General features: G+C 55.8%; 51 protein-coding genes and 1 pseudogene (1 of these 52 running past the window's edge). 25 read left to right on the forward strand and 27 right to left on the reverse strand.

Annotated elements, in window-relative coordinates; translation table 11 throughout:
- From dnaA to M8T91_RS00030, 6 genes are all read left to right on the forward strand, one after another.
- The gene (gene dnaA / locus M8T91_RS00005; protein WP_301415692.1) at positions 1–1,617 is read left to right on the forward strand and encodes a chromosomal replication initiator protein DnaA; all 1,617 of its coding nucleotides are present in this window, start codon (positions 1–3) and stop codon (positions 1,615–1,617) included.
- Positions 1,618–1,650: 33 nt separating this feature from the next.
- Positions 1,651–2,757, forward strand: coding sequence for a DNA polymerase III subunit beta (gene dnaN / locus M8T91_RS00010; RefSeq protein WP_301415693.1), 1,107 nt, complete (start codon positions 1,651–1,653; stop codon positions 2,755–2,757).
- Positions 2,758–2,889: 132 nt separating this feature from the next.
- The gene (recF, locus tag M8T91_RS00015; RefSeq protein WP_301415694.1) at positions 2,890–3,996 is read left to right on the forward strand and encodes a DNA replication/repair protein RecF; all 1,107 of its coding nucleotides are present in this window, start codon (positions 2,890–2,892) and stop codon (positions 3,994–3,996) included.
- 18 nt (positions 3,997–4,014) lie between these two features.
- Positions 4,015–6,435, forward strand: coding sequence for a DNA topoisomerase (ATP-hydrolyzing) subunit B (gene gyrB, locus M8T91_RS00020; RefSeq protein ID WP_301415695.1), 2,421 nt, complete (start codon positions 4,015–4,017; stop codon positions 6,433–6,435).
- 888 nt (positions 6,436–7,323) lie between these two features.
- Entirely contained in the window at positions 7,324–7,563 is a 240-nt protein-coding gene (locus tag M8T91_RS00025; RefSeq protein ID WP_301415696.1) for a hypothetical protein, read from the forward strand.
- Positions 7,550–8,152 (forward strand): ATPase, encoded by a 603-nt coding sequence (locus M8T91_RS00030; RefSeq protein WP_301415697.1) that lies wholly within the window; start codon positions 7,550–7,552, stop codon positions 8,150–8,152. Before M8T91_RS00025 ends, M8T91_RS00030 begins: the two co-directional genes overlap by 14 nt.
- Positions 8,153–8,309: 157 nt before the next feature.
- On the opposite strand, the pseudogene M8T91_RS00035 reads toward M8T91_RS00030, so the two are convergent.
- Positions 8,310–8,426, reverse strand: a pseudogene (locus M8T91_RS00035) (IS481 family transposase); the annotation flags it as partial.
- A 55-nt stretch (positions 8,427–8,481) separates the two neighbouring features.
- Here M8T91_RS00035 and M8T91_RS00040 point away from each other — a divergent pair.
- The 4 genes from M8T91_RS00040 to M8T91_RS00055 all read left to right on the forward strand — a co-directional run bounded on the left by M8T91_RS00040 (position 8,482) and on the right by M8T91_RS00055 (position 12,397).
- Entirely contained in the window at positions 8,482–9,105 is a 624-nt protein-coding gene (locus M8T91_RS00040) for a hypothetical protein (RefSeq protein WP_301415698.1), read from the forward strand.
- 296 nt (positions 9,106–9,401) lie between these two features.
- A complete protein-coding gene (locus M8T91_RS00045; protein WP_301415699.1) occupies positions 9,402–9,893 on the forward strand; it encodes an arsinothricin resistance N-acetyltransferase ArsN1 family B in 492 nt (163 codons plus the stop codon).
- 666 nt (positions 9,894–10,559) lie between these two features.
- Positions 10,560–11,069 carry a P-loop nucleotide/nucleoside kinase family protein gene (locus M8T91_RS00050; RefSeq protein ID WP_301415700.1) on the forward strand — a complete coding sequence of 170 codons (510 nt, stop codon included), beginning with the start codon at positions 10,560–10,562 and terminating at the stop codon, positions 11,067–11,069.
- Between the two features lie 560 nt (positions 11,070–11,629).
- The gene (locus M8T91_RS00055) at positions 11,630–12,397 is read left to right on the forward strand and encodes a hypothetical protein (protein WP_301415701.1); all 768 of its coding nucleotides are present in this window, start codon (positions 11,630–11,632) and stop codon (positions 12,395–12,397) included.
- A 159-nt stretch (positions 12,398–12,556) separates the two neighbouring features.
- On the opposite strand, the gene M8T91_RS00060 is transcribed toward M8T91_RS00055, so the two are convergent.
- Complete coding sequence (locus M8T91_RS00060) at positions 12,557–14,734, reverse strand: heavy metal translocating P-type ATPase (protein WP_301415702.1); 2,178 nt, start codon at positions 14,732–14,734, stop codon at positions 12,557–12,559.
- 78 nt (positions 14,735–14,812) lie between these two features.
- Between M8T91_RS00060 and cadR the strand changes: the two genes are divergently transcribed.
- Positions 14,813–15,241, forward strand: a complete 429-nt coding sequence (cadR, locus tag M8T91_RS00065; protein WP_301415703.1) for a Cd(II)/Pb(II)-responsive transcriptional regulator — start codon at positions 14,813–14,815, stop codon at positions 15,239–15,241.
- A gap of 83 nt (positions 15,242–15,324) precedes the next feature.
- Here the strand turns inward: cadR and M8T91_RS00070 are convergent, their stop codons facing one another.
- The 6 genes from M8T91_RS00070 to M8T91_RS00095 all read right to left on the reverse strand — a co-directional run bounded on the left by M8T91_RS00070 (position 15,325) and on the right by M8T91_RS00095 (position 20,031).
- The gene (locus M8T91_RS00070; protein WP_301415704.1) at positions 15,325–15,549 is read right to left on the reverse strand and encodes a hypothetical protein; all 225 of its coding nucleotides are present in this window, start codon (positions 15,547–15,549) and stop codon (positions 15,325–15,327) included.
- A gap of 437 nt (positions 15,550–15,986) precedes the next feature.
- Positions 15,987–16,658 carry an SCO family protein gene (locus tag M8T91_RS00075; protein WP_301415705.1) on the reverse strand — a complete coding sequence of 224 codons (672 nt, stop codon included), beginning with the start codon at positions 16,656–16,658 and terminating at the stop codon, positions 15,987–15,989.
- A 4-nt stretch (positions 16,659–16,662) separates the two neighbouring features.
- Positions 16,663–17,556, reverse strand: coding sequence for a heme o synthase (gene cyoE, locus M8T91_RS00080; RefSeq protein WP_301415706.1), 894 nt, complete (start codon positions 17,554–17,556; stop codon positions 16,663–16,665).
- 11 nt (positions 17,557–17,567) lie between these two features.
- Complete coding sequence (locus M8T91_RS00085) at positions 17,568–18,650, reverse strand: COX15/CtaA family protein (protein ID WP_301415707.1); 1,083 nt, start codon at positions 18,648–18,650, stop codon at positions 17,568–17,570.
- Positions 18,640–19,308 carry a redox-active disulfide-containing membrane protein gene (locus tag M8T91_RS00090; protein WP_301415708.1) on the reverse strand — a complete coding sequence of 223 codons (669 nt, stop codon included), beginning with the start codon at positions 19,306–19,308 and terminating at the stop codon, positions 18,640–18,642. The genes M8T91_RS00085 and M8T91_RS00090 overlap by 11 nt, the downstream gene beginning before the upstream one ends.
- Positions 19,309–20,031 carry an SURF1 family protein gene (locus M8T91_RS00095; protein ID WP_301415709.1) on the reverse strand — a complete coding sequence of 241 codons (723 nt, stop codon included), beginning with the start codon at positions 20,029–20,031 and terminating at the stop codon, positions 19,309–19,311.
- 54 nt (positions 20,032–20,085) lie between these two features.
- On the opposite strand from M8T91_RS00095, the gene M8T91_RS00100 reads away from it, so the two are divergent.
- Positions 20,086–20,310 (forward strand): DUF2909 domain-containing protein, encoded by a 225-nt coding sequence (locus tag M8T91_RS00100; RefSeq protein WP_301415710.1) that lies wholly within the window; start codon positions 20,086–20,088, stop codon positions 20,308–20,310.
- A gap of 65 nt (positions 20,311–20,375) precedes the next feature.
- Here the strand turns inward: M8T91_RS00100 and M8T91_RS00105 are convergent, their stop codons facing one another.
- The 4 genes from M8T91_RS00105 to coxB are packed head-to-tail and all read right to left on the reverse strand — an operon-like array spanning position 20,376 to position 24,575.
- A complete protein-coding gene (locus M8T91_RS00105) occupies positions 20,376–21,266 on the reverse strand; it encodes a cytochrome c oxidase subunit 3 (protein WP_301415711.1) in 891 nt (296 codons plus the stop codon).
- Positions 21,267–21,271: 5 nt separating this feature from the next.
- Complete coding sequence (locus M8T91_RS00110; protein ID WP_301415712.1) at positions 21,272–21,844, reverse strand: cytochrome c oxidase assembly protein; 573 nt, start codon at positions 21,842–21,844, stop codon at positions 21,272–21,274.
- Between the two features lie 14 nt (positions 21,845–21,858).
- On the reverse strand, positions 21,859–23,409 hold the full coding sequence (gene ctaD, locus M8T91_RS00115) for a cytochrome c oxidase subunit I (protein WP_301415713.1): 1,551 nt from the start codon (positions 23,407–23,409) through the stop codon (positions 21,859–21,861).
- A 20-nt stretch (positions 23,410–23,429) separates the two neighbouring features.
- Positions 23,430–24,575 carry a cytochrome c oxidase subunit II gene (coxB, locus tag M8T91_RS00120; RefSeq protein WP_301415714.1) on the reverse strand — a complete coding sequence of 382 codons (1,146 nt, stop codon included), beginning with the start codon at positions 24,573–24,575 and terminating at the stop codon, positions 23,430–23,432.
- Positions 24,576–25,388: 813 nt separating this feature from the next.
- Between coxB and M8T91_RS00125 the strand changes: the two genes are divergently transcribed.
- Entirely contained in the window at positions 25,389–26,726 is a 1,338-nt protein-coding gene (locus M8T91_RS00125) for an MATE family efflux transporter (protein ID WP_301415715.1), read from the forward strand.
- 55 nt (positions 26,727–26,781) lie between these two features.
- Here M8T91_RS00125 and M8T91_RS00130 read toward each other — a convergent pair whose 3' ends face one another.
- From M8T91_RS00130 to M8T91_RS00140, 3 genes are read right to left on the reverse strand one after another with little or no spacing between them, the layout of a single operon-like run.
- A complete protein-coding gene (locus tag M8T91_RS00130) occupies positions 26,782–27,609 on the reverse strand; it encodes a hypothetical protein (RefSeq protein WP_301415717.1) in 828 nt (275 codons plus the stop codon).
- A complete protein-coding gene (locus tag M8T91_RS00135; protein WP_301415718.1) occupies positions 27,606–27,884 on the reverse strand; it encodes a YheV family putative zinc ribbon protein in 279 nt (92 codons plus the stop codon). Before M8T91_RS00135 ends, M8T91_RS00130 begins: the two co-directional genes overlap by 4 nt.
- A gap of 35 nt (positions 27,885–27,919) precedes the next feature.
- A complete protein-coding gene (locus M8T91_RS00140) occupies positions 27,920–29,968 on the reverse strand; it encodes a M3 family metallopeptidase (protein WP_301415719.1) in 2,049 nt (682 codons plus the stop codon).
- 65 nt (positions 29,969–30,033) lie between these two features.
- Here M8T91_RS00140 and M8T91_RS00145 point away from each other — a divergent pair, with 65 nt between their 5' ends.
- From M8T91_RS00145 to M8T91_RS00165, 5 genes are all read left to right on the forward strand, one after another.
- Positions 30,034–30,588, forward strand: coding sequence for a gamma carbonic anhydrase family protein (locus tag M8T91_RS00145; RefSeq protein ID WP_301415720.1), 555 nt, complete (start codon positions 30,034–30,036; stop codon positions 30,586–30,588).
- 172 nt (positions 30,589–30,760) lie between these two features.
- Positions 30,761–31,792 (forward strand): LacI family DNA-binding transcriptional regulator, encoded by a 1,032-nt coding sequence (locus M8T91_RS00150; RefSeq protein WP_301415721.1) that lies wholly within the window; start codon positions 30,761–30,763, stop codon positions 31,790–31,792.
- Positions 31,792–32,946 (forward strand): N-acetylglucosamine-6-phosphate deacetylase, encoded by a 1,155-nt coding sequence (gene nagA, locus M8T91_RS00155; RefSeq protein WP_301415722.1) that lies wholly within the window; start codon positions 31,792–31,794, stop codon positions 32,944–32,946. The genes M8T91_RS00150 and nagA overlap by 1 nt, the downstream gene beginning before the upstream one ends.
- Positions 32,947–32,958: 12 nt before the next feature.
- On the forward strand, positions 32,959–33,762 hold the full coding sequence (nagB, locus tag M8T91_RS00160) for a glucosamine-6-phosphate deaminase (RefSeq protein WP_301415723.1): 804 nt from the start codon (positions 32,959–32,961) through the stop codon (positions 33,760–33,762).
- The gene (locus tag M8T91_RS00165) at positions 33,755–35,698 is read left to right on the forward strand and encodes a beta-N-acetylhexosaminidase (protein WP_301415724.1); all 1,944 of its coding nucleotides are present in this window, start codon (positions 33,755–33,757) and stop codon (positions 35,696–35,698) included. Before nagB ends, M8T91_RS00165 begins: the two co-directional genes overlap by 8 nt.
- On the opposite strand, the gene M8T91_RS00170 is transcribed toward M8T91_RS00165, so the two are convergent.
- The 12 genes from M8T91_RS00170 to M8T91_RS00225 form a co-directional block, all read right to left on the reverse strand.
- The gene (locus M8T91_RS00170) at positions 35,588–37,699 is read right to left on the reverse strand and encodes a sodium:solute symporter family protein (RefSeq protein ID WP_301415725.1); all 2,112 of its coding nucleotides are present in this window, start codon (positions 37,697–37,699) and stop codon (positions 35,588–35,590) included. The genes M8T91_RS00165 and M8T91_RS00170 overlap by 111 nt on opposite strands.
- 3 nt (positions 37,700–37,702) lie before the next feature.
- Positions 37,703–38,614 (reverse strand): glucosamine kinase nucleotide-binding domain-containing protein, encoded by a 912-nt coding sequence (locus tag M8T91_RS00175; RefSeq protein WP_301415726.1) that lies wholly within the window; start codon positions 38,612–38,614, stop codon positions 37,703–37,705.
- Between the two features lie 128 nt (positions 38,615–38,742).
- Positions 38,743–41,451 carry a TonB-dependent receptor gene (locus M8T91_RS00180; RefSeq protein WP_301415727.1) on the reverse strand — a complete coding sequence of 903 codons (2,709 nt, stop codon included), beginning with the start codon at positions 41,449–41,451 and terminating at the stop codon, positions 38,743–38,745.
- Between the two features lie 515 nt (positions 41,452–41,966).
- On the reverse strand, positions 41,967–42,368 hold the full coding sequence (locus M8T91_RS00185; RefSeq protein WP_301415728.1) for a hypothetical protein: 402 nt from the start codon (positions 42,366–42,368) through the stop codon (positions 41,967–41,969).
- 12 nt (positions 42,369–42,380) lie between these two features.
- Positions 42,381–43,211, reverse strand: coding sequence for a shikimate dehydrogenase (gene aroE / locus M8T91_RS00190; protein WP_301415729.1), 831 nt, complete (start codon positions 43,209–43,211; stop codon positions 42,381–42,383).
- Positions 43,208–43,657 (reverse strand): DUF6841 family protein, encoded by a 450-nt coding sequence (locus M8T91_RS00195; RefSeq protein ID WP_301415730.1) that lies wholly within the window; start codon positions 43,655–43,657, stop codon positions 43,208–43,210. The genes aroE and M8T91_RS00195 overlap by 4 nt, the downstream gene beginning before the upstream one ends.
- Before the next feature lie 30 nt (positions 43,658–43,687).
- Entirely contained in the window at positions 43,688–44,593 is a 906-nt protein-coding gene (hemF, locus tag M8T91_RS00200) for an oxygen-dependent coproporphyrinogen oxidase (protein WP_301415731.1), read from the reverse strand.
- A gap of 28 nt (positions 44,594–44,621) precedes the next feature.
- The gene (gene tsaC / locus M8T91_RS00205) at positions 44,622–45,188 is read right to left on the reverse strand and encodes an L-threonylcarbamoyladenylate synthase type 1 TsaC (protein ID WP_301415732.1); all 567 of its coding nucleotides are present in this window, start codon (positions 45,186–45,188) and stop codon (positions 44,622–44,624) included.
- Positions 45,189–45,201: 13 nt separating this feature from the next.
- Positions 45,202–45,717, reverse strand: a complete 516-nt coding sequence (gene purE, locus M8T91_RS00210; protein WP_301415733.1) for a 5-(carboxyamino)imidazole ribonucleotide mutase — start codon at positions 45,715–45,717, stop codon at positions 45,202–45,204.
- Positions 45,718–45,888: 171 nt separating this feature from the next.
- The gene (locus tag M8T91_RS00215; RefSeq protein ID WP_301415734.1) at positions 45,889–47,112 is read right to left on the reverse strand and encodes a tetratricopeptide repeat protein; all 1,224 of its coding nucleotides are present in this window, start codon (positions 47,110–47,112) and stop codon (positions 45,889–45,891) included.
- Between the two features lie 935 nt (positions 47,113–48,047).
- Positions 48,048–49,196, reverse strand: a complete 1,149-nt coding sequence (gene dprA, locus M8T91_RS00220; protein ID WP_301415735.1) for a DNA-processing protein DprA — start codon at positions 49,194–49,196, stop codon at positions 48,048–48,050.
- Positions 49,197–49,274: 78 nt separating this feature from the next.
- Complete coding sequence (locus M8T91_RS00225; RefSeq protein WP_301415736.1) at positions 49,275–50,345, reverse strand: LysM peptidoglycan-binding domain-containing protein; 1,071 nt, start codon at positions 50,343–50,345, stop codon at positions 49,275–49,277.
- 181 nt (positions 50,346–50,526) lie between these two features.
- Here M8T91_RS00225 and def point away from each other — a divergent pair, with 181 nt between their 5' ends.
- The 7 genes from def to M8T91_RS00260 all read left to right on the forward strand — a co-directional run.
- Entirely contained in the window at positions 50,527–51,033 is a 507-nt protein-coding gene (gene def / locus M8T91_RS00230; protein WP_301415737.1) for a peptide deformylase, read from the forward strand.
- A 57-nt stretch (positions 51,034–51,090) separates the two neighbouring features.
- Positions 51,091–52,044: a methionyl-tRNA formyltransferase gene (fmt, locus tag M8T91_RS00235; RefSeq protein WP_301415738.1), complete on the forward strand. Its 954-nt coding sequence runs from the start codon at positions 51,091–51,093 to the stop codon at positions 52,042–52,044.
- Positions 52,041–53,348, forward strand: coding sequence for a 16S rRNA (cytosine(967)-C(5))-methyltransferase RsmB (gene rsmB, locus M8T91_RS00240; RefSeq protein WP_301415739.1), 1,308 nt, complete (start codon positions 52,041–52,043; stop codon positions 53,346–53,348). Before fmt ends, rsmB begins: the two co-directional genes overlap by 4 nt.
- Positions 53,349–53,378: 30 nt before the next feature.
- The gene (gene trkA, locus M8T91_RS00245) at positions 53,379–54,764 is read left to right on the forward strand and encodes a Trk system potassium transporter TrkA (RefSeq protein WP_301415740.1); all 1,386 of its coding nucleotides are present in this window, start codon (positions 53,379–53,381) and stop codon (positions 54,762–54,764) included.
- Between the two features lie 85 nt (positions 54,765–54,849).
- Positions 54,850–56,301: a TrkH family potassium uptake protein gene (locus M8T91_RS00250; RefSeq protein ID WP_301415741.1), complete on the forward strand. Its 1,452-nt coding sequence runs from the start codon at positions 54,850–54,852 to the stop codon at positions 56,299–56,301.
- A gap of 99 nt (positions 56,302–56,400) precedes the next feature.
- Positions 56,401–57,435, forward strand: a complete 1,035-nt coding sequence (locus M8T91_RS00255) for an efflux RND transporter periplasmic adaptor subunit (RefSeq protein WP_301415742.1) — start codon at positions 56,401–56,403, stop codon at positions 57,433–57,435.
- Between the two features lie 52 nt (positions 57,436–57,487).
- Positions 57,488–57,671: the 5' portion of an ABC transporter ATP-binding protein gene (locus tag M8T91_RS00260; protein WP_301415743.1), read on the forward strand. The gene runs 512 nt beyond the window's last position; the window shows 184 of its 696 coding nt (coding positions 1–184); the start codon lies at positions 57,488–57,490; its stop codon lies beyond the right edge, outside the window.

The following is a 57,671-nucleotide window of genomic DNA, read 5'->3' on the forward strand; positions in this document are numbered from 1 at the left end:
TTGACGGAATCCGTTTGGAAGCAGTGCGCGGGCTGCTTACAGGACGAGCTGCCAGCGCAACAGTTCAACACCTGGATCAGGCCGTTGCGCGTCAACCCCGGGTGTGCGGAGGGTGAGTTGCGCCTGATTGCTCCGAACCGATTTGTGCTGGACTGGGTTGGCGATAAATTCCTGAGTCGTATCCGGGAACTGGTGTATCAGTTTTCCCCCGCTCAGCCGCTACAGGTGGCTCTGGAAATCACAGCGCGTCGCCCGGCCCGTTTCCAGCGCACCCGTGTTGCGCCACAGCCCGCCCCGGTACAGGCCCCTGCCGAAGTCATAGAGGCTGTGCAGACAGACCGGGTTGCTGAGGCTTCCACGGGAATGGCCGCGGTAGCGACCGGGCGGTTGACAGCTATGGCGTCTTTTCAGCCCTCCCAGGAGGGCTTTGGGGGCCGTGGCAGAAGTACCCCACGCCCACAGCAGGCCGGGGCGGTGGTTGAAGAAAATGTATTGAGTGACTCTGCTCCCCCCTCCCCGGCCAGGAGCCCCCTGGCGGCTACGGCACCATCAGAGCCGCCGGCGCGAAAGGCGGAAGGGGAAGTGGGCATCAAAAGTGGCAGTTCCCTCAATCGTAACTTTACTTTCAAGTCTTTTGTGGAGGGCAAATCCAATCAGCTTGGGTTGGCTGCGGCCCAGCAAATATCTGAGAATCCCGGTGGCGCCTACAACCCTCTCTTTATTTATGGCGGTGTGGGTCTGGGCAAGACGCACCTGATGCATTCGGTGGGCAATGCGCTGTTGGAGCGCAACCCCAATGCCAAGGTGGTCTATCTGCACTCCGAGCGCTTCGTGGCAGATATGGTGAAAGCGCTGCAACTCAATGCAATCAGCGATTTCAAGCGCTACTATCGCTCGGTAGATGCCCTGCTGATTGACGATATCCAGTTTTTTGCCAAAAAAGAACGCTCCCAGGAGGAGTTTTTTCACACGTTTAACGCACTGCTGGAAGGTGGTCAGCAGATTATCCTCACCTGTGATCGCTACCCCAAGGAGATCGATGGCCTTGAGGAACGGTTGAAATCCCGCTTCGGTTGGGGGCTTACGGTGGCGGTGGAGCCGCCGGAGCTGGAAACCCGGGTTGCCATATTAATGAAGAAGGCGGAGCAATTCGGTGTGGACCTGCCCCACGACTCGGCCTTCTTTATTGCCCAGCGCATCCGCTCCAATGTGCGTGAACTTGAGGGCGCGCTGCGACGTGTCATCGCCAATGCCCAGTTTACCGGGCGACCTATTGATGATGTACTGGTGCGCGAGGCACTCAAAGACTTGCTGGCTTTGCAAGACCGACTGGTCAGTGTGGATAATATCCAGCGGGTGGTGGCGGAGTATTACAAGATCAAGGTGGCGGATCTGCTCTCCAAACGGCGCAGCCGGTCCGTGGCGCGACCGCGCCAGGTCGCCATGTCCCTTGCCAAGGAGTTGACCAACCACAGCCTTCCGGAGATCGGCGATGCGTTTGGCGGGCGGGATCATACAACCGTGTTACACGCCTGCCGCAAGATTCGCGAACTGCAAAGCTCCGACGCGGATATTCGCGAGGATGTTAAGTTGCTGACAAGGTCCTTGACCACTTAATTGAATAACTGACAAAACAAGGCGGAATTACCGATGAAATTCTCTGTGAGCCGGGACGCCCTACTCAAGCCGTTGCAACTGGTAGCCGGAGTTGTTGAAAAGCGCCAGACCCTGCCGGTCCTGGCCAATGTATTACTGCAATTGAGCGGTCGGGAACTCTCCCTGACGGGGACCGATCTGGAGGTGGAAATTGTCGCTCGTCTGGCAGTGGGAGAGGTGGAACTGGAAGGCGAGCTGACAGTGCCAGCGCGCAAGCTGCTGGATATCTGTCGCTCGCTTCCGGATGGCGCCGAGCTGCATCTTGAGCGTGACGGTGAGCGCCTGGTGTTGCGCAGTGGGCGCAGCCGCTTTCAGCTGTCCACACTGCCTGCAGCGGACTTTCCCAACCAGGAGGAAGCCAGTGCTCAGACCCAGTTTGAGATTGCCCAGGGGGAGATCCACCGGCTGATTGAAGCCACCGGCTTTGCCATGGCTCAGCAGGATGTGCGCTATTACCTGAACGGATTGCTGCTGGAGTGCCGCCCACAGCAGCTGCGCGCGGTTGCAACTGATGGCCACCGCCTGGCGCTGTGTGACCGGGATGCGCCTGGGCTCAATGTCTCTGCGCCGGTTCAGGCGATTGTACCGCGCAAGGGAGTGCTGGAGCTGGGCCGTTTGCTGGAAGACAGCGAGGTGCTGGCGCAGGTGGTCCTGGGGAACAACCATATCCGCGTGGCCTGCGGCCAGTTCACCTTTACCTCGAAGCTGGTGGATGGCAAGTTTCCGGATTACGAACGGGTGTTGCCCCGGGATACCGGCAATGTGGTTTACGCGGATCGCCAGGAACTGCGGCAGGCTTTTTCCCGCGCTGCCATTCTGTCCAACGAGAAATACCGCGGTGTCCGCCTGCAGCTCGCAGAGGGCCTGTTGCAGATTGTGGCGAATAATCCGGAACAGGAGGAGGCAGAAGAGCAGCTAGAAGTGGACTACGTGGGGGAGCCGCTGGAGATAGGCTTTAATGTGTCCTACCTGCTGGATGTCACCAGTGCCATACACAGTGATCAGATCCGTATCAGCCTGGCGGATGCCAACAGCAGTGCACTGCTACAGCAGCCTGAGGAGGGTGACGCCCTCTATGTGATTATGCCGATGCGTTTGTAGTGGGAGCACCGGTGTCGTTATTTGTCCTGACAATACTGAAACTGCTGCGATGATTGATGCGGCGGTTCCTGCTGTACTACCTGGTAGCCCCCGGTCCAGGGTATACCCGGTACCCCTTATGGGAAGGTGCCAATGGCGCTGACCCGCCTGCTGGTAGCCGGTTTCCGCAATATCCAGCATGCCGAACTGCTGCTGGATTCGAAGGTAAACCTGTTTTGCGGCCCCAATGGCGCAGGCAAGACCTCTTTACTGGAAGCGGTGCACATGCTCGCCACCGGCCGCTCTTTTCGCTCCCGTCAGCACCGCTCTGTTATTCAGCACAGCAGCCGGGGGCTCACGGTTTTCGCTGAACTGGAGACAGGCTACAGCCTGGGGATCGAACGCCTCACTGACGGCAGTGGACGGGCGAGAATCAATCAGAGGCCTGCCGAGTCCAGTTCCCAACTGGCCAGCTGCCTTCCCCTACAGCTGATTAACAGTAACAGTTTTGACGTTCTGGATGGCGGACCTGGCGTGCGTCGTCGCCTGCTGGATTGGACAGTGTTCCACGTGGAACCAATGTTTGCCCGGGAGTGGAAAAACTATCAAATCGCACTGCGGCAGCGAAACGCGCTCTTGCGTCGTGGTAAAATCGCTGTGGATGCCATTACTGTCTGGGAAGAGCAGCTGGCGCACAGTGGCGAGCGGGTGAATATCCTACGAGAGGGGCGCTTCCAGGAATTTCAATCTGCGGTGTCGGCGCTCTTGTGTGAGCTGCCCGGAGGGCTGCCGGGTCCTGTGGAAATAGGTTATCGACGCGGGTGGCGAAAGGAGACCGATCTGTGTACAGCCCTGCAGGAGTCCCGCGAGGGGGATGTTTCCCTGGGGCATACACGCATTGGCCCACACAGGGCAGATGTTCGGTTCACTCTAGCCGGTGAGCCCGCGCAGCATATTTTATCCCGCGGTCAGCAGAAGATGCTGGTCTGTGCTGTGCGCACAGCCATGGCGGAGCTTGTGAGTCGTCACCGAACACAGCCGGTATTTCTGGTGGATGACCTGCCGGCAGAGCTGGATGAAACCAACCAGCAGGTATTTGCCCACTGGATCAGCCGTAGCGCCAGCCAGGTTCTTGTAACCGGGATTGAAGAGGGCATGACAATCCGGCCATGGCAGCGACTTGAGGCCCCCTGGAATCATCCAAGAGTGTTCCACGTGGAACATGGGAATATCAATGCCGAACCATCGGCCGCACTATAAGTTGAATGGAGCGAATCAATGTCAGAGCAGCAAAGCTATGACTCAAGCAGTATCAAGGTACTCAAAGGCCTGGATGCGGTGCGCAAGCGTCCCGGTATGTATATCGGCGATACCGATGACGGCACAGGCCTGCATCATATGGTCTTCGAGGTGGTCGATAACTCCATCGACGAAGCGCTGGCCGGGCACTGTGATGAGATCCGCATAACCATTCATCCCGATGAGTCCATCTCGGTTGCCGATAACGGGCGCGGTATCCCCACGGAAATTCACCCGGAAGAGGGTGTTTCCGCTGCAGAGGTTATTATGACCGTGCTGCACGCCGGCGGAAAGTTCGATGACAACACTTACAAGGTCTCCGGTGGCCTGCACGGCGTTGGTGTCTCGGTGGTGAATGCCCTGTCGGAAGAACTGAAGCTCACCATCCGCCGTGCCGGCAGGATCTACGAGCAGACTTACCACCAGGGTGTGCCCCAGGCGCCGCTGGAGGTTGTCGGCGAGAGTGACAGCACCGGCACCACTGTGCATTTCAAGCCCTCTGCGAACACTTTCAGCAATATCGAGTTTCACTTCGATGTGCTGGCCAAGCGCTTGCGGGAGTTGTCATTTTTGAACTCCGGTGTACGTATCGTGCTGAAGGATGAGCGCAGTGGCAAAGAGGAGGTCTACGAGTATGAGGGGGGGCTGAGTGCCTTTGTGGCATTTCTTAACCAGAACAAAACGCCGATCAACAAGGTCCTGCATTTCCATAGCCAGCGGGAAGACGGCATCGCCGTGGAAGTGGCCCTGCAATGGAATGACAGCTTCCAGGAAAGCATTTTCTGCTACACCAACAATATTCCCCAGCGCGACGGCGGAACCCACCTGGCGGGATTTCGGGCCGCCCTCACCCGCGGCCTGAACAGCTATATCGAGCGTGAGGGCTTGGGTAAGAAAGACAAGGTGAACACCACTGGTGACGACGCCCGCGAGGGTCTTACCGCCATTATTTCTGTGAAGGTGCCGGACCCCAAATTCTCCTCCCAGACCAAAGACAAGCTGGTCTCCTCCGAAGTGAAGCCCGCGGTCGAGCAGGAGATGGGCCAGCATTTTAACGACTATTTGCTGGAGAACCCGCAGGAGGCCAAGTCTGTTGTCACCAAGATGATCGATGCGGCCAAAGCCCGCGAAGCGGCGCGCAAGGCCCGCGAGATGACCCGCCGCAAGGGCGCCCTGGATATTGCCGGCCTGCCCGGCAAACTGGCCGATTGCCAGCAAAAGGACCCGGCATTATCTGAAATTTACCTGGTGGAGGGGGACTCTGCCGGCGGTTCCGCCAAGCAGGGCCGCGATCGCCGTACCCAGGCGATCCTGCCACTCAAGGGCAAGATCCTCAACGTGGAAAAAGCGCGTTTCGACAAGATGCTCTCCAGCGCTGAGGTGGGTACCCTGATCACCGCGTTGGGTTGTGGTATCGGCAAAAGTGAGTTCAATCCGGACAAACTGCGCTACCACAGCATCATCATTATGACCGATGCGGATGTGGATGGAGCGCATATTCGCACACTGCTGCTCACCTTTTTCTTCCGCCAGATGCCGGAGCTGATCGAGCGCGGGCATATCTATATTGCCCAGCCGCCTTTATACAAGGTTTCCAAGGGCAAGCAGGAGCAGTACCTGAAGGATGAGGCCGCTTTAATCCAGTTCCTCACCAACGCCGCCCTGGAAGGGGCCACGCTGTACGTGAACCCGCAAGCCCCCGGGTTGTCTGGCCAGTCCCTGGAGAGCCTGGTGGGGGAATACCGCAGTGTACAGGCCACGGTGGAACGCCTGTCGCGCCTCTATCCGGAAGAAGTGCTGCGCAACATGATTTACCTGCCCAGTATTACCCATGAAGATCTGCAGTCCCGGGAAACCATGGCGTCCTGGTGCGGGCAGCTACAGGAAAGGCTTGCGGATGAAGACAGTGGCGGCAGCCGCCGCCACGGAGTGCATGTCTACGAGAATACCGAACGCGGCCTGTTCCTGCCCCATATCCATGTGGTGGCCCACGGCGTTGGAGATGACTATAAGGTCAGTCATGAGTTCTTCGATTCCGCGGAGTACGCCTCTATCTGTGCCCTGGGTGAGAAAATGGTGGGCCTGTTGGAAGAGGGCGCCTTTATCCAGCGCGGTGAAAAACAGCATGCGGTGGATAGCTTCCCGGAAGTGATGGACTGGCTGATGAATGAGAGCCGCCGCGGTTACGGTATCCAGCGCTACAAGGGGCTGGGGGAGATGAACCCGGAACAGCTGTGGGAGACCACTATGGACCCGGAGAGCCGCCGTATGCTGCAGGTTACCGTGGAAGACGCCATTGCCGCCGACCAGATTTTTACCACACTGATGGGCGACCAGGTGGAGCCGCGCCGGGACTTTATCGAGACTAATGCTCTGGCGGTAGAGAATTTGGATGTTTAGTGCTGTTTGAATGTGGGACCCCTAAATTCGGGAAATGGGATCCCACGATCGTGAACGCACGTCTCATAATTCGTCGACTGGGACTGGATCTGCTAAGAAAAAAATCTGAACAAGTCCTTTCAAAGCAATATGATCGATATATCGAGCCTTTCTTGAGAGGAGGCTCTGCCTTCCTGGTTAGGTTCAATGCTAAGTCTGGACAGCAATCGGTTGTTACGATGCCGATGCCAGTGCCAGCGACTTACATCCAAGGCTTTTATACCGCATTAGCCAATCGTCACAGCTAGAAATGGATGCGATAGGGCTTTACGATGAAGGTCCGTGGGCGGGCCGCTCATGTACTGTCTAATCGAGATAAGCGGCGAAAACTTTCATGTCATCAAGAAGGGTTGCCAGGAGGCGCTTCTCGCAGAGCAATCTAGCAAACCACTACGCATTGTGATTAATCAGGATCAGTTTGGTCGAGGACGAGCATCCTGCGGGCGAAGAGCGAGAGTTTTTCCGCACCCTTCAGTCAAAAGCTGCCAATAGCTGAGCCCAGGGAAATTGGAGGCTCAGGGATCATGGAATGTCCAACGTGTAATGGGATCATTAGCCGAGATTGGCTGCAAAGCAATTATATTGAAGCCAACGACGAATTTGCGTGTCCTGCCAGCAAGGAAGAGCTACGACTTATTGTGGGTGAGGGTGCTTAAAATAGAGCCATAGACACATATTTTGTGGTTTCGTAACTTTCGATAGTCACTGGTGAGCAGCCTATATTGAGGATGGAGGACCCACGGGTCAGAAGTGCCTTCTAATTTGAGGGAATACACCGCGTAACAATCCCTGGCGACGGGTTTTCCATGCGGGTAAGATTAGAGGTAGGGAAAATGATGGAGGTCAATTATGGCTAAGACACCCTCAAAAAAGGACGAGTTCAAACTCAGAGATTTCAGCGAAGTATCGACGGCTGAGATTGCCGATATAGCCCGAAAGGCTGGACAAGAGGCCCGCCAGGAATCGCTGGATGCAGGCTGTGAGGTCGTGAGCGAAGACGAGCAAGGTCGGACAGTTATTACCAAGAAATTGCCAGATGGAACTGAAGAACGGATAGTCCAGGGAGAGACTAAAGATGGCGGAGAGTAAGCCAAGGATGATTTTGATTGCCGGACCAAACGGATCAGGCAAAAGTACGCTCACAAATAAACTGATGTCCGAAGGGCTGGACTTTGGAGTTTATATAAATCCTGATGAGATCGCAGCGCGACTCAACGGGAGTGACCTCGAAAGAGTAAAGAAGGCCCAGAAGATAGCTGAATCCCAGCGTAATAATCTCCGCCAGACAAAAACAAGTCACTCCTTCGAGTCGGTGATGAGTCACCCGAGCAAGATTGAATACATGGTGCAGGCGAAAGCGGACGGCTTTGATGTCATGCTTTTGTTTGTTGGAATTAACGACCCAAAGAAGAACGTGGCCCGTGTAGCTGACCGAGTGAAAAAAGGCGGTCACCCTGTGCCGGTAGACAAGATCATATCCCGTTATAAGAGAACCATGGATATGTTGTTCGATGCTGCAATGACGGCCAACCATGCCCTCATCTTTGACAATACCTCTGAAGATGGGATAAAACTGGTGGCTGAGGTGAAAAATAGAGACCTGGTTAGCTATGTTGATGGTACTCCATGGGTGAAAACCTACTTCATGGATAAGTACAATAACCAGGACTCCTGGTAGTGTCGCCATGTAACAGAGCTGCTTGTCAGTAAGCCTAAACGTGGCATAACTTTTTATAGGCGGAGCCTCGCATTTTTTAGAATGGGGGGGCATTTTGGAAGTTCAGACTTGGTCTGACAGTTACCGGTTTTTCTGACGGTGCTCTGTCATGTCAGGTTTAGTACACGAACTTTTCCATCCAGATCTTTTTACCATCTTCAAACGTTTGTAGAGGCGTACGGCCACAGCACACCCTGCCTCGGAGAATTCGTTTCTTATTGTAATAATTGAACCATAGGGGTAATCCGTAATGTTTGCTCCAGCCTGTATTAGCAACGTGAGAACAATAATTGATCGAGAAGTTTATGAATGTCGATTATTCAAAATACAGTATTGAAGAACTCTTGCAGGCTGCCCAGTCCATAGATCCAGAAAAAAACCCAGTTAACTATCAAAAACTGAAAGCGGAGTATGAACGCAGAAAAGATGAAATAGATGAAAAGGTTTCCGAAGAAGCTGAAGCAGAAAAAGACAATACCTTTGAGAAAGTGAAGCTTGCTGGATACCTGCAATTGACAGGTGGATTTATTTTTATACTATTCGCCATTATTTCCTATCAGAATCTGATCACTCTTTCGGCTTCCATAGTTTTGGGGATGTTGTCAATTTTTGCTGGAAAACTGCTTTTACAGAGTCATGAGCTGGGTTACGACCTGACTTATATTAATCAGGGCCTACAACTCATCAGCTTAAAGATAGGTGGGGTTGTTTTCAATTATGCGGCATTGGGCGGCGTATATTTTGAACTCACTACGGATGGCAGCCTAGGTTTTAATGCAGTGTTTAACCCAAGCATTACATTAGCATATGGTTCAAGCGCGAATGACGGCTTTATCGCAATTGATCTTCTGGCAATAGCAATCATTTACTTGGTTGGCATGAAGAGGAGCTTTGTAGAGACTGAACAGGGTTAACAGCATAAACCGGATGTAAATGTCTCTGTGATGAGAGTGATTTTCATAACAACCACATTGTGGTCACCTATATAGTTGCATTTTTTCTTTAACCCGCATTTTTTGTAACTATAGATATTGATATCAACAAGTACTTATAAAACCTATGGATCAGTACACTGGAAGGAAATAACCCGGAAGAGGGGCACGTGCAATAAAAACGCTGAATACTGGTGCAATAAACTTGATGAGTGCATGTATCAATAAGCCAACATTCATCAAGTCGCAGAAATCACCAGGTGCAAATAAGGGCAAAGATGATACGGAAAGCCAAAACCTCGGACGCAGCAAAGATTGCCAGTATTTACAATCACTACGTAAAAAACACCTACATTACTTTTGAGGTTGATCCAGTATCAGAAGAGGGTATGTTGGGTCGCATTGAAGAGTGCTTGAGTAACAAATTCCCATGGCTTGTGGCAGAATATGAGAATGTAGTGGTTGGTTATTGCTATGCCAGTAAATGGAAAGGTCGCTGTGCGTATCAGCACTCTGTTGAAGCGACAGTTTATTTGGATGCCTCTACCACTTCACAAGGCTGGGGATCAAAACTGTATGCAGAGCTATTACGTAAATTAGCCGAAATGAATGTCCATGCGGTAATCTGTGGTATTGCACTACCTAATGCGGCAAGCGTAGCGTTACACGAGAAATTTGGTATGGAAAAGGTGGCGCACTTTAAGGAAGTTGGTCGTAAGTTTGGGTGTTGGGTGGATGTTGGCTACTGGCAGTGTCTGCTCCGAGATTAACAATTGGCTGTAACTTGCCTCTTACTTTAAACACGTTATGTGTGGTCGCCGCCGCGCCCTCATTTTTGCACATAAAGTGCCCGCTATAAGATGCGGATGAGAGCAAAGTTAGGCATATCTTTTAAATGAATTAACTTGCTAAGAGATCCCTAGAAAAAGCTCTCGCAGGATTGTAATACCTGCCAAAACGCACACCTGATATGGCATTTTAAAGCGAAGCTGAGAGAGCGTTTACCAAGCTTTCGAAATATCGCGATGGCGCCATCTATGTTGGTCACTACTCCGGCAACAGCGAATGGGAAAGACCTTCGAGTGACAACGAAGTTATGATGGTATTGGAGGGAGCAACCACACTGCTATTATTGATTGAGGGAAAAGAGGAGAGAATCCAGCTTAGCTCGTGTGAGCTGATCGTCGTTCCCAGGAATTACTGGCACAGATTTGAGTAATCAAGTGATCTTAAGTTATGACGGTAACCCCTCAGCCAAACGATCACAATCCTGAGAAAACCCTGCCTAACTGTGCCAAGCGCAGTTGCCCGCGCAAACATGCGGGCAGAAGTTCGCTGGTGCTTGGCCTGTGTTGGCAACTTTTTCCCATACAAAGAGATGACTACAGCAGGCTGCCTCAAAGCGAAAACTTATCAAATATGTCTAGGTACCCTCTATGAAAATGGGAAAGTTAACATTTTTCGCCGGTAAAATGGGAGCGGGTAAATCTACCAAATCCTTCGATATTTCCAGGCGAAGCAATGCCGTGTGGATTTCGGAAGATGAGTGGTTAGCATCTGTGTATCCAAATCGGATTTCTACACTGGATGACTATATACACTATTCAAGCACACTCAAGCCACAGATCAAGAAGCTGGTTCAGACCATCTTGCAAACAGGCACGGACGTTGTCATGGACTACCCAGCGAATACTGTTGCCCAGAGAGACTGGTTCAAAAGTATTTTTTCAGAGATAGAGGCTCCCCATGAGCTGGTCTACATCGATTTACCAGATGCCGTTTGTCTAAAGCAAATAGCGAAACGACGAACGGAAAACCCGGAGAGAGCGAAAACAGATACAATTGAAATGTTTGAGGCAGTCACAAAACACTTTGTTGAACCTTCCTCCTTGGAAGGGTTTAATATGGTCACGATCAAGTACAATCAGGCAGGCTCCTCAAGGTAGCGCACATAGTGGCCAAAGCCAGATGTTAAATTTCATATGGCTATTGAGCTAAAAATCATAGTAGGTATCGCGATAATATTGGGGATATCTGCTGTTACTTTGAATTATTATTTCCTTCTTGTATGAGAGTGGGAATCTTGGATGTTCATTCTTTACATTCTGGCTCCGATGCTAATGTATCGTATAAAGAACGGACGGCGTATTATGCATTTACCAATGCACAATCACCCAGTTAAGAGATATATGAGAGCTGACTTTTACCATGCCAACTGTAATCAAGACGATACACTTATATGGAGGAAATATTACGATTTCAGACTCTGCGGTAATCGTTGAACTCAAATGAAAGTATGATATTCGTTGAATCAACGTTTAACAAAGTCAGGTAACACCGTTCGCATAAAACATAGGCAGGACACCCAACACATTGTTTAGCTTGCTGATAGAATATCGGTTATTAAGGAAAGGAAAGACGCTCTATAAACAAATATAGATTTGAAGAAGAGCAATATATCATTCCTCATTACGTAAACGGATTTGGCTTGAATATTTAGGTAACTATGACTATCACACTGAAATCTATCGGGTTATTTGGAGTTCTACTTTTTGGGACTCTATTTACTATTACATTCGTGTCACCCGAGGTTATAGAAGAATCGACAAAAGGTTTCGTGAAATACCAGATTGAGAAGGAAGTTCGACAAAAGCAACAACATTTAAGCGGGTCTACCGTTGCAAGCAAAGCGTTGGATATTGCTGAAAAGCTGGGAGTAGAGTCAGAGCAAATCCAACTGAATCTTGATAATAATCTGCCAGAAAAGATTGCAAGTGTCATCGCTTCTATGTGTGGTTATGATTGTGAGCGAAAAAAAGTCTTGGCCCAGTCAATAACACTTGGATATCTTGATCGGCTAAAAAGCATTAAAATCGCCCAGGATACTCTCGGTGATCTCATAAAGGGAAAATATATAGAAATAGTCAGCAATTTAAAATTTGATCTCCGTGTATTTCTCGGAACAAATTTCTTGATGTTTTTCATTCTGCTGGTCGTATCTCTTGCCAAGCCGAAAGCCGTAACTCACTTGTTCTTGCCAGGGATGCTCTTGGTTTTGGCTACAATCTTTTCGTCGGCCATCTATATATACGGTCAAGATTGGTTCTATACGATTCTATACAATGACTATATGGGCTTTGGTTACTTGGCGTATATTGCGGTCATATTTGGCATTCTGGTTGATATCGTGCTTAATAAAGCACGAGTGACCACTGAGATCATAAACAGCATAGCCAATATGGTTGGTTCGGCATTTTCGACGCTTCCGTGCTAGGGGCTGTTGTCGTTTCACAGGAGTAGCCACAGGAGGGCACAAGCCTGAGTAGTGACTTAATGGCCGAAGGGTAAACTGCATCCATCCTTGAGCCTACAGGATGAATGCAGTTTAAAGCAATTTACAGAGCTGAAGTTGTATACGAAGTCCCGCAGCAGGTCACTTGCGCATCAATCGTAATCCATTGAATACCACCAGCAGACTGGTACCCATATCCGCAAACACCGCCATCCACATAGAGGCCTCTCCGGCAAAGGCGAGTACAAGGAATATCGCTTTGATGCCGAGGGCAAGAATGATATTTTGCCAAAGTATATGGGCTGTGGTGCGTGATAGGCGGATAAACCCGGCAATTTTGCCGAGGTTGTCATCCATCAGGGCAACATCGGCAGTTTCTATGGCGGTGTCTGTACCTGTAGCTCCCATGGCAAAGCCGATATCGGCGCGGGCCAGTGCCGGAGCATCATTAATGCCATCCCCGACCATGCCAACTCTTCCATGACCGGCAAGAGACTCCACTTGTTGTAGCTTATCTTCAGGCAGGAGGTTGCCTTCGGCACGATCAATACCCACCTCGCGGGCGATAGCATCGGCGGTATGTTGGTTGTCACCGGTTAGCATCAAGGTTTTTACACCCAGCCCGTGGAGTTCCTCGATAGCTTGGCGGCTGGATTCTTTGACGGTGTCGGCTACCGCGAATAAGGCGATCACGCCGGATTCTCCCACCAGCATCACGACCGTTTTTCCCTGGGATTCCAGTTTACCCAATAGAAGCTCCAGCTCTGGACTGCAGACCTTCAGCTCCTCTACCAAACGATGATTGCCCAGAAAGTACCCTTTACCGGCGATTTCACCGCGGACCCCACGGCCGGCCAGGGCTTCGAAAGTCTCGACTTCCTCCAGATTCGATTTTTTCACGTTGAGATATTCTGCAATGGCTTTAGAAACCGGGTGATCGGAACGGGAGGCCAGGCTGGCAGTCATTACCTTGACTTTATCGACCTGTGTTCCGCACCAGGGCTCGAAGTCGGTCACTTCGGGTTTGCCGTGGGTAATGGTGCCGGTCTTGTCCAGTGCAATCCAGCGCAGGCGACGTCCTTGCTCGAGATAAGCGCCGCCCTTGATCAGGGTACCGTGACGGGTTGCGGCTGCAAGGCCGCTGACAATCGTAACGGGGGTTGCGATTACCAGGGCGCAGGGGCAGGCGATAACCAGTAATACCAGTGCCCTGTATATCCACTCCATCCAGGCGCCGCCAAAAAAGAGCGGGGGAAGTAGTGCAGTAGCCAATGCTACGGCAAATACCAGGGGTGTATACCAGTGGGCAAACTGGTCGACAAGCCGCTGTGTCGGTGCGCGACTTCCCTGGGCCTCCTCTACCGCATGAATTATCCGGGCCAGTACGGCATCATTGGCAGCTGCGGTTACTTTGTATTCAAGCGCGCCAGATTCATTAATAGTGCCGGCAAAAAGTTCATCGCCAGCTGTCTTGTCTACGGGCAGGCTCTCTCCAGTAATAGGGGCCTGATTAACGGCAGAGTTGCCTTTTATCACCTCCCCATCAAGGGCGATACGTTCGCCAGGCCTGACTCTGACAATGGCTCCCAAAGGGACTTGCTTCGCGTCGGTTTCATGCCAATGCCCATCTTCCTGGCGCATAGTGGCTGTTTCCGGGGTTAAATTCAGTAGTTCCCGGATGGCATTTCTGGCGCGGTCCAATGACTTGGCTTCAATCAGCTCCGCCAGGGTAAATAGCACCATTACCATGGCGGCTTCCGGCCAGTGGCCAATCAATATGGCACCAGTAACCGCAATCGACATCAGGGCATTCATGTTCAGATTGAGGTTCTTAAGCGCTATCCATCCCTTTTTGTAGGTGGAGAGGCCGCCGCCTGCGATGGCAACCAAAGCCAGAACAAATACCGGCCAGGTATTGCCCCCTTGCAGCCAATACACCAGTTCTGATGCCAGAGCGGCTATGGCTGCAGCGCCAAGTAACCACCAATTGGCTTTGGCTGCTGGAGGGGCGCCCTCGGTATCCTCCCAGGTGGCCAGCCTGGCATCCAGGTCGAGTGGCGCAAGTACATCCAGGATCGACTGCTCCATGCCGGGTTTGTGGCCGACAGTCAGGATTCGCTGTACCAGGTTGAAGTCGAGCCTGTAGATCCCCTGAATGTTGGATAGCTTGGCGCGTATCAGGCTTTCTTCGGTGGGGCAGTCCATCTTGCCAATGGAGAACAGGGAGGTCTCTCCGTCTGGATTGACGGTATTATTACTCGGCTGTTGAAGTGGTTCTTTGGGCTTTTCACAACCACAACCTGTATCGCGCTTTTCCATGGTCCACTCTTGGATAGCTCATAGGGTGAGCCAGTATTACAATCCCTCTAGTAACTATAGAGTCAAGGGGATACCTGCATGTCCTACAGGATTGGCGAAGCCGCCAGGCGGGTCGGCTGTAAAGTGGAAACTGTGCGTTATTACGAACAGGTGGGTTTGCTGCCTGAACCCGCGCGAACCGAGGGGAATTTCCGGCTTTATTCCGAGGCTCATCTGGAGCAATTACGCTTTATTCGCCACTGCCGTTCATTGAATATACCGCTGGAAGATATCCGAAACCTGCTCGAACTCAAGATGCGACCAAGCGAGAACTGCGCGGAAATCAATGAGCTGGTTGATGAACATATCCGTCGGGTTGAGGAGCAGATGGATCTGCTGGTACAACTTCGACAAAGTCTGCAGGAACTGCGAGATCAATGTATCGGCCCGGAAGCAACCGGTACCTGTGAGATCATTAGGAGGCTTAGCAACTGCAAATGCCATGGTGAGGCAGATTCCAAAGTTTGAAGGACTGCATATACGGTAATCTCTGCTATTGAGGTTCACAACAGAGACCTCTTCTATCAAAATTGCCTCAAGCGTGGGATACCTTACTGTAGCCAGAAGTGTTCCAGATCTGGGCAGTTGAGCGAGTATTTTTCTTGGGCACGCTTCGTATCACCTCCACAATATTCTTTGTTATCGGCCTGACCCTCGCTATCTGGGCTTTCTTTGCGGAGCCAAATAGTTTCAGGATAAGAGAGCAGGCGATATCGATCGATTCCTGGCCAAGCGCCTGTAACAACAAGAAGGTGGCCATCCTTGCTGATTTGCATGTGGGTTCTCCGTATAAGGGGATTGATAGCCTTCGGTGGATAGTTGATAAGGTAAATGCGCGTCTGCCGGATTTGATTTTGTTACCAGGGGATTTTGTTATACAGGGGGTTGCAGGTGCGAAGGCTCAGCAAAGAGTGAGGCGGTGGGGCATTCCCCAATAACGAATAACCGGAGCACCCTGGCGTTGTAGGCTGGCCATAGTTTTCTGCTCAGCCTCTCCCAGACGTTACATCACTCTCCAGGGAACAATTTCCCGGTACACTATTGTCACCAAGAAAGGCGGTGAGAGATATGCTCGTTTAAATAACTGGGTATTGATCAGCGAAAGCGCCTCTGCCAACTGAACTGTGATCTTTCCATAGAGGCCAATACCTGCCCGGATAAAGCATGGATGTCTGTCTCCCAATTACAGGTGGCCCATCAGGCCGGACAACGGTTATCCATTAAACGTTGTCCGGATCGAGCCATAGGTCAGCTTCATTTTGGATGGATCAAGCGGGGCCTTAAAAAAGGCATGGTAGTGCCCCAGGGGGTTGATAAGCACCACCTGGGAGCCATGATCCACGGTGTAGTTGTCGTCTTCCAGTACTACTTTATTAAAGGGGACATTGAGTTGGCTGGCAAAACGTTTGATCTCGATAAAATCCCCGGTAACACCACGAAAATCCTTGTTAAAGTAGTTGACATATTGGTGTAACACCTCTGGCTTGTCCCGGCTGGGATCAACAGTGACAAGCAGAATATCCGTGTCCGCACGGGCAGTTTCGTCGAGCATTTGATAAAAGCGGTTCAGGGTAGACAGGGTCGTGGGGCAGATATCAGGACAATGGGTAAAACCAAAGAACACCAGTGTCCAACGCCCGGTGAGGTTTTCGGTATGCCATGTATCACCGGTATCAGAAATCAGGCGGAAGTTATCAATAATGCGTGCCCGCTGTAGCTTTACCGTACCATTCAAACGCAGCTCTGAATCGCTGATCACCCGCGGTTGATTCAGTTTGTGCAAAAAGCCCGCCAGAACCGCTACTATAAACAGCACCAGAATAGCAACCGTGATCCAGATACCGCGTTTTTGCCGAGCAGTAGCTTCCCCTATGGTGTTTTTCATTGGCTTATACCGCTATCAGGTAGTGATCCAGTAACATAATGCAAAAGAGCGCCATTAAATAAATAATGGAATATTTGAAGGTTTCCATACCGGCGTTGGGATCACGGCCCCGCAGCATGGCAATACTCCAGTAGAAAAAGCCCAGGCCCAGAACAACCGCCCCGAGCAGGTAGAGCCAGCCAAGCATGGCCGTGGCAAACGGCAGTAAACTCACAGCGAACAGAATAAAGGTATACAGCAGGATATGCAGGTTGGTGTAAGCGACGCCGTGGGTGACCGGCAGCATGGGTACATCGGCACGGGCGTAATCCTCCTTGCGGTGCACAGCCAGCGCCCAGAAATGTGGTGGGGTCCAGGCAAAGATAATCAGAACGAGCAACAGGGCATGCCCGTGGATTTCCCCTGTCACGGCTGTCCAGCCGAGTAGTGGTGGTGCTGCACCGGCCAGGCCCCCAATCACAATATTTTGCGGTGTGGCGCGCTTGAGAAACATTGTGTAAATCACCGCATACCCCAGAAGGGATACCAGGGTCAGCCAGGCAGTGAGTGCGTTGATAAAAAAGAGCAGTATTGACTGTCCGAGCAGCCCCAGCAACAGGGCAAAAAGGAGCGCCCTGCGTGGTTCCACTCTGCCTTTTGCTATTGGCCGGTTGCTGGTGCGTGCCATTTTACTGTCAATATGCCGGTCAACCAGGTGATTCACTGCGGCAGCACTGCCGGCACAGAGCGCAATACCCAGGTTTCCCAGTAGCAGTACCTGCAGGGGAACCGGGCCCGGAACAGCCAGTAACATGCCGATCAGTGCGGTGAGAATCATCAACATCACCACCCGGGGCTTGGTGAGTTCATAGTAATCCCGCCAGCCGGAGCGCTGTATTGTCGCAGAGTGAATGGCCATAATTCCGCCTGTTATTGTGTTTGTGTCAAGGCACTATTTACCTGGGTTGAATTCACCGGTCGGGTAACCTGTATGTGGTAGCAGAAGGTTATGATAACCAGCAGCAACAACGCTGCTCCGGCATTGTGTGCCACGGCAACCGGCAGGGGCAGGAACATCACCACATTGGCAATACCCAGGCCCACCTGTAAGAGCACCGCCCCGATCAGGACCAGGGCCCATGCCCGCGCTGCCGCACGCCAGGTCAGTACCGCCAGGCACAGCACCAGCAGTGTGACCAGCAAAGCGCCCAGGCGGTGGGTGAAATGGATTGCTGTGCGCGCATCGCTTTCGAGGGCGCCACCCAGGTAATTTGGTCCAATCTGCTGGGCGATATTGAAGCCCTCGCGGAAATCCGCCTGGGGCCACCACTGTCCCTGGCAGGTGGGAAAATCCACACAGGCCAGTGCCGCGTAGTTGGCACTGGTCCAGCCGCCCAGGGCGATCTGCAAGACGACCACCACGGCGGCCAACAGTGCCAGGGGCCGTAATTTCTGCAGGGCGAGGAATGCATGCAGGGGAACATACCGGCGCCGCTCGCGCATACGCTCGACAATCAGCCACAACATCGACAGTGTGGCCATACCCCCGAGCAGGTGGGCAGTCACCACTTGCGGCCACAGCTTTAACGTGACTGTCCACATTCCGAAGGCCGCCTGCAGCAGGATCAGGGCCATCAGAAACTGTGTCTGCTTAAACGTTCGCTGGCCGCGGCGGCGCCAGGCGAGACAGGTCAGGACTGCCACCAGCAATAACAGGGCGCCGGCAAAATAGCGATGCACCATCTCCGGCCAGGTTTTACTGACATCCACTGGCGCATCGGGAAAAGCGCTGTTAGCTTCCTGAATCTCATGGCGCTCATCCGGCCAGGTTAAATGGCCATAGCAGCCGGGCCAGTCCGGGCACCCCAATCCCGCGCCGACCAGCCGGGTAAAGGCGCCCAGAACAACCACCACAACGGCGAGGGCACAAGCGGCCAGAGCCAGTCTCAGTCGCCATCCTGTTTGCGGCTTTTGCCCGGCAATCGGTTGTATTTCTACTGCGCTACTGCTCATAGGAGTACTTCAACAAGCGTTTAATATCTTTCAACCATTGGTTTCCGCTATGGTGATTGTCATATGCCATCATGGCGAAACCCTGCTGATCAATGAGTACCGCCCGGGTATCGGCAATATTTTGGTGGGCGGTCTGCTCCTGTAAGGTCCGCAGGCTCTCCCGATTCAACTGCAGTACCTTCAAGCGGGGATGCTCCTGGCGGAGTTTCTCTGTTTCATCGGCAGTCAGGGGTTCACCGGTGACCAGCAGTCGCTCTACACGGTTGGCTTTCTCGCCCAGGCGGATATGCACCTGTCGGCTGGTGTACAACAGTCTTTCGCATTCCTTGTCGCACGTCATATCACTCAGTATTAAATAGCGCCATTTAGGGGTGTCTTTTTCGATCAGTGAAACTTCCTCTTCGCCCTGAATAAACGGCATCCGGGAGAGGTTGACAGGCGGTTGCAGCAGTTCGCCCTGATTCAGGGTGCTATTCGGCAGGCCCGTGCCCGTATAAAAAACGATATAGGCGGCAACGATGGGCAGTGCGACGGAAGCGACAATGGAGATACCCTGCAGTTTCATCCGTCTTGCGAAGCTTCTACCCTGGGAGCTGTGCCCGGAAAGAGGTACCCGGTCATTATTTTCCATGGTGAAAATCTCTCGATGTACTGCCATTTATTCTTGATTCTTATCGTTGAAGCCTGCGGTAAAACGCGTAGCGGTAAATAGCCACAGAACAGCAAGTACCGCTGCCATGGTAAACCACTGAAGGGCGTAGGCTCTGTGACGCTCGGGACCGCTGTTTATCCAGTGCCAGTCTGTTATCAGAGCGGTATCTGAATCGCCACTGAGCCGCACGGACCACTTTTCATCAGTGGTCTTCAACGCGCGTGTAAACTGTGTATCCAGAGTCTGAATTCTGCGCTTCGGAAATGCTTCTGGCAAATGCTTTGTTGGCGTTGATTCGATTACAGGGTATAGAAAGCCATTGATGGTTCTCATGCCCTGCGGCGTTGCGATTCGAGGAAGGCGTTCCCGTCGGTTTGGTGCGGGAACCCAGCCGCGATTGATCAACCAGTGTGCCTGGGGGGTAATAAAAACCTGCAGGACCTCATAACCGCTGCGACCTGCGCGGGTGCGATTGTCGAGAAGATAATGGTCTTGAGCAAAAAATCCCGTTAACCTGACCGGGGTATAGCGTTCAAATCCACGCAGTGTTGTCGGTGCTACCGGTTGTGCGGAGAGTCTGGCGTTGAGTTCAGCACTTAACGCCGCCTTCTCCCCGGCTCTTTGCAGCTGCCAAAAACCCAGTGCCATCAGGACAGGAAACAGCCCTGCGCAGAGTAGGGTTACAGGCCAGTTTCGAATCAGTGGTACACTGATATTTTTCGCTGGCATTGATGGCATATCCACTGTCATGCACAACTACAACCGGTGGTGGAAAAAAGTAACATGTGGCTGAAAATCCTAATTGTGGCCCTGTTTTTGGCGGTGCTGGCCAGCCTGTCCAGCGCCTTGTTTTTTCTTTTGAAAGACATGGGAGCCCCCCAGTCAAAGCGTACCCTCTATGCCCTGGGTATCAGAATCACTCTGGCCGCCCTCTTGTTACTGGCGATCTGGTATGGGTTTGCCACTGGCATTTTGTCAAATACAGCGCCCTGGGCACAAAAATACTAATCAGCTGCGTCTGCTCCGCAGGTAGTGCAATTTACCCCGGGAGCCTATTTTGCTGAAATCCACTGTCAGGCACCGAGCACATAGACAAAAATAAACAGGCCGACCCAGACAACATCCACAAAGTGCCAGTACCAGCTGGCCGCCTCAAAACCAAAATGATCATCCGGTTTAAAGTGATGGGCAATAACCGAGCGCAACAGCATAATCAGCAGCAGGAGGGTGCCCAGGGTGACATGTGCACCGTGAAAGCCCGTGAGCATAAAGAACGTGGTCCCATAGACGCCTGATTCCAGTGTCAGCCCCAAGTGCTGATAGGCTTCATAGTATTCCTTTGCCTGTAAATAGAGAAAGCCCACTCCCAGTATCACGGTGAGCCCCAGCCAGATATTGAATTTGCTGCGCTGGCCTTTTTTCAAAAATACATGGGCAATATGCACAGTAACGCTGGAGGAGAGCAGAATCAGGGTGTTCCACAACGGCAAATGCCAGGGATCAATGACCGCCTTTGGCCCCAGAAATTTTGCGCTATCCCCATGGGCGGCGGCGTCCGGGGTCACATACAAAGGCCAGGTGCTCTCAAAGTTTTCCCACAGCATGTTGGAGGAGCCCAGCGCCCCCTCCCCCCCAAGCCAGGGCACAGAGAAATTCCTGATGTAATACAGGGCCCCGAAAAAGGCGGCAAAGAACATCACCTCGGAGAAAATAAACCAGCCCATGCCCCACACGTAAGACCGCTTCAATTGCTCGCTGTTCAAACCGGCCATGTTTTCCCTGATGACCGCAGCAAACCAAAACCACAAAACCGCAGCCATCGTCAGGGCGCCGGTAAAGAAAATATAGGAGCTTCCATCGTTGATCCAATTCGCAGCGCCAAAGGCAACCAAAAACAAGCCGATAGTGGCAAATATTGGCAGTTTGGACTGCTCTGGCACATAGTAAGTGCTTTCACTAGCCATAGTTTTTATCCCTCGCGCACGGAGCTGGTTCTACTCTTGTTGGGGTTATTTGAGACCCTCTCCGTAACGTCAAACAGCGTATAGGAGAGCGTGATGGTATTGACACTGGGGGGGAGATCCGGATCGACAACAAAGCGCAGGGGCAATTCCTCCCGCGCACCCGCCTTGAGTGCCTGTTGGTTGAAGCAAAAACACTCAGTTTTGTGGAAATATTCCGCAGCTTTAAACGGCACCAGGCTTGGGATTGCCTGGCCGATCATATCCCTGTCTGTTGGGTTAAAGGCCAGGAATACGGTATCCATGATTTCTCCCGGATGAACCTTTACCGACAGTACGCTCGGGGTAAATTTCCAGGGCATATTTTTATTATTGCTCGCCAAAAACTGCACCGTAATGAGTCTGCTGGTATCAACGGCTGCAGGAACGGCCTCATAGCGCCCGCCGGTCTTTCCATTCAGGCCGGTGATCTCACAGAAGGCATCGTAGAGGGGCGGCATAATAAAAATGGCAAATACCAGCATACTGGCGGCAAGCGCCAGCAGCTTCGCTGATATTTTTGTGTTTTCGCTAAGCTTCATTGGTTACCGGGTGGTTATCGTACAGCCGGAGGCGTGCTGAAAGTATGGTACGGCGCGGGAGAGGGCACCGTCCATTCCAGCCCCTGGGCATTGTCCCAAACTGTTTCTGAAGCTTTTTTCCCGCCCATGACCGTGCGCACCACATTAAACAGGAATACCACCTGTGCAGCGCCGAACAGAAAAGCGCCCACACTGGCAATCTGGTTAAAATCGGCAAACTGAAGGGCATAGTCGGGTATGCGCCGGGGCATCCCGGCGAGGCCGACAAAGTGCATGGGGAAAAAGGTCAGGTTGAGGCCGATAAATGCCAGCCAGAAATGCACTTTGCCCATGGTTTCGTTGTACATATGTCCGGTCCATTTCGGTAGCCAGTAATAGACCCCTGCGGTAATGGAGAAAATCGCTCCCGGAACAAGTACGTAGTGGAAGTGCGCTACTACAAAGTAAGTATCATGGTATTGAAAATCCGCCGGGGCTATCGCCAGCATCAGGCCGGAGAAGCCGCCAATGGCAAACAGTATGATAAAGGCCACGGCAAAGAGCATCGGGGTCTCAAAGGTCATGGAGCCGCGGAACATGGTGGAGACCCAGTTAAAGATCTTTACACCGGTGGGGACGGCGATCAGCATGGTGGCGTACATGAAAAAGAGTTCACCGGCAATGGGCATCCCCACAGTGAACATATGGTGCGCCCATACAATAAAGCTCAAAAAAGCGATGGCGGAGGTTGCGTACACCATGGAGCTGTAGCCAAACAGGGGCTTGCGGGCAAACGTGGGAATAATGGCCGAGATAATGCCGAAAGCCGGCAAAATCATAATATAAACCTCGGGGTGTCCAAAGAACCAGAACACGTGCTGGAAAAGCACCGGATCGCCGCCACCGGCTGCGTTAAAGAAACTGGTGCCGAAGTGGATATCCATCAGCATCATGGTCACCACGCCGGCCAGTACAGGCATAACGGCAATCAACAGGTAAGCGGTGATTAGCCATGTCCACACAAACAGCGGCATCTTCATCAGGGTCATGCCGGGGGCGCGCATATTCAGGATGGTGGCGATAATATTGATCGCGCCCATAATTGAGGAAGCGCCGAGAATATGGATGGCGAAAATAAAGAAAGTCACGCTGGGGGGGGCATACTCTGTGGACAGGGGCGCATAAAAAGTCCAACCGAAATTGGGCGCGCCCCCTTCCATAAAGAGAGTGGAAACGAGCATGGCAAAGGCAAAGGGCAGTATCCAGAAACTCCAGTTATTCATGCGCGGCAACGCCATATCCGGAGCGCCGATCATCATTGGAATCATCCAGTTGGCTAGCCCCACAAAAGCGGGCATGACAGCGCCGAAAACCATGATCAAACCGTGCATGGTTGTCATTTGATTAAAGAACTCCGGTTGCACAATCTGCAAACCAGGCTCGAATAACTCTGCGCGAATAACCAGCGCCATACAGCCGCCCAGGAAAAACATCGCAAAACTGAACCACAGGTACATGGTGCCGATGTCCTTGTGGTTGGTGGTATAAATCCACCGCTTAAATCCAGATTGAGGACCGTGTGCCATTCCGAATTTCCTCCGGGCGCTTACTGCTTGTTTTTGAAGTTGAGGACATCAATGGGCTGGATGGTGTCGCCCATATCGTTACCGAAGGCATTGCGCTCGTAGGTGATTACCGCGGCGAGATCCACTTCGGACAACTGGTCCCCAAAAGCCTGCATGGCCGGATTTGTCTTGGAGCCGTTGACCACAATATCCAAGTGCGCATCCAGGGGGCCAATGGAGATTTTGGACCCGGCAATTGCCGGGAAGACGCCGGGAACGCCCTGACCATTGGGCTGGTGACATGCAGCACAGGCGCGGTTGTAAACCGTTTCCCCCCGAGTGAATAACTCATCAAACGTAAAGGTTTTTTCGGTAAGTTCACGGGCTTTTGCTGCAGTGGCTGCGCGGCTGTCGAGCCAGGCTGTATACTCCTCTTGCGTAACCGCCTTGACGACAATTGGCATAAACCCGTGGTCCTTGCCACACAGCTCCGCGCATTGGCCGCGGTAAATTCCCGGCTCTTCAATGCGAGTCCAGGACTCGGTGATAAAGCCCGGTATCGCATCCCGTTTGACAGCCAGATCCGGTACCCACCAGGCGTGAATCACATCGTTGGCGGTCACCAGAAAACGGATTTTTTTCTTGATCGGCACTACCAGTGGCTCGTCGACCTCGAGCAGGTAGTTGGCGCCTTTGGGCTGCTGATTGTCGATCTGTGCCTTGGGCGTGGAAAGGTTGGAGAAAAAGGAGACCTCGGAGCCCAGGTAGTCATAGCGCCATTTCCACTGGTACCCGGTGATCCTGATTTGGAGATCCGCCTCTTCCGTATCGTAGATGTCGTACAGTGTCTGGGTTGCCGGGATCGCCATCAGAATCAGGATGATGGTGGGGATGATCGTCCATACCAGTTCTACCGCAGTGCTCTCATGGAACTGTGCGGCCTGGTAGCCCTTGCTCTTGCGGTGGCGCCACATGCTGTAAAACATGATGGCGAATACCAGGACACCAATGGCCACACAAATCCAAAAAATCAACATGTGCAGCTCATAGGTGGATTGGGCAACTTCCGTTACCCCGCGGGGCATGTTGACCCCCCAGCGCTCAACAGTCTCCTCTTCCGCCAGTACAGAGCGGGCGGACAGGGAAGCAGCCAGCAAGGCGAATAGCCGGTGAAAGCCTCTCAACATCGCCTACAGATCTCCGTGTTTGCGGGTTTCCATGAAACCCGTAATTGTTATTTCCGGCCGCTGGCCTTTACGGAGTAACTGAAATGCCCTTGTACCGGGCACGGCACAGGGTTAATTCCACACAAAATTTGTGGACATACTGTAGTAACACAAGACTACATACACTGAGCGGGGATGAGCCCCCGCGATACTGCTTTCAGTGCAACTTGTTATTTTGATCAAAAGATTTTTACTTCAGATGCCGTCACCCCGGAAGGTACAACCAACAACCTATGTCTCTTTTATTGTTGCAGCTATTGCAGGTGCAAAAGGAACATATTGCCGACGAAAAGTCAATCGGGGCGGGCAATGAAATATTATCCAGACAGTTTGGATTGGATGAAGAGAGACGGAGACATTGCCGGGTTCGATGAGGCAGAGTTTCCCAGTATTGGGGTGATACAAAGGGCAGCTGTCGCAAAGCGAATTATGGCTGAAGGAAATATTATCCGCGTGTAGCCACACGATGATCCCGTAACATGCAGGGAAGGGATACCGATGGTTCTCCGATAGGTCAGTGAATAAAAAGGCATGATAGACAGTTGAACAATCGATATTTAGCGCGCCAAAAAGGGGTCGTAAAGGTATGATTCGTCCCATAACGCAGCTTGCCGGATACAGCTCGGCTTCGCCATATAGTGGTATTAAGGGTTCCGCTACCGCCAGCCAGGCCCTGTAGCGCATTTTCTCTACCCGGCCTGTAAGGGGGAGATGCACCGAAAGCGCGTACCACCTGACGGGCGGTCTCCTCCGGCTCCTGAGTGATTTCTCTGTATGCAGCATATCCAACCCGAAGTACAACCCCTGGGCCGGGTGTGGAATCTAGCCTGGCCGATGATTTTGAGCAATATCTCCATTCCGCTGCTGGGCGCGGTGGATACAGCGGTCCTGGGTCACCTGTCTTCACCGGAATATCTTTCCGGTGTCGCTATCGGAGCCAGTGTTATGTCCCTGCTGCTGTGGGCTTTTGGGTTTCTGCGTATGGGTACTACGGGCCTGGTGGCACGCAGCCGGGATGGCGGTGCAGACTGGCTGCTGCGCGCTGGATTACTGGCACTGCTCTTGGGCATTTTGCTGCAGGGATCCGTTTTCTTCCTGTTAGAGCCCATTATTGGCTGGATGAACGCTAGTGAGGCGGCGGCGCCCCACGCCCTCGCATACCTCCGTATTCGTCTGCTCAGTGCACCAATAGCACTGGTCAATTTCGCTATTCTGGGTTTCTTTATTGGCAGGCAGGACAGCCGTGCGCCGCTCTATATCCTTCTCGCGGCGAATCTGTTGAATATCGGCCTGGATTTTCTCTTTATTCTGGGGCTTGGGCTCGACGCCAGGGGGGCCGCAGCCGCGACCGTGTGTGCGGATATCTTTGCCTGTTTGCTTGGCCTGCGCTTGCTCAGCCGGGTTGACGGTGCCGTTTGGAGCACTATCGCCAAGCAGCTGCGCAAACGCGGATTCTTCCCCTGGGTTGATCGCAGGCCGTGGAGGCAGCTTTTGCAAATCAATGGGGATTTGTTTGTGCGCACCTGCCTGCTGTTGCTGACCTTCACGTTCTTTACAGCCCAGGGTGCGGCTCAGGGGGATGCGGTACTCGCGGCTAACGCCATTTTGTTACAGTTACTGATGATGGTTTCCTACGCTCTGGATGGCTTTGCTCATGCTACCGAAGCCCTGGTCGGCGATTCCGTCGCCAGGCAATCGCGTAAGGGGTTTTACAGCACCGTTTACAGTGCGGGTATCCTGGCGCTGGGTAGCGCCGCGGGTTTGACGGCAATTTTGGTGTTGGGGCAAGCGGTGATTTTAACCCTGTTTACCGATATAGGGTCCGTTATTGATCAGGCAAAACGCGTCTACTGGTGGCTGTGCGCGCTGCCACTTCTGGCGGTATGGAGTTATCAGCTCGACGGGGTATTTATCGGAGCGGGCAAAAGCCGGCAAATGCGCGATACCATGTTTATCGCGACGGTTTTGGTTTTCTTTCCCAGTTGGTGGATGACACAGAGCTGGGGCAATCACGGCATTTGGTTCAGTTTTCTTTTGTGGATAAGCGCAAGGTCCCTGGGTCTTGTGGGTTTTTATCAATACTACACCGCGACTGACTCCTGGATAGAATAAGTTTTTGCAAGAGCTTGTTTATACGCGCGCAACAGGTACGCGGTTTCAGGTGCTGTCAAGGCTGGACCGGTATCTGCTTTTGCATCACGATTTGGGTATAATTTGCAAAAAAAGTCCCCTCTCCCTGCAGTATTGCGCGGTTCAAATCCAAAACCTGGGATCTGAGTTTCTGATCGTGAAAATACAAGCTGTTGCCACGGAAACTGTATTTGTCTTTATTTTTTGCCAATAGTGTATTGAGGGCGGAAATTCTCTCCAGATAAATTTCCGCCTTTTTCACCGAGAAATTACCCGGTTGATAAAAATCGAGGACCTCGGCATTAATTCTCTGTAAAATATATGCCTTCTCAGTATCGGAAAACCCAAAATCCTGCAGTTGTGTATTGATATCCTTGCGCAAGTCCGGCAGATATCGGCTGGCTGCCTGGGCGGATTCCATCAAAACCCCGATCATGCGTTCCCGCTTATGCAAAAACTTGCGCTTTCTCAGATGTCTGATGCCTGAAATCTCGCCGGGTGAAAACTTTCCTAAAGGCTTGAAGATTGTGATATGTTGCAGGTTACTGTTTGTGGTCAGCTGCTCGCAGATTTTTACCGCATACTTCCACTTTTTAAAGGGCTCGCCCTGAAGGAGTTTCTGCGGCAGCTGCTGCACGCTGGCATTGAGTGCCTCCTCCTGCTGGTGGTAAAAATCCGGGCGGGTGCGCCAATTGTTCGCCTGCAGGCGAAAAAGGGCTAACAGGCCCTGGTTGACACATCGGGTGAGCAGGGAGGCAACTTGCTCTTGCTGGTCTTTTTTTATCGCGCGATACTGATTGAGTCCGTACAGTCCGGCGGCTGTAGCGAGTAGCAGTGCGGCCGAAAACAAATATAGTTTTTTCACTTTTTATTTTCTTTTCCAGGCAAAATGAATTTAACCGTTTCCTCACGTATCTCCTTAGTCCCGGTCTGGTTTACCCGGGTTTGCAACTCCGCAGCTGCAGACTGCAGGCGGATTTCATCCACAAATCCGCAGGCAATACACTCCCGGTAATTTTTCCCATTCCTCCGATAATTGACGACCTTGTCCATCTCGCTGCAACGGGGGCAGACCGCCCCGGCGATAAAGCGTTTTTTCAGGGTCTGCTTGTCGGTTTCCGGACTATCACTGTTTGGCATGACTACGGCTCAATATGACATGATCTGCGGATTTTTCAGGCTGGGCTGATACTCTGTTCCTGCCCCTCGATGGCGGAGTGGCGCAACAGGGCATCGATTTTTGGCTCCCGACCGCGAAACTCGGTAAACAGCGCCAGGGCATCACGGCTGCCGCCCTGTTCGAGAATAGTGTGCAGGAAGTGTTCCCCGGTGGTGCGGTCAAAAATGCCTTTTTCCTCAAAAAGGGAAAAAGCATCGGCGGAAAGTACCTCCGCCCACTTGTAGCTGTAGTAGCCCGCGGCATAACTTCCGGCAAAAATATGGCTGAAGGCGTGTTGGAAGCGATTTTCCCGAGCCACCGGTACCACGGATACTTCTGAGCGTACGGTATTCAACAGCTGCTGAATTTTTTCAGCAGACATTGCCTCTGAACAGCAATGCAGGCGAAAATCAAACAGGGCAAACTCCAGTTGGCGCAGGGTAAACATGGCGGACTGGAAATTCCTGGCCGCCAGCATTTTCTTCAACATCGCCTGCGGAAGGGCTGCACCACTTTGGTAGTGGCAAGAGATCATCGGGATCACGGCTGGTTGCCAGCACCAGTTTTCCAGGAACTGGCTGGGCATCTCCACAGCGTCCCAGGCCACGCTGTTGATACCTGAGACGGCCTCCACATCCATTTTTGTCAGCATGTGGTGCAGGCCGTGGCCAAACTCGTGGAACAGGGTGGTAACTTCGGAGTGGGTGAGCAGGGAAGGCATCTCCCCTGCAGCGGGGCTGAAGTTACACACCAGGTAAGCGATTGGCAGCTGCAATCCCCGCCCGGTTTGGCGGCGGCTGCAAACGGTATCCATCCAGGCCCCACCGCGCTTTTCCTCGCGTGCAAAGGCATCCAGGTAAAATCCGGCAATTCGCTCGTCGCCTTTGAGCAGCCAGAAGAACTGTACATCCTCATGCCAGGTGGCAACTGAGTTGTCCGCTGCCACAGCAACCCCAAACAACTTCTCCACCAGGGTGAAGAGGCCCTCGACCACCTTTGAGTAGGGGAAATAGGGGCGCAGCGCCTCCTGACTGATGGCATAACGCTGCTGTTTGAGCTTTTCCGATGCCCAGGAGAGATCCCAGGGCTGTAGATCCTCCAACCCGTACGTTGTGCCGGCAAATTCCCGTAACTCCGCCATCTCCCGCTCAGCCGCCGGTTTGGCCCGCCCGATGAGGTCATTGAGGAATTCCAGTACGCGCTCGGTGCTCGGTGCCATTTTGCTGGCCAGGGACAGCTCTGCGTAATTGGCCATGCCAAGCAGTCTGGCCTGATCGGCACGCAGGGACAGGATGGTTTCCATCAGTGTGGAGTTATCGTAGGTTCCGCCATTGGGGCCAACCTCCGAGGCGCGACTGACAAACGCGGTGTAAACCTCCCGGCGCAACGCGCGATTGTCCGCATGGGTCATGACGGCCAGGTAACTGGGCCCTTCCAGGGTAATCAGCCAGCCCGGCAGTTTTTTGCCTTTTGCCGCACTGCGTGCTGCCGCCAGTGCCGTTTGCGGCAGTCCGGCCAGTACACCTGCATCTTCGGTGTGCCAGGTCCAGGCATTGGTGGCATCCAGTACATTGTTGGCAAACTCGCTGGACAACTGTGCCAAGCGCCGTCTGTTTTCCGCAAACTGCCGGCGCGCCTCGCCGTGCAGGCCGACGCCGCCCAATTCAAAATCCCGCAGCCCCAGCACCACCGACTGCTTGCGCGGCTGTGGCCAGTGTTCAAATTCCGGCGCGCCGGCCAGCTGCTGGTAAACCGCGTACAGGTCCCGGTTCTGTCCCTGCTCGGCCCAGTAGGCAGTGATCAGAGCGAGCGCCGCCTCATAAGGGGAGCGCCACTCGCCGCTCAACACACTGTTGAGATGGCTCACCGGAGAGAAAGCGCGATTGAGTTGGTCTTGTGCCTGCTCCAAGGGAACTAACGTACTTTCCCAGCCGGGGTCCTTGAGACCCTGCTGCAATTGCTGTCGGCAACGGGCAATGAGTTCTGAGATTGCCGGCGCCACCTGGTGTGGCTGCAGTTGGTCGAAGGGGGGGAGCTGGGGAAGATTCAACAGTGGATTGGACATACAAGACCCTGTGCTCAAAATGGGATACCGCTATGATAGAGGATTCATTGTACAGGAGCTTGTTCATGTCCCCACTGCGCAGCCACAACGATGGTGTAAGCGAAAAAGTCCCGCAACTTGGCAAAAGGGTGTATATCGACCCGCAGTCGGCGGTTATCGGCGATGTCTGTTTCGGTGACGATTGTTCCGTTTGGCCCATGGCCGTAGTGCGCGGTGATATGCACCGCATCCAGGTGGGTGTGCGCACCAGTGTTCAGGATGGGGCAGTGCTGCATATCACCCACGCGGGTCCCTTCAATCCCAATGGCTGGCCGCTGGTCATCGGAGAGGACGTCACCATTGGTCACAAGGCCTGCCTGCACGGCTGTACTCTCGGCAGTCGGGTGCTGGTTGGCATTGGTGCGATTGTGCTCGATGGCGCAGTCATTGGAGACGACGTGGTCCTGGCAGCGGGCGCACTGGTCCCACCGGGGAAAACACTGGAAAGCGGGTACCTGTATGTGGGCGCCCCCTGTAAGAAGGTGCGGCCGCTGACAGAGAAGGAAAAAGCCTTTTTTTGTTACTCCGCCAAAAATTATGTGCAGTTGAAGAACCGGTACCTGATGCATGGACGGTCCTGAACAGTTGTGCCCACAACCAGCTTTATACCAGTCTGGCCGGGTTTGCCCCCTGGGCCACTGTCCTGTTTCCACCGTTGCCGGACGGGCGTCTCAAAAAGAGCTGACAACGTTGTCTTATCCCCCGCTTCGAGATTAGAATTGGGACATACTGAACCGTTGCGGAACGAAGCACATGGCGACCATCAAAGACGTGGCAAAACTGGCCGGAGTGTCCTTCAAAACGGTCTCGAGGGTGATCAATCGCGAACTTTCCGTGGGCGAGGAACTCAGGGAGCGGGTATGGAGAGCCATTAAAGAACTGGACTACCAGCCCAACATATCCGCCCGACAACTGCGCGGCGGGGCCAGCTTTATCGCCTTTATCTATGACAATCCCAACAGCCACTATGTTATCGATATGCAGCACGGCATTCTCTCCGAGTGCCGCGAACAGGGATTTGAACTGCTGATTCATCCGGTGCACGCATCCGGTGGCGCGGTTGCCGAAAAACTGGAGCGGCTGGTTCGCACAAGTCATATTGCCGGTCTGGTACTGACCCCGCCCTTCTCGGAATCCCCGGAACTGATCACAGCGCTGCTGGGGCAGAAAGTGCATTTTGTGCGCATACTGTCTGCGTCGACCGCCCCTGACGATCTCGGGCCCTGTGTTTTTGTCGATGACTTCCAGGCAGCCTTTGACATCACCGATTATCTGCTAGGCCTCGGCCATCGCCGCATCGCCTTTTTGGGAGGGGAAATGGCGCACCGCTCCAGTATCGAACGCCTCAACGGTTACAAGGATGCGCTCGAAAAGCGCCAGATCCCCCTCGACAAACAACTGGTGCTCGAGGGCCAGTACAGTTTTGACTCCGGCGCAGAGCGAACCCACAAGCTGTTGCAGTCGCACAAACCACCCAGTGCGATCTTTGCCAGTAATGATGAGGTGGCTGCCGGCGCCTTGTTTGCTGCGCGCATTGCGGGGGTTGACGTACCCCGGACGCTGTCGATTGTGGGATTCGAGGACAGTCCGTTTTCACGCCAGAGCTGGCCCAAGCTGACCACAGCCCACCAGCCCAACACCGCGATTGCGGGCCGGGCCACACGTCTGCTGATAGAGGACATCCGCCGGCAAAGGCGGGATGGCACGGATGAGACAGTGCCGCGCAACTGTGGCTTCAGTCCCGAGCTGATTGTGCGCGATTCAACCTGTGCGGTGATACCCTGATGTTTGCACTGCGCTGCGAAAAGATTTTCGATGGCGAGGTATGGCTGCAAGATCACGCCGTGCTGGTGCAGGGCGGCAATATCAGCGCGCTGCTTTCCGGCAATGCGATCCCCACACAAGTACAAACCCAGGTTTTGGGGGACGGTTACCTGGTGCCTGGCTTTGTGGATCTCCAGGTCAATGGGGGAGGCGGCCTGATGCTGAACAGTGCACCGGAGATGGCCACCGTCGAGTGCATGGCCCGCGCCCACCGGGGGCGCGGTACCACAGCCCTGCTGCCAACAGTGATCAGTGATCGCCGCGCAGTGTATGCCGCCGCGGTGGAGGCGGTTGTGGCTGCCCGGGAAGCCGGCCACCCCGGCATACTCGGTCTGCATATCGAGGGCCCGTTCTTCGCCCCCGCGCGGCGCGGCGCCCACCGCAAAGAGATGATTCGCCAAATCAGCTGTGGGGATATCGCCTGGCTGTGTGAACAGGCCAGGCGCCTGCCGCTGTTGCTGACACTGGCTCCCGAGTGCTGCAGCCCGGAGCATATCCGGCAACTGAGCGCAGCGGGGATTCGCGTTTGCGCCGGCCACAGCGAGGCCAGTTTTGCTCAGGTGCAGTCAGCACTCAGGGCGGGCCTTTCGGGTTTTACCCATCTGTACAATGCGATGAGTCCACTGACCGCCCGCGAACCGGGGATGGTTGGGGCAGCGCTGGCTGACGAAAACAGCTGGGTGGGGATCATCGCCGATGGCCACCATGTCCATGCGGCCAGTCTCAAGGTAGCGCATCGCGCCAAAGCGGCGGGGCGCCTGTATCTGGTGTCGGATGCCATGGCGACCGTGGGTGCCAGTGAAGCGGCATTTGAAATCTACGGTGAATCCATTTGCGAGCGGGATGGTCGCCTGGTCAACCGCGAGGGCAACCTGGCCGGCAGCGCTATCGGTCTGGCCGATGCGGTGCGCTACTGCCACCGGGAGGTTGGACTGCCGCTGGCCGAATGCCTGCGCATGGCCTCCCTCTACCCCGCCAGTTTTCTCGGCCTGCAGCACAGCCTGGGCCGGCTGGCCGCAGGCGTACCGGCAAACCTGACCTGGCTCGACGACGAATTACAGGTCCGCCAGACCTGGCTCGCAGGTGATACCCGCAACCACCCCCCAAACCCGTAGGACAAAAATATTATGAAAGTTGTCATTAAGGAGGATGCCGCCGGTGTGGCCCGCTATGGGGCGGATCTCTTTCGCGACCAGTTACAGCGGAAGCCGGATTCCGTGCTGGGGCTGGCGACGGGTTCTACGCCGTTCAGCCTGTACCGGTTACTGATCGAGAGCAACCAGCGGGGAGAAATCTCCTTTGCCAGAGCCACCAGTTTCAACCTCGACGAGTACATGGACCTGCCGCCAGAGCACCCCCAGAGCTACTGGCATTTCATGCAGAAACACCTGTTTGCCCATATTGACATCGACCCCGCCAGAACCCATGTGCCACCGGGAAATGCCGTTGATCCAATCAGTGCCTGCAATGACTATGAGCGGGCGATTCAGGCCGCCGGAGGAATCGATATCCAGTTGCTGGGGATTGGCCGCAATGGTCATATCGGCTTCAATGAACCGACTTCCTGCCTGACTTCCCGCACCCGGGTAAAAACCCTGACCCGGGAAACCATCGACGACAACGCGCGCTTCTTCGCCGCGGGCGAACCCCAGCCGCACCTGTCCATCACCATGGGTATCGGCACCATCATGGAGGCGCGTCTGGTGGTGCTGCTGGCCACCGGAGAAAGCAAGGCTTCCGCCATCAAGGCCATGGTGGAGGGGCCCGTGTCCGCCTGGTGCCCGGCCTCGGCCCTGCAAATGCACCCTGCAACCGTGGTCATTGTTGACCGGGCAGCGGCCGGCGCTTTGTCCGACCCGGACTTCTTCCTGCATATCGAGGCGGAAAACCAAGCCCTGCTGGCACGCCTGAAGGCGCGCAGCCATGCCTGAATCTGACAGGGCGATTGGCGCGGAACTGCACCTGGCTGAGGACGGGAGCGATACCCAGCTCCTGCGTATCTCGCTGGCCTATGCGGCAAAGCCGTTGCCGCGCAACTGGACACTGCACCTGGACCTGCTGCACGCGGTAACGGCGGGACCGGGCACGCGCTTGCTGCGGCAGGTGGGCAGCCATGTGATTATTGCCCCTGTAGTACCGCAGGGCAGCACCCTGTTTATCCGTATGCCGGCAGGCAGCCTGCAGCGGTTGAGCGATCTGCCCAGGGGGCTTTATGTCGCCGGCGATGATGGAGTCACCGCGGTTCGGGTCGTTGCCCACGATTTTCTCGTCCCGCCACACACTGCTCCAGTACCCCCGGAAAAGTCCCCGCCCGCGGTGACACCGGTTTGTCCATTGATCCCTGTGCCCCGCCACTTCGACCGCCGCGAAGGGGTATTGCCTCTGGCCGGGACATTCCTGGTGGTATCCGAGGCGGGTAGCCTGGGGGATCTGGCCCTGCGATATCTCGGGCAAGCACACCCACTGTCCACCTCGGCCAGGGATCTCAGTGAAGTCACACCACTGCGGTTGTTATTACAGGAATGCCCCTTGGAAGCCTACCGCCTGACAGTAGGCCCAAAGGAGGTAACCTTTTCCGCATCGGATGCCGCGGGCTTTTTCTATGGCGCTGTATCCCTGGTACAACTGCTCGCATCGGGCACTCACCTGCCCTGTTGTGTGATTGAGGATGCACCGCGCTACCGCCACCGGGGATTTATGCTCGACTGCGCGCGCCACTTTCACAGTGTCGAAGAAATCCGCAAATTGCTGGATGCCATGGCCAGCTACAAACTCAACCGCTTTCACTGGCACCTCACTGATGACGAGGCCTGGCGCCTTGAAATCGGGGCCTACCCGGCTCTTACGGACATCGGTGCCTGGCGCGGCCACGACGAAGTGCTGGAACCGCAGTTCGGCAGTGGTCCGGGGCGCTACGGCGGTTACTACAGCCGGCAGGCTGTGCGCGATATTGTCGCCCATGCGGCAGCCCTGAATATCACCGTGATTCCCGAGATCGATATTCCCGGACACTCACGGGCAGCCATACGCTCCCTGCCGGAGCTGCTGGCGGAAACGGAGGACCGCTCCAGCTATTGCTCTGTGCAGTACTATCGCGACAATGTGCTAAACCCGGGGCTCCCGGGTACCTACACCTTCCTGGACACCGTGCTGGCGGAAGTGTGCGCGCTGTTCCCGGGCCCCTGGGTGCATATGGGCGCCGATGAGGTGCCCGAGGGCGTATGGCTGGGGTCTCCCGCCTGCAAGGCTTTGATGGTACAGGCGGGCTACCGCACAGCGCGCCAACTGCAAGGCCATCTGCTCAGTTACGCCCAGCAGCGACTGGCGCGCAGCGGTCGCACCCTGATCGGTTGGGAAGAAGCCGCGGAGGGTTGCAAGCTGGAGCAGTCCGCGATCATCTGTGCCTGGACGGAACCCGCCAGCACGGCGCGTGTGCGCGCACTCGGCTACCCGGTGATCGCCTGCCCTGCCCCCCATACCTATCACGACCTGGCCTGGAGCAGTGCCGTGACGGAACCGGGACTGCACTGGGCCGGCACGGCGGATCTCGAAACCTGCTACCGCTTTGAACCGGATGAAAGTGCCGGCGACCTGTTGGGCGTACAGGCGCAACTCTGGAGTGAACTGCTTGGCAGCGCTGACAGGCTGGAATACATGCTGTTCCCGCGCCTGCTGGCGAGCGCGGAAACCGCCTGGAGCCCCGCCAGCCGCAAGGACTGGCCCGACTTTTACGCGCGGGTAAAACTCCACCAGCCGCTACTGGAGCAGCGCCGCATCGCCTTTCGTCCGCTGCAACCCTGCGCGGTCAGTGCCGATCAGGGACAAACCGCGCAGGGTCGCCCACAACAGCAGTGCGCAGGCCAGTAACAGGGCAACGCCGGTTGCCGGCTCCAGCCGCAGCAGGTACCCCACCCCAAACATCCCGGCATACAGGGAGGCGGTCCCCAGGAGCCAGCACAGGGCAGACAGCCAGAAGCCGCGCACCGGCTGCTGCTGCCCGACATTGTATCCGCGCCAAAAACCGAGGGGTTTCACCCGCGCGGCGAACGCCCGGATGCGGGCCGCCTCAACCGGGGGCGTCAGCAGGGTTGTGATCACCGAGACCAGTGCCGCGGCGAGGGAAATCCAGCAGATCACGTGAATCGGGTGGCTCGCCATCCAGCCCGGCAGGATGGACATCTGGTCTGCAGCAAAGCCACCCCCGCGCCCCGCGAGAAAATTCCAGCAGGCCAGGATCAGTCCCGTCAGCATGCCGGAAATCTCTGTCCAGGCATTGGCGCGCCACCAAAACCAGCGCATCAGGTGCGGCAGCCCCAGACCCGCCATCATGCCGCCCCAGAGCTCCCACATGGCACCGATATTTTCGACAAAGGTGGCGACCCAGGCGCTGAGACCGGCAATCCCCAGGGTGGCGAAGCGGCTGACCCAGGTCAGCCTCCGGTCACTGGCCGAGGGGTCGAGCAATCGCTTGTAGAAATCATTGGCAATATAGGAGGCACCCCAGTTGATATGGGTGGAAACGGTGGACATGAAGGCCGCCATCAGTGAGGCCAGCGCGAGGCCCAGAAGGCCGGCGGGTAGCAGGTCGCGCATCAGTGCAGGGTAGCCGCGTTCCCGGTCTTCCTGGTAAACCGTGTGCTGCACGGTTTCGCCACCGGCCTGCGCAACGCGCTCTGTATAGGTAGTCAGCAGGGTATAACCGGGGATGTCGCAGCGATAGCGATCAGTGATGCACTGTTCCATCTGCACGTTGCACTGGCTGTTGTCAGCGGCACAGGCGGTGAATTCCTCCGCCAGCTGGCCGATCTCCACGCGGGGGTAAATCACCAGGGCGGCCACCCCGGCGATCGCCCAGGGCCAGGAGCGGAGCAGGAAATTGGCGAACGCATACCACAGGGCACCTTTCTCCGCCTGATCCCCATCCTCGGCGCTGTACAGGCGCTGGGAGATATAGCCCGAACCGTCTACCTGGCCGGAGGTCCACCACATCACACCCAATGTCAGTACGAAGGCCGAAAACGGGATACCGAGGGCACCGACAACGCCTTCGCCGAAGGCCGGGGCAAAGGAAGCAATCCGCTGTGCGGGCAGGAAGCCGGCGTCACCGGAGTCCGCCGGGTACCTCTCCGCCAGGCCAGACCACATGGCTTCCAGGCCACCGAGGTGATCGACCGCCAGAAATGCAATAAGAATCGACATTCCCATGGCGAGCACGAACTGCACCAGATCGGTGACCATGACTGCCCGCAGTCCTCCCAGGGTGGTATAAAACAGGGTGACAAACAGCAGCAGCAAAATGGTGATGGTATTGTCGATAGAGTGGAACAGCAGCGCCTCCGGATACAGATTGGCAAAGGCGGAATACAGTCCCGTGCCCAGCAGGGCCTGCCAGTCCATAAAGGGTTCGGAGATCTTGCCCATGCCCGCGAAGACCCAGCCGAGGATAACGCAGTTGACGAAGGTGGCGTTAACCCCGGCCTTTACAGTGCGCAGCGCAGCGGCCTGTTTTCCGCCGTAACGCAGTTCGGCGATCTCCGCGTCCGTGACCACGCCGGAGCTGCGCCAGATACGGGCAAAAAATACTGTTATCGCAATCGAACCGGCAGCCCCGCCCCACCAGAACCAGTTGCCCGCGATGCCGTACTGGGCGATCCAGCCGGTGATCGCCAGCGGGGTATCGGAGGCAAAGGTGGTTGCGACAATGGAGGTACCCAAAAACCACCAGCGCATACGGCGCCCGGCCACAAAAAACCCCTCCAGGCCACCCGCGCCCGCGCGATCGCGCACCAGCAGGCCGATACCCAGGGAGAAGCCCAGCAACAGCAGGATTACCAACCAGTCAATGCCACTTAACACACTCTGCTGCATCGCTTAACCGCCCCGTATGGCCTGTCCTGTGAAGGTGGCGCCGTGACATTGCCGGGCGTACAGCAGGGCGCCTTCGTCAGGCTGCCCCCGCGGCGGCTGCAGGCACTGCAGTGTCTTTTCCCCCAGCCAGGGCAACAGGTGGTCTGCCAGCCCCCCCAGCAGGCAAAGGTGGCTGTGGCCCCTGGCCAGAAAGCGTTCCGCTATCTGCTCCAGATAGCCCACGCCCTCCCTGACGATGGCCACGGCAACCGCATCTCCCGCTTCAGCAACCGCCAGTACCCGGGGTGCCAGGCGCCCGTATTCCCGCTGGCCCGCGCCTGCCATGGCACCCACCAGACCCAGGCCGCGGGCCTGCAACTCCTCTTCCAGGGCCGGCAGCAGGGCTGTGTCTGGACCGAGGGCATCCAGTGCCAGCAGTGCCGCCTCCAGTGCCTTTAAACCCAACCATGCGCCGGAGCCCTTGTCAGCAAAGGGAAAACCGTGGGCCCCGATGCTGAGGCCGCCATTCAGGCTGGAGTAACCCACGGAACCGGTTCCCGCAACAATCACCGCGCCTTCGGCTCCGGCGTGGGCACCGAGAAAGGCAATTTGGATGTCGTCGGTCAGGTACAGTGCGGAAAAGGGGTGTCGCCAGGCCAGCAGTTGCTCGCGCACATGGGGAATATTTACACCGGCCAGCCCGGCCCCGGCCACCAGCCTGCCCAGCGTATTCGCTGGCAGGCCGGCATCGGCCAGCGCCAGCTCTGCGGCCTGTTGAATTGACTCACAGGCCCGGGCAAGGTTTTGGAAGGGATTGGCCGGGCCCGCCACACCCACGCCTTCTCTGCCGGCACCGGCGATCCGTGCCCGGCACTTGCTGCCACCACCGTCAATACCCAGGTAAAGAACGGATTCAGTCTCCATCCCGGTGTACATGTTCACTCCTCTGAAAAAGACCGCCATGCCTCTAGCGGGACAGGTCGAACCAGACAGGGACCAGGGTAATCCTCTGGCCATGACTTTTCGCCGGGTGCCGGCGCAGTGCCCGGCACCCAGGCGAGACCTCAGAAGTGGTAGTTTGCTCCCAGAAGCACGCGCGTACCATTGTCGTACCGGCGGGCCTCGCGTTCCTGGTCGATGTGGTAGTAGGCGAGTTCCTCACCGGTCAGGTTGATGGCCTCCAGCACAAAGTCCCAGTTTTCCCAGGGAGAGACGGTGATGCTGGCATCCCACTGACCGTAATCGTCGATGTAGGCTTCGGAACCGAACTCGGACAGGCCATCGTACCATTGGGTGCGGAAGTTGTAGGCCAGGCGCGCGCTGATCCAGTCGTTCTCATAAAAGCCAGTCAGGTTGGCCATGTTTTCGGACTGGCCCGGGATCAGGCCGGAGCCGGGATTGTTGACAGGATCGCGCGTATCGCGGCTGTTCGCGTCGGTATAGGTGTAGTTGGCAATGACACCGAAGTTGCCGAAGTTTTGCTGGTAGCTCAGCTCGATACCGGAAACCTTGGCGCCCTTGCCATTAACCGGCTGGATAAACAGCACAGGGATATCCTCGCCGAGTCGCTCGTCGAAGCGAAAGTCCACCGAGGTGCTGTTGATCACCGAGTTCGCAATATCCTTCTGGAAGTAAGTGGCGGCCAGCACCGCGCCCTCGGTAAAGTACCACTCCCAGGCCAGATCGAACTGGTTGGCGGTTTCCGGTTCCAGTTGCGGGTTGCCGCGGCGGCCGACCTGGGTATCGAGGTTGGCCGATTCCTGGTTCGCGATGGTGATGTAGTCGGGGCGCGCCATAACACGGGCCGCGGAGAGACGCAGGACTTGGTTTTCGGCGATGTCAAAGGCCACATTGGCACTTGGCAGGATTTCGGTGTAGTCGTGCTCCAGGGTTTCCCGGCGGACATTGAACTCCTCGGTTGCCGGGTCAACCAGTGCTACGAGCAGATCGTAGCCACCCACCATGTCAATGGCCGCTGCCAGGGGGTCACCTTGCAGGTTATAACCGCTGGACCCGACCCGGGTTTGCACCATGCGCAGGCCGAGGTTACCGCGGAAACCCTCGCCCTCGAAATCCGCTTGCCCATAGGCGGCCAGTATCTCTTCCTCCACATTCCAATTCTCCGGCAGGTTGAGCACCGTCACCGCGTTTTCGTAAGCCTCTGCTGGGAAGATCGCGCTCTGCGCCGCACTGATATCCATCAGCGGATAGGGCGCCCCGGAAGCGTTGCGGGTGTAGTTGCCGAGCAGGCCTGCATCCAGGTTACCGTACAACCAGCGGTTCCAGCCGGTGGTATCCCCCTCGCCGTACGTGGTGGTGCCGTCAGCGTGCATGGCATCGCTGAGCCAGTGGAAGCGTGTCAGGGTCATCATCTGGCCCTTGTTGTGATCGCGGTACAGCAGGCCGCTCTTGAGGCTGTTGAACACCCCGGCGTCGAGGGCAAAGTCAATATCGATGCTGGCGTAATTTTCATCGTCATCCATCACACGGGCATTTTCCTGCATCCAGCCAAGTCCGCGTGCTCCCAATTGCGCATCGCTTTCAACCTGGCCGTTCAGGTAGGGGGTGTGGCTCAGGCCATTGAATTCGGTGCGGTCGAGGGAAGCGCCCCAGCCGTAGTGGCGATCCCGGGCAGTGCCGCCCTCGGCCTCGGTGTGGCCGAGGCGGGCGTGCAGGGTGAGTTGCTCGAAGTTGTGCTCGTAGTGCAGATCCAGCGATCCGGTTTCAGAGTAGGACACGCGATCGATCACATAGTATTCGGCGAAGCTGTTCGCCACTTCACCGGCGATGACCCCGCTGCCGGTCACTACTGCGGTGGCGGGATCAATGGTGCCGCCGTTGTTGCCATTCAGCCACTCGTAGCGGTTGTAGTTGGAATTGTCCGCATCCAGGCCGGAGTCCAGGTAGGTCAGGGTAAACTGGCCGTTGTCCGAGGGGCGCCACTGGCCGGTGAACAGCACCGTCTCCCGCTCACGGGCCTGCTCGAAATAGGCATCGCCGAGCGCCCGTGGCACCCACAGGGCGCCGCGGCCGAAATCCTGGTTTTCGAAACCCAGCACCTCGGTGCCTTCGCGCAGTAGCGTGCGGTCCTGCCGGGTCAGGGAAATATTGAAGCCCAGATTCTCGGCGTCGTTTTTCCAGGAGTACAGCGCGCTGATGCTGGGGTCCCATTCCTCCGAGGTTTCCGAGTACTGTCCCTGCACCTGAAGGGCACCGGTGTTCTGGGCCATGTCGAGGGGCCGCCGGGTATGCAGCATCACCGTGCCCCCCAGGGAGCCCTCCTGAATGCTGGCCTGGGGGGTTTTGTAGACTTCCAGGGCGGATACGATGGTTGAGGGCAGCAGGGTGTAATTAAATGCGCGGGAGGGATTGTCCAGAATAAACCAATCGGCAGAGGCCACGGCGGCACCGTTCAGGAGCGTGCGGTTCTGGTTCGGAGAGGTGCCCCGCACGGCAATTTTTTCACCTTCGCCGAAGCCGCGGGTTACGGAAACACCGGTAATCCGGGACAGGGAATCCGCTACATTCTTGTCCGGGAATTTGCCCAGGTCTTCGGCCGTGATGGCGTCAACGATGGCGTTGGCGCTGCGCTTGGCGTTCACCGATTCCGTGATGCTGGCGCGAATGCCGGTGACAACCACTTCTTCCAGTGCCGTCTCCTGTGCGTGGAGTGTGCCGACCACGCCGGACAGGGCTAGGACAGCCAGCGAGCTATGCAGCAGGCGGCTGCGGCCGCCGGTAAGGTTGCGAATGCTAGAGCTGAGTATTTTCACGGTAATTCCCTCTGAAAGTTATTCTTATAGGCCACGTTGGCTACCGTACTTTCGGGTTGTGACAACGTTGTCGCAACACATTAGCCCCGTGAGACAACGTTGTAAACAGCTTGTGAAAAACTTTTCCCAAACACTGCCCCGGTTTTTACCTGCCAGGCCCGGGTTTGAAAGGTTTTGATTGTGAACTGTTGTAGCGAGCGCGGCTTTGCGGGAGAAATTTTTGCTTAATTTTTAAACCACATAGCAGACAACAGTTTGTCTCCCGCTTAGGTAAAGCCCTGTTTCTGCTTGGCCCGTTTGCCGGACCGGGCAGAAACGGTACACAAACCATCAAGCAAGTGCGCTAATGTGCGGATGCAAAAAAGGATTCGCCGGAGAGATCACGGCTATCCATTCTTGCGCGCATGCCGTGACTTGCAACAAGCGCGCACGTGCCCGCGGTGGCACAGGCGCAGGGGGTGAGCGATATCAGCTTTGCTGAAGGGAGCTGGTGTTGTAGACCGGGCTTGTCGTTTCTATTTTCCCTGCAGGCGCAGCAGTGCAGAGGCTGCAATGCCGCCAAGGGCGCAGGCGAGCACAATCACCACCGGGGTCATGTATCCCAGCATAAAGGCACCGTAGTCATAGCCTCGCTGAGGCAGCAGATACAGCAACAGTAAACCCGCAGGTACCAGCGAAAGCGCGGTGCCCCGCAACAGCCAGGCACTGCGCCAGGGCAGCATAAACAGCAGGCCGCAGAGGCCGCCCCATACAATGCGCTGGTACAAATAGGTGCTGCTCAGGCGTGGAGCCAGGTCCACCCCCAGCCAATGGGTAAAGCCGTAGTGTCCCATGGCCCAGAGTCCCAGTGCATAGCAGAGGCCGCCAAAACAGCCCGCGGCGAAACACAGGGAGAGATTGCGTACAAATTCCCGCACAAACAAGGTCCTCTAATTATTTTTCTTACCCAGTTCCCGCCGCAACTGCGTTAAAACCGGTGCGACCTGCGGGTACACTCCGCGCCACAGATAAAACGATTCTGCCGCCTGGCCCACCAGCATACCCAGGCCATCGCTTGCCGGCACCCCCTGGGTGCGGGCCCAGTGTACAAAAGGCGTGGGCCCGGCAGCATACACCATGTCGTAGGCTTTGCCCCCGGCGGTGAAGAGCTGTTCCGGTAGGGTGGGCAGTGTATTGTCCAGGCTGGCGGCGGTGGCATTGATCACCAGATCGAAGCGACTGCGCAGCCCCTGTAATCCCCCACCGCTCAGGTCGCCGTAGCGGGAGAAATCATCTGCCAGTTGCTCGGCTTTGATCGCGGTGCGGTTGGCCAGGTGCAGGTGCGCTGGCTGCTCGGCCAGCAAAGGCAGCAGGGCCCCGCGCGCGGCCCCGCCGGCACCTATGAGCAAAACCCGTTTATCGCGAATCCCCCAGCCCAGATTGCGGCAGAGATCGGCGACCAGTCCTGCGCCATCGGTGTTGTCGCCGAGCAACCGGCCATCCTCTTGGCAGAGCAGGGTATTGACCGCCCCAGCCGCTGCGGCACGGTCGGTGAGTTGATCGGCCAGATCGAGGGCTTCGAGTTTGAAAGGCAGTGTGATATTGAGGCCGCACCCCCCTTCGGTAAAAAACGTGCGCGCACATTCCGCGAATGCGTCCAACGGCGCCAGGAGTTTGCTGTAGAGCAGGTCTTCACCGGTTTGCTCAGCAAAGGCGCAGTGAATGTGTGGGGACAGGGAATGTGCTATGGGGTTGCCTACCACGGCGTAGTGATCGCTCACAGCAGTAACCTCTTGCGGGCTCTTACCGCCTCGCGGATTTTGGCACTTTCATCGACAATGAACAGCCCGTCAACCTTCAGACTCGGTGGTGTTTCCGTAATCAGGTAGCGGGTCTGGGAGCTGTATAGTTCACCTGTCCGGGTATTGTCCTGCTGGTGCAGCAATGTCCAGCGCACACTGGCGAGACTGCTGAAGTTATTCAGCGCCAGCACCTCCGTGACCGTGCCCAGGATCTGGTTGACTGCCAGACGGCGATAGGCCGACAGCAACTTATGCACCTGCTGCACAAAAGCGCTGCGGTGGATAACCAGCTTGTCACCATTCTCGCGATAGTAGTGCAGGGGAAACCGGTAAAAGTCCGCGATCTCCTCCGCATTGCCGGTTTCGAAATGACGCCGGTAGTCGAGAAACAGGGCGTTGATATTTTCCAGTCGCGCCTGGTGCACGGTGCGCCTCCGTTGTGGCTCATTCTGTGGTCAGACCCAGTTCCTGTGGGGTAGAAAGTCGGTATAAAGTTTTTCCTCAGCGGAGCCCGGTTCCGGTTGCCAGGCGTACTTCCAGCGCACCAGTGGCGGCAGTGACATCAGGATCGACTCGGTGCGCCCACCGCTTTGCAATCCAAACAGCGTGCCGCGATCGAATACCAGATTGAACTCCACATAGCGACCGCGGCGGTACAGTTGGAAATCCCGCTCCCGCTCGCCGTAGCTTGCGGTCCTGCGCCTCTGCACGATCGGCAGGTAGGCCTCCAGGTAACTGTCGCCCACGGCGCGCGTCAGTGCGAAGGCGTTATCGAAACCACCCTCGTTGAAGTCATCGTAAAAGAGCCCGCCCACGCCGCGCGCTTCTGCGCGGTGTTTCAGGTAGAAATACTGGTCGCACCACTGCTTGAAGCGGGGGTAGATCTCCTGTCCAAACGGTTCACAGGCCTGCTTTGCGGTGCTATGCCAGTGCACAGCATCCTCTTCAAAACCGTAATAGGGCGTCAGATCATAGCCTCCGCCAAACCACCAGATTGGCGCGGAACCGGATTTTCTGGCGACGAACAGGCGCACGTTGGCATGGCTGGTAGGCACATAGGGATTGTGCGGATGGATCACCAGGGAAACGCCCATGGCTTCATAAGTGCAGCCGGCCAGTTCGGGGCGGCTGGCTGTGGCAGAGGGTGGCAGGCCATCGCCATAGACATGGGAAAAGTTGACACCGCCCTTTTCTATCAGATTGCCCTCTTCCAGCACGCGAGTTCGGCCACCGCCCCCTTCGGGCCTCTCCCAGGTATCCTCGTGAAACCCGTGGCCATCCTCCCGCCCAAGGGCATTGCAAATACGGTCCTGCAGCTCGTGCAGGTAGGATTTGACGGCCTTGGTATTGATTTCGTTCATAGACACACACCGGGTAGCTGTTGGGCGATCAAGCGCCGGGTCTCATTACCCTGCCGCTGAGCAGGTCTCGGATCTCACTGGGCGCGCTGTGGCCACCGGTAGCGCCACCACCGACAAAGTCGAGGGCATCGCCAAAGTAGCGCAGCACCTGATACTTTTGCCGGGCCGGCTGACATCCCATCGGGTTGGCAGAGGTGGATACAATAGCGCCGCCAAAGGCGTGTGTTAACGCCGCGGTAAATGGATGGCTGGTGCAGCGCAGTGCCACTGACGCGTGGGCGCCGCAGATCCAGTAAGGTATGCGATTGAAATGCGGCACCAGCCAAGTCACGGGGCCTGGCCAGGTATCGCGCAATTGTCGCCGCTGATCATCGCTGAGCGCCGCCAGGAAATTGCCAAAGCTGTCCATTTCACCGGAAACCAGGATCAATCCTTTTTCCAGCGGTCGGCGCTTCAGGCGCAGCAAACGCTTCACCGCCTGTAAATTATAGGGATCACAGGCGAGGCCCCACACGGATTCAGTGGGGTGGGCAATAACACCCCCTGCTGCCAGGGTGCGGGCGGCCTGTGCGACAGCAAAGGGGGAATAGGTCATGGCCGCGCCGGGATCACTTGGTCTTGCGCTGCTGCAGGTCTTGTTGCAGCTGGGCATCCCTGGCGACGATGGCTTCAGCATTCGCGCGGCGTTCATCGACCAGTTTCCGGTGCATTGTTGCATCGCTTGTGCCGATGATCTGTGCCGCCAGATAAGCGGCATTCTTGGCCCCGGCTTTGCCGATTGCCACCGTTGCCACCGGAATCCCGCCCGGCATCTGTACGGTTGACAGCAGCGCATCCAGGCCGTCCAGGGAAGCGTTGATCGGCACGCCAATCACCGGTTTGAGTGTGGTGGCGGAAACTGCGCCAGCCAGGTGAGCGGCCATGCCGGCGGCGCAGATAAAAGCGGCGCAGCCGCGCTTGTCGGCGTCGGTCACGTAGTTGTGGGTGGCTTCCGGTGTGCGGTGGGCGGAGGTGACTTTTACCTCAAAGGGAATATCAAACTTGTCCAAAACGCCGAAAGCGGCCTCCATCACGGGCAGATCGGAGTCGGAACCCATCAGGATCGCTACAAAAGGCTTGCTCATTGCAACTCTCTTTACTGTTGAAGTGGGGGGAGCGCGGCAATCTAGCGGATTGCGCGGCGGGGCACAAGTTGTTGCTTTTTAAGGTTTCGTTACCTAAATCAAAAATCTGCCAGCGGCAAAACCTGAGCCCACCTAGCGTTCTCCAAACAGAGCTTGGTGTGGGATTGTCTTCTATCGGTTAAGCCACCACCACAAATTCCTTCTATACCAAAAATCCGTTGCTTTGTGCCGGCTCGACGGCCGTATGTCGTCCAGGCCCAGAATTTCCAGTTTTTGCCGATAACGCCCTTGATCCCCATCAGCTGCAGAGAGAGTCAGAGCCTGTTGGAAGTGCCCCCGGTAGCCGTAATTTCCCGATTTGAAACGTAACAACCCCAGAAGGAAGTGGAATCTGGGGTCATTCTTTTCCAGGGAGATTGCTGCTTTGATATCATCGGTGGCGAGTTCATAGTGTCCCTGCTTGTAGGCAGCCAGGGCATTCCCGTACCAATAGTAGGGATTTTGCTCTCGATAGCGTTGTAGATGCTCGGAAATAATGTTTGTCGACTGCCAGTCCCCCTGCTTTGTGAGTATCCTCTCCAAATTACTTAAAGCCATCGTATTGGTGCTATCTATAACAAGGGAAGCCCTATAGGCGCTTGCTGCGTGATCTAGGTGACCGGCAGCTCGATAGATTGCCCCAAGATTATTCCAGAGGTCCGCCGACTGTGGGGACAATGCTAAAGCTTTGCGAATATACAAAAATGCATCCGAATATTTCTGATCAGAGAGAAAATCCATCGATAAATTGCTGTAAAATCTGGCGAATGCATCACTGTCTTTTAAGGTTATCTGCCGATAGATTGGACTGTAATTCACAAAGTTGAAATCCAGAGTTCGCTGTTCGATGCCGAGATCTGCAATAACATTGATGTGCTGGTAGACAAATGTCTGTTGATTCTCGAGATGCCAACTTGTGGGAACAAGCACCTCATTAAATTGAGCGTTTATCCCCAATTCACGTGCCATCGCAACCATAAGGGTACTAAATGCCATGCAGTTTCCGCGCTGTTCTACAAAGACTTTGGAAGCACTCAAGGTCGCGTCGGCATCGTATAATAGTGAGAAATTCCGATCCTGTAACCTTTTTAATAGAGCATCAAGACGAGCAGTTTTAGTGGCCCCGGTTACCGACTCAAGGAGTAAGCGCAGATCTTGATTGATTGCCAGTATGTCGATATCTGGCAGATCTTTTTCTAGAACAGGACGATCTAGAATTACCGTCCCAGAGAGTAATGTCTCCTCCGAAAATTTTTGTGGTGGAATATGCTCGATAATAGAGGGGTGAGCTGTGCAGGCTGCTAATCCGACTGCCATAGTAAAGAACAGTATTATTTTTTGAATTGACCTTCTCATAAATTTATCTGGTTACTGTTTAAAGCAGCCCCTATTTTGAGAATCCGCTTGGACACTTGGAGTAAATGCCAGAAAAGGACGCGTGCCTTCATGGAGGGTAGATCCAACTGAAGTAATGATAATAAAGCAAGTTTAAACTTATGGAAGGCTGTAACTGCAGAAAATTTACTATGGGCTGAGCAACCTAACAAGCGATTGTGATCCAAAGAGTGGCCATCAAGAAAGCTCGCCGCTAGTGTCAAGTTCTGGCGCATTCTTGTTGCGCTCATCAACGAGGTAGATATTGAATGCTATAAACTCAGAGGCATGGGCAACCGGTGAAATCACGTGACCATCTCTAAATAGGTGATTAATTCATATCATTCCGACCGGCAGTTGTTGTTCATCTAAATTGGCCAGGTAATTTTTAATTGATACAATGCCGAGAAAAATTCTTTCTTTTACTGACAGGACGATAGAGGTTGATTTGTTTTCTCCCAACTGTTGATGGTAGGAGTTGATTTCTTCAATCCTTTGAAAATGTTATGCAGGAACTATTAAATTCGGCTCAATACGTTGGTAGCGCGTGTCTTCGCTTGAGATAACTGAGATCCAGTTCCATTTCTGGTCAGAGTATTATCTGACAAACAGATTGTACAGTGTGCGTAATGGACTGTATTCCCAAATGTCCTGCCATTGATTTTTTTAAAAGGAAGCACAAATAGCCCTGTGAAGTTGTGCCGATAGTTTGATGGTGGAAAAATCTTCTAGAAAACCGTGAGACTGTCGGGTAGATAACGGGAGCCTACATGAGACGGAAGGATCGAGCTTACGCCTGCCCGACACTGGTGCATTGGTCCAGATTGTGCTTGTTAGTTTATCTGCCGAGTAAGGCTGCCAGTTTAAGAGCCATTGCATGTTGGTGGGCCCTGTGTGGGCTCGACTGGCCTGGCTTCTTACTCTGCCATGGGCGTAGATGCTACCAAGTGACAGTATGTGGCACCGCGGGCTGTCAGTTGATAGCCACCCGGCAATGGTTCCAGCAGTCCATCCAGCTCCATTTGCAGCAACAGCCCCATCAGTTCCCCGGGATTTTGTCCGGTATCCAGAGCCAGTTGTTCTATGCTGCGAAGCCCACCGGTAAGGGCATCCACCAGCGCCTGCTGGCGCCGGTCTGGGAGTGCTTCGGGGACTGTTTCCGTCGCGGGCTCGGCCAGTAACCCACCCAGCTGGGTGGCAATCTCTGCACTGGTTTCCACCAGTGTCGCCCCTGTCTTGATCAATTGGTGGCAACCCCGTGCCATGGGGTTGTGAATGGAACCGGGGATGGCGAAAACTTCGCGGTTCTGCTCCAGAGCCAGGCGCGCGGTGATCAGGGAGCCGGAGTGCAGGGCTGCCTCAGTGAGCAACACGCCCATAGAGAGCCCGCTGATGATGCGGTTTCGGCGGGGGAAGTTTTTGGCTTCGGCGTTGCTGCCGAGAGGCAGCTCGCTGATCAGTGCACCGCCGTTGGCGAGAATATCCTCGGCAAGGGACCGGTTGTGCCGTGGGTAGATACGATCCACGCCGCTGCCGAGCACGGCCAATGTGGTTCCACTTCCCCGCAAAGCTCCCCGGTGTGCCGCCGCATCGACGCCCAGCGCCAATCCGGAAGTAATGGCAAATCCGGCCCGGGCCAACTCCGCGGCGAAGGCGCAGGCATTATCCAGCCCCGTGGTCGTGGCCCGGCGCGCACCCACAATGGCAATCTGGGGCAAGCCCAGGGCCCTGTGTGCACCCCGGATATAGAGGACCGGCGGCGGTCGGGAGATCTCGGTGAGCAGGGCCGGGTAGCTGGGATCACCGTGCCATAGAAGCTGCACCCCGCTATCTGCACAGCGCGTGCGCTCTTCTTCAGCCCAGGCGACCAGTGCACTCCGGGTATTCAGGCGGGAGAATTCGCGCCACTGGGATTGTGCGCGGACGGGCAACGTGTCCAGGAGAGCGCTGGGAACTTGCCGCAGAGCCGCCAGTGGGTTGCCGAAGTGCTCGACCAACCGCCAGTAACGGCTGGGGCCGATGCCCTCCAGGCGCAGCAGGGCCATGCAGGCAGTTAACCCATCCATGACGCGTACCCTACGCTGACTTTGAGTCTAGGGTGGACCAAACAGCCGAGTCCACCGGGGTATTTAGTCCGTGCCCGGTCAGGGGTTACGCACCAGGTCCATCACTGCGAGAGGGCGGTCCGCTTCGAGAATCAGGGCGAGGCTCATCTTTTCGAAGGTGCGGAAGATCATCATCTCGCCGGCGCGCTCGTCGGGCAATTTCACACTGTCCCCTGCCAGGCGGTCCCGCACCAGTGCGCCGCGTTTGTACACCGCCAGCACATCGCCCGCAACCATGCCATCGCGGTCACCCAAATTGAGAAGTACCACATCGAGCTTGCCGATCTGGGTAACCCCTTCGTCCACGCCCACAATCAGGCCATCCACATCCACTGCTGGCGCACTGGGGTGGAAGAGCGCATCGATTGCGCGTTCTTCGACGGGCATCAGACGATCCTCGAGGCGGATCTCGCGAGCGGTTTTGGCAACACCCAGGGTGGCTACGGAAAAGCCGGGCAGGGTATCCGGGGCCAATTGTAACAGGTCGACCTCACCCACACCCAGTGCCTGGCGGCCCAGGGGTTCCCTGCTGACCGGGTCCACATAGACAGGCCCGGGGCGATAGAGACCATAGGATGCCAGGGGGGCATCGAATTCGCCGCGTGCATAGATGGTATCGCCCGCTCCCATGAGGATATGGTTGTCAGAGCCGGACACAATATAGGGTGTGCCCTCGAACGCATCCGGTTCGACGATGCGGGTGCGAGACAGGAAGGCATTGATCACATCCAGGGGAATCGCCGGGATCGCATCCCCCACCGTTTCCCGGCGAATCTGCGGCACCAGGCGATTGCCATCCACCCCCGGCGACAGCTGATAGGCGCGCGGGCCCCGCTGCAATTGCAACTGTGGCTGTCCGTCGACATAAACCAGGCGCAGACCGTCACCGGGGTAGATCAGGTGGGGGTTTTCCACTTGCGGGTTAACCTGCCAGATTTCCGGCCAGTACCAGGGCTGTACAAGGAATTCACTGGAGATATCCCAGAGAGTATCGCCCTTCTGTACCACATAGGCATCCGGGCGGTCGGGATTCAGGCGTACCTGCTCCTTGGCTTGGGCACCGTGGGTAACCGTCAACAACGAGACGGCGGCGAGGATAATTTGTTTCATGGAAGCATTCCTATGCTCTTTATCGCTATAATTCTCAGCGCCGGGCCGCTCTCCCTCGGAAAAGTGGCTGGACCCGGGTGCAGGGCGCCAGCAGAAATTGGGGCCACCCGGTAAATAGTGAGCGCGATCATAATGTTATCAGCGCACATTCAACGAGTACTAGAAGTTTGTCACAGGTGTTATGGCTAAACTCGAGATATTGGAATTTCCCGATCCGCGCCTGCGCGAAATTGCCAAACCTATCGCTGAGGTCACCGACGCACACCGCGAACTCCTCGACAATATGTTTGAGACCATGTATGCGGCGCCCGGCATAGGCCTCGCGGCCATCCAGGTCAATGTGCGCGAACGCCTCATCGTAGTGGATATTTCCGAGGATGGCAGCGATCCTCTGGCGTTTATCAACCCCGAGATTGAGGTGCTGGACCGGGAAATCCATCAGTACGATGAAGGTTGCCTGTCGGTGCCCGGGTTTTTCGAGACGGTCGAGCGCCCGCGCAAGGTGCGCGTGAAGGCATTGGATCGCAATGGCGATCCCTTCGCCCTGGAAGTAGAGGGTCTGCTGGCCGTGTGTATCCAGCATGAGGTCGACCATCTGGATGGCAAGCTGTTTGTGGATTATATCTCCCCACTCAAACGCAACCGCATCCGCACCAAGCTGGAAAAAGTCCAGCGTCGGCGCGCCTGACACAGCCCTTGGCCGTTCCCGCCGGCCTGCCTTGACACCGTAACTGAGAGCCAGCCAGTGCGTATTATTTTCGCCGGTACGCCGGATTTTGCCGCCGTGCACCTGCAAGCCCTGCTCCACAGCGAGCATACAGTCATCGCTGTCTATACCCAGCCGGACAGACCCGCCGGGCGCGGCAAGAAGTTGCTCGCAAGCCCCGTCAAACTGCTGGCGCTCTCACACAGTATTCCCGTCTACCAACCGCCGAGCCTGCGCGACAGGGCAACCCAGCGGGTGTTGGCGGAGATGGGGGCCGATATCATGGTCGTGGTGGCTTACGGACTGATCCTGCCCCAGAAAGTACTGGCTACCCCGCGGCTGGGTTGCCTGAATGTGCACGCTTCGCTGTTGCCCCGCTGGCGCGGTGCCGCCCCGATTCAGCGTGCGGTGGAGGCCGGGGACAGTGAGAGCGGTGTGGCCATTATGCAAATGGAGGCCGGCCTGGACACAGGCCCGGTTCTGGTGGAGCGCCGCTGTGCAATTGGGGAAGCAGATACCGGCGGCAGCCTGCATGACAGACTCGCCGGACTCGGTGGCCCCGCACTGCTCGAGGCCCTGGCGCAGCTCAACAGCGGCAGTGCACAACCCCAGCCACAGGACGATAGCGCAGCGAGTTACGCCAACAAGATCAGCAAGCAGGAAGCCTATCTCGACTGGCAGCGTCCCGCGCAGGAATTACAGCGGCAAATCCGCGCCTTCAACCCCTTTCCTGTCTGCTGGAGCACTTTTCGGGACGACAAAGGTGCGCAGCGCCTGCGTATCTACAGCGCCGAGGTCGAACGCAGCGACCAAAACAAGCGCCCCGGTACGATCATCGCCAGTGATGATGAGGGCATTCTCGTCGCCTGCGGGCACCAGGCTCTGCGCCTGCAACTGCTGCAACTGCCCGGCAAAAAGGTGCTGCCCGCAGGGGAAATTTTAAAAGGCCACCGGCAACAGTTTGCGCCCGGCACACAATTGGGACAGCCATGAACAACGATGTGCGCGCCGAGGCGGCCCGGGTCGTCGCCACCCTGTTGGAAGCGCGCGGCTCCCTGGCGCGACTGTTACCGAAAGCCGAGGGCCGGGTTGCACACCGGGACCGCGCCCTGCTGCGCGAATTCTGCTACGGCTGCGCGCGCACTGCTCCGCGCCTGCAGTTGGTGGCTGCCAAAGTGCTGCACAAAAATCCCGGGGATGCCCTGGTCAGTGCTCTGATCCTGCTGGGATTATACCAATTGGAGTATACCCGTATCCCCGATCACGCCGCCATTTCCGCCACAGTCAATGCTGCGCGCAGCCTCGGACTCGATCGCGCTGCGGGGCTGGTCAATGGTGTGTTGCGCAATGCCCTGCGCAATCGTGAACAGCTGCAACGCAAGCTCTGTGGCAACCCGCAGTTCAGTGCCTTACACCCCAGCTGGTTGCTGCAGCGGATCAAGGCTGCTTGGCCTCAGCAGGCTTCGGACATCCTTCGAGCCAACAATACCAATCCGCCAATGACCCTGCGGGTGAACACCGGAAAAATTTCCCGCGAAAACTATCTGCAGCAATGCACAGCAACAGGTCTTTGCGCCGGGCCCTGTGCCGTCTCGCCTGTGGGGATTGTTCTGAGCGCACCGGTACCGGTGAGCGATCTGCCGGGATTTGCCGAGGGGCTGGTGAGCGTGCAGGACGAGTCTGCGCAGTTGGCAGCCCCACTGCTCGCGCCCCTTGCAGGTGAGCGAGTGCTGGATGCCTGTGCGGCACCAGGGGGCAAAAGTTGCCACCTGCTGGAGCAGCAGCCCTCAATTAAACTGAGCGTACTGGATATTGAGAGGGAGCGCCTCGACCGTGTGGCGGAAAATTTCGGTCGCTGTGGACTGGATGCGCAGATGATCTGCGCCGACGCGACGCGGCCCAGTGCCTGGTGGGATGGGCGGCCATACGACCGCATACTGCTGGACGCGCCCTGTTCCGCCACCGGCGTGATCCGGCGCAACCCGGATATCAAGCTGTTGCGACGGGATGGGGACATCCCCGCGCTGGCACAGTTGCAGGGGAAATTGCTGCGGGCCATATGGCCGCTGCTCAAACCCGGAGGCAGCCTCCTTTACGCAACCTGCTCCATACTGCCCGGCGAAAACAGTGAAGTGACCACCACCTTCATTGCGGAGACCGAGGATGCGAGCGACAATACGCCGGAACTGTTCAACGGCTGTCTCTGGGGCGAAAAGCAGGCGACGGGTATTCAGCGCTTGCCCCAAACCGGTGGTGGTGACGGTTTCTACTACGCTCTGTTGAGCAAAGCCGAATAAGAGCGGCGCTAGCCGCGAGTTTCATGCGATATGAAGATTGTTATTCTCGGCGCCGGCCAAGTGGGCGGCTCACTGGCGGAGGCCTTGGCCTCCGAGCGCAATGATATTGTCCTGGTGGACAGCGACGAGAAAACCCTGCGCGAGTTGCGGGACCGCATTGATATCGGCGTGGTCGTGGGCCATGCCTCGCACCCGGATGTGCTGATGGATGCCGGCATAGAGGATACTGATATCCTGGTTGCGGTCACCAATAACGATGAGACCAATATGGCGGCCTGCCAGATAGCGCACTCCCTGTTTCGCGTTCCGACAAAAATTGCGCGGGTGCGCGCCTCCTCCTACCTGCGCTACCCACAGCTGTTTACTAAGGAGGCTATTCCCATCGATGTACTGATCAGCCCCGAGCAGCTGGTTTCAGATTATATTGCGCGCCTGATGGAGCACCCGGGCGCGCTGCAGGTGCTGGATTTTGCCGATGGCCGCGTACAACTGGTTACGGTGCTGGCCATTCAGGGCGGCCCGCTGGTGGGCCACCAGTTGCGTTATCTGCGCGAACATATGCCCAAGGTAGATACCCGGGTGGCCGCGATCTACCGGCGCAACCGGCCCATTATCCCCCAGGGGGATACGGTGATCGAGGCCGGCGACGAGGTGTTCTTTATCGCCGCGCGTGCCGATATCCGTGCGGTCATGAGCGAACTGCGCCGACTGGAACACGGGTACAAGCGGGTGGTGATCGCCGGTGGCGGCAATATCGGCCTGCGTCTGGCCTCCAGACTTGAAAACCGCTATTCAGTAAAAATTATCGAGCAGAGCCATGGGCGCTGTATATTTTTGTCCGAAGAGCTGTCCCACACCATTATTCTCCACGGCAGTGCCTCGGATCAGGATCTGCTGCTGGAGGAGAATATCGAGGATACGGATGTTTTCCTGGCTCTGACCAACGACGATGAGGCGAACATCATGTCATCCCTGCTGGCCAAGCGCCTTGGCGCACGCAAAGTGATGACCCTGATCAACAACCGCGCCTATGTGGACCTAGTGCAGGGCGGTGAAATTGATATCGCGATTTCACCACAGCAAAACACCATTGGCCGCCTGCTGACCCATGTCCGGCGCGGCGATATGGTCAATGTGCACTCCCTGCGCCGTGGAGCCGCCGAGGCGATTGAGGTGATTGCCCATGGCGATGAGCGCACTTCCAAAGTGGTGGGGCGTAAAATCGAGGATATCGACTTGCCCGAGGGTGCTTCTATCGGTGCCATCGTGCGCAAGACAGAAAATGGCAGTGAAGTATTGATGGCCCACGATGATGTGATCGTAGAAAGTGACGACCACGTGATAGTATTTTTGGTGGACCGTCGCCATACACGCCATGTGGAACAATTGTTCCAGGTGGGCTTCAGTTTTTTCTAAGTCACTGGGGTTTTTATCGATCCGGTAGCCACCGAGTCCACCGTCTATCTGATCACAGCAACAGTTAACAGGCTGACAGGCATCAATGCGGATTGCGGTAATTGCGCGAGTTTTCGGAATTCTCCTGACAGTGTTCAGTCTGACACTGCTGCCGCCGTTCTTCGTATCGCTGTGGTATGGAGACGATACCCACAGTGCCTTTGTGGCGGCCTTTGTGATCACCCTGATTACCGGCCTGTTTATGTGGTTGCCGGTCTACGATCTGCGCGAGGACCTGCGTACCCGCGATGGCTTTGTGGTGACCTCCCTGTTCTGGTTGATCCTCGGCAGTTTCGGCGCTCTGCCCCTGATTATCAGTCCGCAACCGGACCTCAGCGTGACCGATTCGATTTTCGAGTCCATCTCCGGACTCACCACCACCGGTGCCACAGTGATCACCGGCCTGGATTCCCTGCCCCCGGCCATCCTTTACTATCGCCAGCAGTTACAGTGGTTTGGCGGCATTGGCGTGATTGTCATTGCACTGGCAATCCTGCCCATGCTGGGTATCGGTGGTATGCAGCTGTATAAGGCGGAAATTCCCGGGCCGGTAAAAGACACCAAACTCACACCGCGAATCGCTGAGACAGCCCGTGCAATGATAGTGATTTATGTCATTCTCACGGTCCTGTGTGGCATCGGCTACTGGATTGCGGGTATGAGTGTGTTTGATGCCGTTGGCCATGCTTTTTCCACCGTGGCCAACGGCGGCTTTTCCACGCACGATGCCAGTATGGGCTTTTATGCCAACAACCACGCGATCATGCTGATCTGCATTGTGTTTATGCTCACCGCAGCAATCAATTTCGGCCTGCACTTTTACGCTTTCAACAACAAAACACTGAAACACTATTGGCGTGACTCAGAATTCCGTTTCTATATCCTGGTGGTTGTCAGTGCCGCGTTTCTGATCAGCTGTTACCTCTGGTATCTGGATATTTTCTCTCTGGACCAAAGCCTGTTACACGGCTTTTTCCAGGTGGTCTCCATCAGTACCACCGCCGGCTTCTCCTCGGAGAATTTTTCCGCCTGGCCCGTGTTTCTGCCCTATGCGCTATTACTGCTGGGGGTGCTTGGGGCTTGCGCCGGCTCCACTTCGGGCGGAATTAAGGCAGTGCGGGGTATGTTGATTATGAAGTCCGGCCTACGCGAGTTGAACCGGCTGGTGCATACCAATGCGGTGATCCCCATCAAGATTAACCGCAAGCTAGTCCCGAGTCGGGTCACCGATGCCGTATGGGGCTTTTTTGCGGTTTATGTCCTGTCCTTTTTCGTTCTCGCCATTATCGTGATCGCCACCGGTGAGGACTTTGTCACATCGCTCACCACAGTGGCATCCTGCCTGAATAATATTGGCCCGGCCCTGGGGGATGCCGCTGCCCACTATGGCTCCGTGAACGAAGTGGCCAAGTGGTTTCTTATTCTCGCGATGCTGATGGGACGATTGGAAATTTTCACTCTCCTGATCCTGCTGACCCCCGCTTTCTGGCGTCACTGAGGCGGATGCCTCTCGCCACGCAGCGGCAGCACGTGGCAAAATCTGAAGACTTCTGTCACAGTAGCCTTGTCCAAATAAAAGCGATAAGAAACAGGCAGTATGAGTAGAAGCACCAATGAGTTGCTCGATCAGTTGAAGATTGACCGGAATACGCTTCCAGAGACGCCTTCATTGCGCCGAAAAACCCTGTTGGCGGTCTCTGTGGGTACCCTCGCCGGCTTAATCATGGGATTTGCCGGCGCCGGCCTCCTGACCGGTAACCAGCCCGCGGTCGCACCTGTGCAAAGTATTCCTGTAAATGCCACTGCCCCGACGCCAGTCGCCGCCAAGCGTGAACGAATGGAAACCGTGCTCAATGCCTCCGGCTATATCACCGCGCGCCGCATGGCTACAGTTTCCGCCGAGGTCATGGGGTTGATCACCAGTGTGGATGTGGAGGAGGGGATGCGGGTACAGGCGGGGCAGGTACTGGCAAGGCTGAACGATGCCAAGGCACGGGTCAGTCTGGATTTTGCCCTGGCCCAGATCCAGGTACAGCAGGCTCAGGAGGCCAGCATTCAGGCCAGACTGAGGGAGGCGCAGCGACAGTACCGGCGCTTTGCCGGCCTGCGCGACAAAAACTACTCCAGCCAAGCGCAGTTGACCCAGAGCGAAGCCAGCGCCGATAGTTTGCTGGCGGAGTTGAAAAGCGCAAGTGCCAATATCGAGGTGGCCAAACTGGAGGCTCAGCGACAGCGTGAGCGACTGGAGGACCATATTATCCGCGCGCCCTTCGCCGGTGTCGTTACACAAAAAAATGCGCAACCCGGCGAAATTGTCGCACCCAGCTCAGCCGGAGGCGGCTTCACCCGCACGGGCATCTGCACCATCGTGGATATGAACTCCCTGGAAATTGAGGTGGACGTCAATGAGGCTTTTATTGGTCGCGTTTCTGCGGGACAGCGGGTAAATGCCAATCTGGATGCCTACCCGGCATGGGATATTCCAGCCACGGTGATCGCTATTATTCCAACTGCCGATCGCGCCAAGGCTACAGTGCGAGTGCGTATTGGCATAGACAGTAAAGATCCGCGCATCCTGCCGGATATGGGGGTCAAAGTCGGATTTTTGGCCGGGGAGGAAGCTGCGCTCTAGTTTCGAGATGCACTCCCCGGAATAGATTCTTTCTTTCACGAGGGTAATGGAGATGTCAGAAGATGTGCTGTTTCAATTGATGGGCGTCAGCAAAAGCTTTGTTAAAGGCAAAGAAAAAATTTCTATTTTTGACAACCTGAATATGGGTATTGCACAAGGGGATTTTGTCGCAATTATGGGGCCCTCCGGTTCCGGCAAAACTACCCTGCTGAATATGCTCGGTGGTGTGGATCAAC

The sequence above is a fragment of the Microbulbifer sp. MI-G genome (assembly GCF_030440425.1).
GTDB lineage: Bacteria > Pseudomonadota > Gammaproteobacteria > Pseudomonadales > Cellvibrionaceae > Microbulbifer > Microbulbifer spongiae.

Bases quoted from the DNA above. Each gene is read 5' to 3' on its own strand.
- M8T91_RS00135 (WP_301415718.1), bottom strand. From the start codon at position 27,884: ATGCCAAACAGTGATAGTCCGGAAACCGACAAGCAGACCCTGAAAAAA.
- M8T91_RS00215 (WP_301415734.1), bottom strand. From the start codon at position 47,112: ATGAGAAGGTCAATTCAAAAAATAATACTGTTCTTTACTATGGCAGTC.
- M8T91_RS00100 (WP_301415710.1), top strand. From the start codon at position 20,086: ATGTGGCTGAAAATCCTAATTGTGGCCCTGTTTTTGGCGGTGCTGGCC.
- M8T91_RS00025 (WP_301415696.1), top strand. From the start codon at position 7,324: ATGGCTAAGACACCCTCAAAAAAGGACGAGTTCAAACTCAGAGATTTC.
- def (WP_301415737.1), top strand. From the start codon at position 50,527: ATGGCTAAACTCGAGATATTGGAATTTCCCGATCCGCGCCTGCGCGAA.
- M8T91_RS00085 (WP_301415707.1), bottom strand. From the start codon at position 18,650: ATGAGCAGTAGCGCAGTAGAAATACAACCGATTGCCGGGCAAAAGCCG.
- M8T91_RS00055 (WP_301415701.1), top strand. From the start codon at position 11,630: ATGACTATCACACTGAAATCTATCGGGTTATTTGGAGTTCTACTTTTT.
- tsaC (WP_301415732.1), bottom strand. From the start codon at position 45,188: ATGACCTATTCCCCCTTTGCTGTCGCACAGGCCGCCCGCACCCTGGCA.
- purE (WP_301415733.1), bottom strand. From the start codon at position 45,717: ATGAGCAAGCCTTTTGTAGCGATCCTGATGGGTTCCGACTCCGATCTG.
- recF (WP_301415694.1), top strand. From the start codon at position 2,890: ATGGCGCTGACCCGCCTGCTGGTAGCCGGTTTCCGCAATATCCAGCAT.
- M8T91_RS00110 (WP_301415712.1), bottom strand. From the start codon at position 21,844: ATGAAGCTTAGCGAAAACACAAAAATATCAGCGAAGCTGCTGGCGCTT.
- M8T91_RS00145 (WP_301415720.1), top strand. From the start codon at position 30,034: ATGTCCCCACTGCGCAGCCACAACGATGGTGTAAGCGAAAAAGTCCCG.
- M8T91_RS00140 (WP_301415719.1), bottom strand. From the start codon at position 29,968: ATGTCCAATCCACTGTTGAATCTTCCCCAGCTCCCCCCCTTCGACCAA.
- cyoE (WP_301415706.1), bottom strand. From the start codon at position 17,556: ATGGCCATTCACTCTGCGACAATACAGCGCTCCGGCTGGCGGGATTAC.
- dnaN (WP_301415693.1), top strand. From the start codon at position 1,651: ATGAAATTCTCTGTGAGCCGGGACGCCCTACTCAAGCCGTTGCAACTG.
- trkA (WP_301415740.1), top strand. From the start codon at position 53,379: ATGAAGATTGTTATTCTCGGCGCCGGCCAAGTGGGCGGCTCACTGGCG.
- M8T91_RS00045 (WP_301415699.1), top strand. From the start codon at position 9,402: ATGATACGGAAAGCCAAAACCTCGGACGCAGCAAAGATTGCCAGTATT.
- M8T91_RS00090 (WP_301415708.1), bottom strand. From the start codon at position 19,308: ATGGCAGTACATCGAGAGATTTTCACCATGGAAAATAATGACCGGGTA.
- M8T91_RS00095 (WP_301415709.1), bottom strand. From the start codon at position 20,031: ATGCCAGCGAAAAATATCAGTGTACCACTGATTCGAAACTGGCCTGTA.
- M8T91_RS00070 (WP_301415704.1), bottom strand. From the start codon at position 15,549: ATGCAAATCAGCAAGGATGGCCACCTTCTTGTTGTTACAGGCGCTTGG.
- hemF (WP_301415731.1), bottom strand. From the start codon at position 44,593: ATGAACGAAATCAATACCAAGGCCGTCAAATCCTACCTGCACGAGCTG.
- coxB (WP_301415714.1), bottom strand. From the start codon at position 24,575: ATGTTGAGAGGCTTTCACCGGCTATTCGCCTTGCTGGCTGCTTCCCTG.
- M8T91_RS00125 (WP_301415715.1), top strand. From the start codon at position 25,389: ATGCAGCATATCCAACCCGAAGTACAACCCCTGGGCCGGGTGTGGAAT.
- M8T91_RS00050 (WP_301415700.1), top strand. From the start codon at position 10,560: ATGAAAATGGGAAAGTTAACATTTTTCGCCGGTAAAATGGGAGCGGGT.
- M8T91_RS00250 (WP_301415741.1), top strand. From the start codon at position 54,850: ATGCGGATTGCGGTAATTGCGCGAGTTTTCGGAATTCTCCTGACAGTG.
- nagB (WP_301415723.1), top strand. From the start codon at position 32,959: ATGAAAGTTGTCATTAAGGAGGATGCCGCCGGTGTGGCCCGCTATGGG.
- ctaD (WP_301415713.1), bottom strand. From the start codon at position 23,409: ATGGCACACGGTCCTCAATCTGGATTTAAGCGGTGGATTTATACCACC.
- M8T91_RS00225 (WP_301415736.1), bottom strand. From the start codon at position 50,345: ATGAAACAAATTATCCTCGCCGCCGTCTCGTTGTTGACGGTTACCCAC.
- M8T91_RS00105 (WP_301415711.1), bottom strand. From the start codon at position 21,266: ATGGCTAGTGAAAGCACTTACTATGTGCCAGAGCAGTCCAAACTGCCA.
- M8T91_RS00060 (WP_301415702.1), bottom strand. From the start codon at position 14,734: ATGGAAAAGCGCGATACAGGTTGTGGTTGTGAAAAGCCCAAAGAACCA.
- M8T91_RS00150 (WP_301415721.1), top strand. From the start codon at position 30,761: ATGGCGACCATCAAAGACGTGGCAAAACTGGCCGGAGTGTCCTTCAAA.
- cadR (WP_301415703.1), top strand. From the start codon at position 14,813: ATGTCCTACAGGATTGGCGAAGCCGCCAGGCGGGTCGGCTGTAAAGTG.
- M8T91_RS00075 (WP_301415705.1), bottom strand. From the start codon at position 16,658: ATGAAAAACACCATAGGGGAAGCTACTGCTCGGCAAAAACGCGGTATC.
- M8T91_RS00170 (WP_301415725.1), bottom strand. From the start codon at position 37,699: ATGCAGCAGAGTGTGTTAAGTGGCATTGACTGGTTGGTAATCCTGCTG.
- rsmB (WP_301415739.1), top strand. From the start codon at position 52,041: ATGAACAACGATGTGCGCGCCGAGGCGGCCCGGGTCGTCGCCACCCTG.
- dprA (WP_301415735.1), bottom strand. From the start codon at position 49,196: ATGGATGGGTTAACTGCCTGCATGGCCCTGCTGCGCCTGGAGGGCATC.
- gyrB (WP_301415695.1), top strand. From the start codon at position 4,015: ATGTCAGAGCAGCAAAGCTATGACTCAAGCAGTATCAAGGTACTCAAA.
- M8T91_RS00165 (WP_301415724.1), top strand. From the start codon at position 33,755: ATGCCTGAATCTGACAGGGCGATTGGCGCGGAACTGCACCTGGCTGAG.
- M8T91_RS00175 (WP_301415726.1), bottom strand. From the start codon at position 38,614: ATGTACACCGGGATGGAGACTGAATCCGTTCTTTACCTGGGTATTGAC.
- M8T91_RS00030 (WP_301415697.1), top strand. From the start codon at position 7,550: ATGGCGGAGAGTAAGCCAAGGATGATTTTGATTGCCGGACCAAACGGA.
- nagA (WP_301415722.1), top strand. From the start codon at position 31,792: ATGTTTGCACTGCGCTGCGAAAAGATTTTCGATGGCGAGGTATGGCTG.
- M8T91_RS00255 (WP_301415742.1), top strand. From the start codon at position 56,401: ATGAGTAGAAGCACCAATGAGTTGCTCGATCAGTTGAAGATTGACCGG.